Source organism: Sagittula marina (genome assembly GCF_014196795.1).
GTDB classification, from domain to species: Bacteria; Pseudomonadota; Alphaproteobacteria; order Rhodobacterales; family Rhodobacteraceae; genus Sagittula; species Sagittula marina.
In genome coordinates this window covers 167,208-224,096 of the sequence record NZ_JACIEJ010000009.1, presented here as the reverse complement: position 1 = coordinate 224,096, position 56,889 = coordinate 167,208, and the positions used below count along the sequence as shown (strand labels likewise).

Annotated in this window: 50 protein-coding genes, 2 pseudogenes and 1 riboswitch (2 of these 53 running past the window's edge); of the genes and pseudogenes, 25 read left to right on the top strand and 27 right to left on the bottom strand. The window is 63.0% G+C overall.

The features are described 5' to 3' along the window. The 3 genes in view from GGQ68_RS17665 to GGQ68_RS17655 are tightly spaced (at most 10 nt apart) and all read right to left on the bottom strand, a layout consistent with a single transcriptional unit that may run on beyond the window. Positions 1-949, bottom strand: the 5' portion of a protein-coding gene (locus tag GGQ68_RS17665; protein ID WP_183968338.1) for an acyl-CoA synthetase. Its footprint begins 665 nt before the window's first position; the window shows 949 of its 1,614 coding nt (coding positions 1-949); its start codon is at positions 947-949; the stop codon falls past the left edge of the window. Further along, on the bottom strand, positions 946-2,115 hold the full coding sequence (locus GGQ68_RS17660; RefSeq protein ID WP_183968336.1) for an acetyl-CoA acetyltransferase: 1,170 nt from the start codon (positions 2,113-2,115) through the stop codon (positions 946-948). The genes GGQ68_RS17665 and GGQ68_RS17660 overlap by 4 nt, the downstream gene beginning before the upstream one ends. A 10-nt stretch (positions 2,116-2,125) precedes the next feature. Next, on the bottom strand, positions 2,126-2,944 hold the full coding sequence (locus GGQ68_RS17655) for an IclR family transcriptional regulator (RefSeq protein ID WP_183968334.1): 819 nt from the start codon (positions 2,942-2,944) through the stop codon (positions 2,126-2,128). Positions 2,945-3,139: 195 nt separating this feature from the next. Here GGQ68_RS17655 and GGQ68_RS17650 point away from each other — a divergent pair, with 195 nt between their 5' ends. From GGQ68_RS17650 to GGQ68_RS17630, 5 genes and pseudogenes are all read left to right on the top strand, one after another. Beyond that, positions 3,140-4,141 (top strand): DctP family TRAP transporter solute-binding subunit, encoded by a 1,002-nt coding sequence (locus tag GGQ68_RS17650; RefSeq protein WP_183968332.1) that lies wholly within the window; start codon positions 3,140-3,142, stop codon positions 4,139-4,141. Positions 4,142-4,207: 66 nt separating this feature from the next. Beyond that, positions 4,208-4,696 carry a TRAP transporter small permease gene (locus tag GGQ68_RS17645; RefSeq protein WP_183968330.1) on the top strand — a complete coding sequence of 163 codons (489 nt, stop codon included), beginning with the start codon at positions 4,208-4,210 and terminating at the stop codon, positions 4,694-4,696. Beyond that, the gene (locus GGQ68_RS17640; protein WP_183968327.1) at positions 4,689-6,017 is read left to right on the top strand and encodes a TRAP transporter large permease; all 1,329 of its coding nucleotides are present in this window, start codon (positions 4,689-4,691) and stop codon (positions 6,015-6,017) included. The genes GGQ68_RS17645 and GGQ68_RS17640 overlap by 8 nt, the downstream gene beginning before the upstream one ends. Before the next feature lie 10 nt (positions 6,018-6,027). Next, positions 6,028-6,792: an SDR family NAD(P)-dependent oxidoreductase gene (locus tag GGQ68_RS17635; RefSeq protein ID WP_183968325.1), complete on the top strand. Its 765-nt coding sequence runs from the start codon at positions 6,028-6,030 to the stop codon at positions 6,790-6,792. 99 nt (positions 6,793-6,891) lie between these two features. Next, positions 6,892-7,002 (top strand): annotated as a pseudogene (locus GGQ68_RS17630) (IS5/IS1182 family transposase); the annotation flags it as partial. 330 nt (positions 7,003-7,332) lie between these two features. Here GGQ68_RS17630 and GGQ68_RS17625 read toward each other — a convergent pair. The 7 genes from GGQ68_RS17625 to GGQ68_RS17595 form a co-directional block, all read right to left on the bottom strand. Continuing rightward, positions 7,333-8,739, bottom strand: coding sequence for an FGGY-family carbohydrate kinase (locus GGQ68_RS17625; RefSeq protein ID WP_183968323.1), 1,407 nt, complete (start codon positions 8,737-8,739; stop codon positions 7,333-7,335). After that, a complete protein-coding gene (gene rhaM, locus GGQ68_RS17620; protein ID WP_183968321.1) occupies positions 8,736-9,050 on the bottom strand; it encodes an L-rhamnose mutarotase in 315 nt (104 codons plus the stop codon). The genes GGQ68_RS17625 and rhaM overlap by 4 nt, the downstream gene beginning before the upstream one ends. After that, the gene (locus GGQ68_RS17615; protein WP_183968319.1) at positions 9,050-10,042 is read right to left on the bottom strand and encodes an ABC transporter permease; all 993 of its coding nucleotides are present in this window, start codon (positions 10,040-10,042) and stop codon (positions 9,050-9,052) included. Before GGQ68_RS17615 ends, rhaM begins: the two co-directional genes overlap by 1 nt. Continuing rightward, the gene (locus tag GGQ68_RS17610; RefSeq protein WP_183968317.1) at positions 10,039-11,034 is read right to left on the bottom strand and encodes an ABC transporter permease; all 996 of its coding nucleotides are present in this window, start codon (positions 11,032-11,034) and stop codon (positions 10,039-10,041) included. The genes GGQ68_RS17615 and GGQ68_RS17610 overlap by 4 nt, the downstream gene beginning before the upstream one ends. After that, positions 11,031-12,572 (bottom strand): sugar ABC transporter ATP-binding protein, encoded by a 1,542-nt coding sequence (locus GGQ68_RS17605; protein WP_183968315.1) that lies wholly within the window; start codon positions 12,570-12,572, stop codon positions 11,031-11,033. The genes GGQ68_RS17610 and GGQ68_RS17605 overlap by 4 nt, the downstream gene beginning before the upstream one ends. 91 nt (positions 12,573-12,663) lie before the next feature. Continuing rightward, positions 12,664-13,662, bottom strand: coding sequence for a rhamnose ABC transporter substrate-binding protein (rhaS, locus tag GGQ68_RS17600; protein WP_183968313.1), 999 nt, complete (start codon positions 13,660-13,662; stop codon positions 12,664-12,666). 27 nt (positions 13,663-13,689) lie between these two features. Next, complete coding sequence (locus GGQ68_RS17595) at positions 13,690-14,490, bottom strand: DeoR/GlpR family DNA-binding transcription regulator (protein WP_183968311.1); 801 nt, start codon at positions 14,488-14,490, stop codon at positions 13,690-13,692. Between the two features lie 186 nt (positions 14,491-14,676). Between GGQ68_RS17595 and GGQ68_RS17590 the strand changes: the two genes are divergently transcribed. Further along, positions 14,677-16,776 carry a bifunctional rhamnulose-1-phosphate aldolase/short-chain dehydrogenase gene (locus GGQ68_RS17590; protein WP_183968309.1) on the top strand — a complete coding sequence of 700 codons (2,100 nt, stop codon included), beginning with the start codon at positions 14,677-14,679 and terminating at the stop codon, positions 16,774-16,776. Between the two features lie 88 nt (positions 16,777-16,864). Further along, positions 16,865-18,103: an L-rhamnose isomerase gene (locus GGQ68_RS17585; protein WP_183968307.1), complete on the top strand. Its 1,239-nt coding sequence runs from the start codon at positions 16,865-16,867 to the stop codon at positions 18,101-18,103. A gap of 331 nt (positions 18,104-18,434) precedes the next feature. On the opposite strand, the pseudogene GGQ68_RS17580 reads toward GGQ68_RS17585, so the two are convergent. From GGQ68_RS17580 to GGQ68_RS17555, 6 genes and pseudogenes are all read right to left on the bottom strand, one after another. Then, positions 18,435-19,075: pseudogene (locus GGQ68_RS17580) on the bottom strand (IS30 family transposase). A gap of 186 nt (positions 19,076-19,261) precedes the next feature. Next, the gene (locus GGQ68_RS17575) at positions 19,262-20,317 is read right to left on the bottom strand and encodes an L-idonate 5-dehydrogenase (RefSeq protein ID WP_183968305.1); all 1,056 of its coding nucleotides are present in this window, start codon (positions 20,315-20,317) and stop codon (positions 19,262-19,264) included. Between the two features lie 11 nt (positions 20,318-20,328). Further along, complete coding sequence (locus GGQ68_RS17570; RefSeq protein WP_183968302.1) at positions 20,329-21,603, bottom strand: TRAP transporter large permease; 1,275 nt, start codon at positions 21,601-21,603, stop codon at positions 20,329-20,331. A gap of 1 nt (position 21,604) precedes the next feature. Beyond that, on the bottom strand, positions 21,605-22,105 hold the full coding sequence (locus GGQ68_RS17565; protein WP_183968301.1) for a TRAP transporter small permease: 501 nt from the start codon (positions 22,103-22,105) through the stop codon (positions 21,605-21,607). Between the two features lie 103 nt (positions 22,106-22,208). Beyond that, the gene (locus GGQ68_RS17560; RefSeq protein WP_183968299.1) at positions 22,209-23,186 is read right to left on the bottom strand and encodes a TRAP transporter substrate-binding protein; all 978 of its coding nucleotides are present in this window, start codon (positions 23,184-23,186) and stop codon (positions 22,209-22,211) included. A gap of 34 nt (positions 23,187-23,220) precedes the next feature. Next, positions 23,221-23,919, bottom strand: coding sequence for a GntR family transcriptional regulator (locus tag GGQ68_RS17555; RefSeq protein WP_183968297.1), 699 nt, complete (start codon positions 23,917-23,919; stop codon positions 23,221-23,223). A gap of 146 nt (positions 23,920-24,065) precedes the next feature. Here GGQ68_RS17555 and uxuA point away from each other — a divergent pair, with 146 nt between their 5' ends. From uxuA to GGQ68_RS17540, 3 genes are read left to right on the top strand one after another with little or no spacing between them, the layout of a single operon-like run. Continuing rightward, entirely contained in the window at positions 24,066-25,280 is a 1,215-nt protein-coding gene (gene uxuA, locus GGQ68_RS17550) for a mannonate dehydratase (protein WP_183968295.1), read from the top strand. Position 25,281: 1 nt separating this feature from the next. Continuing rightward, a complete protein-coding gene (locus GGQ68_RS17545) occupies positions 25,282-26,733 on the top strand; it encodes a mannitol dehydrogenase family protein (protein WP_183968293.1) in 1,452 nt (483 codons plus the stop codon). Continuing rightward, the gene (locus GGQ68_RS17540) at positions 26,730-27,635 is read left to right on the top strand and encodes a sugar kinase (RefSeq protein WP_183968291.1); all 906 of its coding nucleotides are present in this window, start codon (positions 26,730-26,732) and stop codon (positions 27,633-27,635) included. The genes GGQ68_RS17545 and GGQ68_RS17540 overlap by 4 nt, the downstream gene beginning before the upstream one ends. Positions 27,636-27,679: 44 nt before the next feature. Here GGQ68_RS17540 and GGQ68_RS17535 read toward each other — a convergent pair whose 3' ends face one another. The 3 genes from GGQ68_RS17535 to GGQ68_RS17530 form a co-directional block, all read right to left on the bottom strand. Then, positions 27,680-28,849: an aldehyde dehydrogenase family protein gene (locus GGQ68_RS17535; RefSeq protein WP_343055974.1), complete on the bottom strand. Its 1,170-nt coding sequence runs from the start codon at positions 28,847-28,849 to the stop codon at positions 27,680-27,682. Beyond that, positions 28,850-28,987: a hypothetical protein gene (locus GGQ68_RS24725; RefSeq protein WP_343055973.1), complete on the bottom strand. Its 138-nt coding sequence runs from the start codon at positions 28,985-28,987 to the stop codon at positions 28,850-28,852. A gap of 409 nt (positions 28,988-29,396) precedes the next feature. Further along, positions 29,397-30,224, bottom strand: a complete 828-nt coding sequence (locus GGQ68_RS17530; RefSeq protein WP_221235623.1) for a phosphogluconate dehydrogenase C-terminal domain-containing protein — start codon at positions 30,222-30,224, stop codon at positions 29,397-29,399. Positions 30,225-30,321: 97 nt separating this feature from the next. Here GGQ68_RS17530 and GGQ68_RS17525 point away from each other — a divergent pair, with 97 nt between their 5' ends. Beyond that, positions 30,322-31,686: a four-carbon acid sugar kinase family protein gene (locus tag GGQ68_RS17525; protein WP_183968289.1), complete on the top strand. Its 1,365-nt coding sequence runs from the start codon at positions 30,322-30,324 to the stop codon at positions 31,684-31,686. On the opposite strand, the gene nanR is transcribed toward GGQ68_RS17525, so the two are convergent. The 7 genes from nanR to GGQ68_RS17490 all read right to left on the bottom strand — a co-directional run bounded on the left by nanR (position 31,671) and on the right by GGQ68_RS17490 (position 39,569). Next, positions 31,671-32,417, bottom strand: coding sequence for a transcriptional regulator NanR (nanR, locus tag GGQ68_RS17520; RefSeq protein WP_183968287.1), 747 nt, complete (start codon positions 32,415-32,417; stop codon positions 31,671-31,673). The two genes, GGQ68_RS17525 and nanR, sit on opposite strands and share 16 nt — an antisense overlap. Positions 32,418-32,532: 115 nt before the next feature. Then, complete coding sequence (locus GGQ68_RS17515) at positions 32,533-34,260, bottom strand: D-apionate lactonase family protein (protein WP_183968285.1); 1,728 nt, start codon at positions 34,258-34,260, stop codon at positions 32,533-32,535. Further along, positions 34,257-35,273 carry a Gfo/Idh/MocA family protein gene (locus tag GGQ68_RS17510; protein ID WP_183968283.1) on the bottom strand — a complete coding sequence of 339 codons (1,017 nt, stop codon included), beginning with the start codon at positions 35,271-35,273 and terminating at the stop codon, positions 34,257-34,259. Before GGQ68_RS17510 ends, GGQ68_RS17515 begins: the two co-directional genes overlap by 4 nt. 12 nt (positions 35,274-35,285) lie before the next feature. Beyond that, positions 35,286-36,347, bottom strand: a complete 1,062-nt coding sequence (locus tag GGQ68_RS17505; protein ID WP_183968281.1) for an ABC transporter permease — start codon at positions 36,345-36,347, stop codon at positions 35,286-35,288. Then, complete coding sequence (locus GGQ68_RS17500) at positions 36,344-37,903, bottom strand: sugar ABC transporter ATP-binding protein (protein ID WP_183968279.1); 1,560 nt, start codon at positions 37,901-37,903, stop codon at positions 36,344-36,346. Before GGQ68_RS17500 ends, GGQ68_RS17505 begins: the two co-directional genes overlap by 4 nt. Further along, on the bottom strand, positions 37,900-38,538 hold the full coding sequence (locus tag GGQ68_RS17495; RefSeq protein WP_183968277.1) for a DUF2291 family protein: 639 nt from the start codon (positions 38,536-38,538) through the stop codon (positions 37,900-37,902). Before GGQ68_RS17495 ends, GGQ68_RS17500 begins: the two co-directional genes overlap by 4 nt. A 71-nt stretch (positions 38,539-38,609) precedes the next feature. Next, positions 38,610-39,569 (bottom strand): D-ribose ABC transporter substrate-binding protein, encoded by a 960-nt coding sequence (locus GGQ68_RS17490; RefSeq protein WP_183968275.1) that lies wholly within the window; start codon positions 39,567-39,569, stop codon positions 38,610-38,612. A gap of 131 nt (positions 39,570-39,700) precedes the next feature. Here GGQ68_RS17490 and oiaX point away from each other — a divergent pair, with 131 nt between their 5' ends. The 11 genes from oiaX to cobJ all read left to right on the top strand — a co-directional run bounded on the left by oiaX (position 39,701) and on the right by cobJ (position 54,203). After that, positions 39,701-40,945: a 3-oxo-isoapionate-4-phosphate decarboxylase OiaX gene (oiaX, locus tag GGQ68_RS17485; RefSeq protein WP_183968272.1), complete on the top strand. Its 1,245-nt coding sequence runs from the start codon at positions 39,701-39,703 to the stop codon at positions 40,943-40,945. A gap of 1,307 nt (positions 40,946-42,252) precedes the next feature. After that, a complete protein-coding gene (locus GGQ68_RS17480; protein ID WP_183968270.1) occupies positions 42,253-42,708 on the top strand; it encodes a hypothetical protein in 456 nt (151 codons plus the stop codon). Positions 42,709-42,753: 45 nt separating this feature from the next. Then, positions 42,754-43,935 (top strand): methionine adenosyltransferase, encoded by a 1,182-nt coding sequence (metK, locus tag GGQ68_RS17475; protein ID WP_343055980.1) that lies wholly within the window; start codon positions 42,754-42,756, stop codon positions 43,933-43,935. 1,217 nt (positions 43,936-45,152) lie between these two features. Further along, positions 45,153-45,827, top strand: a complete 675-nt coding sequence (gene bluB / locus GGQ68_RS17470; RefSeq protein ID WP_183968266.1) for a 5,6-dimethylbenzimidazole synthase — start codon at positions 45,153-45,155, stop codon at positions 45,825-45,827. Positions 45,828-45,906: 79 nt separating this feature from the next. Next, positions 45,907-46,115, top strand: a riboswitch (cobalamin riboswitch). A 92-nt stretch (positions 46,116-46,207) separates the two neighbouring features. Next, complete coding sequence (locus GGQ68_RS17465) at positions 46,208-46,606, top strand: DUF1636 family protein (protein ID WP_183968265.1); 399 nt, start codon at positions 46,208-46,210, stop codon at positions 46,604-46,606. 1 nt (position 46,607) lies between these two features. Next, positions 46,608-47,663 carry a cobalamin biosynthesis protein CobW gene (cobW, locus tag GGQ68_RS17460; RefSeq protein ID WP_183968263.1) on the top strand — a complete coding sequence of 352 codons (1,056 nt, stop codon included), beginning with the start codon at positions 46,608-46,610 and terminating at the stop codon, positions 47,661-47,663. Between the two features lie 9 nt (positions 47,664-47,672). Beyond that, entirely contained in the window at positions 47,673-50,957 is a 3,285-nt protein-coding gene (gene cobN / locus GGQ68_RS17455) for a cobaltochelatase subunit CobN (protein WP_183968261.1), read from the top strand. After that, positions 50,954-52,081: a cobalamin biosynthesis protein CobG gene (locus tag GGQ68_RS17450; RefSeq protein ID WP_183968260.1), complete on the top strand. Its 1,128-nt coding sequence runs from the start codon at positions 50,954-50,956 to the stop codon at positions 52,079-52,081. Before cobN ends, GGQ68_RS17450 begins: the two co-directional genes overlap by 4 nt. Then, positions 52,082-52,711 carry a precorrin-8X methylmutase gene (locus GGQ68_RS17445; RefSeq protein ID WP_183968259.1) on the top strand — a complete coding sequence of 210 codons (630 nt, stop codon included), beginning with the start codon at positions 52,082-52,084 and terminating at the stop codon, positions 52,709-52,711. Then, positions 52,708-53,451, top strand: a complete 744-nt coding sequence (locus GGQ68_RS17440) for a precorrin-2 C(20)-methyltransferase (protein ID WP_246429407.1) — start codon at positions 52,708-52,710, stop codon at positions 53,449-53,451. The genes GGQ68_RS17445 and GGQ68_RS17440 overlap by 4 nt, the downstream gene beginning before the upstream one ends. After that, positions 53,448-54,203: a precorrin-3B C(17)-methyltransferase gene (gene cobJ, locus GGQ68_RS17435; protein ID WP_183968257.1), complete on the top strand. Its 756-nt coding sequence runs from the start codon at positions 53,448-53,450 to the stop codon at positions 54,201-54,203. The genes GGQ68_RS17440 and cobJ overlap by 4 nt, the downstream gene beginning before the upstream one ends. Here the strand turns inward: cobJ and GGQ68_RS17430 are convergent. After that, entirely contained in the window at positions 54,176-54,931 is a 756-nt protein-coding gene (locus tag GGQ68_RS17430; RefSeq protein WP_183968256.1) for a cobalt-precorrin-6A reductase, read from the bottom strand. The genes cobJ and GGQ68_RS17430 overlap by 28 nt on opposite strands. Here GGQ68_RS17430 and cbiE point away from each other — a divergent pair. The 3 genes in view from cbiE to cobM are tightly spaced (each overlapping or abutting the next) and all read left to right on the top strand, a layout consistent with a single transcriptional unit that may run on beyond the window. Then, positions 54,930-56,123 (top strand): precorrin-6y C5,15-methyltransferase (decarboxylating) subunit CbiE, encoded by a 1,194-nt coding sequence (gene cbiE / locus GGQ68_RS17425; RefSeq protein ID WP_183968255.1) that lies wholly within the window; start codon positions 54,930-54,932, stop codon positions 56,121-56,123. The two genes, GGQ68_RS17430 and cbiE, sit on opposite strands and share 2 nt — an antisense overlap. Then, positions 56,120-56,488 carry a cobalamin biosynthesis protein gene (locus GGQ68_RS17420; protein WP_183968253.1) on the top strand — a complete coding sequence of 123 codons (369 nt, stop codon included), beginning with the start codon at positions 56,120-56,122 and terminating at the stop codon, positions 56,486-56,488. Before cbiE ends, GGQ68_RS17420 begins: the two co-directional genes overlap by 4 nt. Next, positions 56,485-56,889, top strand: the 5' portion of a protein-coding gene (cobM, locus tag GGQ68_RS17415) for a precorrin-4 C(11)-methyltransferase (protein ID WP_183968251.1). 399 nt of this gene lie beyond the right edge of the window; only the first 405 of its 804 coding nucleotides appear in the window; it begins with the start codon at positions 56,485-56,487; its stop codon lies beyond the right edge, outside the window. The genes GGQ68_RS17420 and cobM overlap by 4 nt, the downstream gene beginning before the upstream one ends.

The window sequence follows — 56,889 nt, the reverse complement described above, 5'->3', positions numbered from 1 at the left end:
TGGGGCCGAGTACTTCGAGCGCGCGCACCTGATCGGCACGGTACATGGGCGCACCCGCGTAAATCATGTAGCGCAGGCTGGAGTGGTCGTGATCTTGCGCCGACGGGTGTTCGACAAGCAATTTGACGATGGTCGGGACGGTAAAGAGGTTGCTGACCTTCCAGCGCGCCACCAGCCCCCAGATCTCGTCGGGATCGAACTTGGGGCCGGCCGGAAGTATTGTCTTCACGCCATGCGCCACCTGAGCAAGCTGGTGGATGCCGGCGCCATGGCTGAGCGGGGCCACCACGATGGACGCATCCTCCGGCCCTGTGTCCGGCATGAGGTCGCACAGGTGGTTGGTCACGACAAAGGCCATCTGGCCATGGGTCAGGATCGCGGCCTTTGGGCGCCCCGTGGTGCCGGAGGTGAAGAAGAACCAGCAGGGGTCGTCGCGGAACACGTCGACCGGGGCAGGCCGGTCGTCCATGTGCGCCGAAACGAGGCTTTCGTAATCTTCGCCGAGGCCCTCTCCGATGCCGATCACGAAGTCCAGCCCGTCACACGCGGTGGCGTGTTTGGGAAATTCCGCGCCACACAGAAGGCCCCTCGCCTGGGCGCTCCCGGCCTGGAATGCGAGGTCGTCGGGGGACTGACGAAAATTCGCAGGCACCCAGATCGCGCCGATGCGCCAACAGGCGAACATGGCCTCGAACATCTGGTTGTTGTTGGCCGAGTGCACCAGGAGACGGTCGCCCTTTCGCAGGCCGAACCTTTTGGACAGCGCGGCGGCAAAGGCAGCCGACCGGGCCTCCATCTCGGCCCAGGTCCAGGTCCGTTCGCCCCAGACAAAGCCGATCTCGTCGGGATGACGGCGTGCGCTTTCGGTGAGGAAATGCGCCAGGTTCATCACCCGCGTGGACACCGGGGTCAATCCGCCGGACAGGTCGATGGCTGCGGGCTGGATCATTTCACGCGCTCCAGAATCGACACGTAGTTCGTCACTGCGGCGCCGCCCATGTTGAACACGCCTGCGATCTCCGCGCCGGGGATCTGCATGTCTCCTGCGTCCTCTGTCAGCTGCATCGCGGCCATCACGTGCAGGGAAACGCCAGTTGCGCCGATCGGGTGACCCTTCGACTTCAGCCCGCCGGAGGCGTTGACCGGCAGCTTGCCGTCCTTGGCGGAGATGCCCTCACGGATCACGCGACCGCCTTCGCCGCGCTCGGCCAGGCCCATGGCCTCGTACTCCAGCATTTCGGCCACGGTAAAGCAGTCATGCGTCTCGACGAGGGACAGGTCATCGAGCGTCAGGCCGGACTGCTCGAAGGCCTGCGACCAGGCGCGGCGCGCGCCCGCGAATTCCAGCACGTCGCGGCGGGACAGGGCCATGATTTCGTTGACGTGGCTGCGCGCTCGAAATGCGATGGCACGCTTCATCTCGGCGGCGGTTTCGGCATCGGCCAGCACCAGCACGGCGGCGCCATCGGACACCAGCGAACAGTCGGTGCGGCGCAGCGGCCCTGCCACCAACGGGTTCTTGTCCGACACGGTGTTGCAGAAGGCGGTGCCGAAATCCTTGCGCATGTGCGCCAGCGGGTTCGACATGCCGTTGGCGTGATTCTTGGCGGCGATCATCGCCAGCTCTTCGCTTTTGTCGCCGTAGCGCTGGAAGTAGCTGCCCGCGATCTGGCCGAACAGCCCGGCAAAGCCGCCGCTGATGTCGGCCTCTTCCTTGCGGTAACTCGCGCCCAGCAGGATGTCTCCGACCTCGGCGGTGGGGGTTGCCGTCATCTTTTCGGCCCCCACGACCAGCGCAATCCGGCCCCGTCCGGCGGCGATGAAATCCATCGCACCGTGCAGCGCGGCAGAGCCCGTGGCGCAGGCGTTTTCGTAGCGGGTTGCGGGCGTATGCGCGAACCGCTCATCCCCCATGGCCACAAGCGCGCCCTGGAAATCCTGAGGGGAGAAGCCGTTGTTGAAGACGCCGGCAAAAATGCCGTCCACGTCCTCGGGGGTGATCCCGGCATGGTCCAGCGCCTCGGCGACGGCGGCGGCCATCAGGCTTTCGGTGTCGGGGTGATCGGATTTGCCAAAGGGCGTATGGCCCCAGCCTACGATTTGCGGATCCTGCATTCTGTCCTCCTCAGGTGCGGGGCGGCGCAGCGTGAAGCCGCGCCAGGATTGTCTCGATCGTGCGGGCGCCGGTCTGCAACTGTGCGACAAGCGCGTCACGGCGCGGCGGCTGCATCCGGCTTTCGATGGCGGCCAGCGACAGTGCGCCGACCATTTCGCCGTCCGGGCCCCGCAAGGCCACGCCCAGCCCCCAGGAATCGGCCACCACGAGGCCGGGGTTCAGCGCGTAGCCCTGCGCGCGCGATTGCGTGACCCGGCTGCGCAGCTCCTGCAAAGGCAGCAGCGGGTAATCCTCGGTCAGCCGGGTGGCGTTCAATTCGAGCATCGCCTCGACCTGCGTGTCGGGGAGGGCGGCCAGCATGGCAAGCGATCCGGCCCCGACACCCAGCGGGTGCATGCCCCCCGCCAGCAGTGCGTAGCTGCGAATCGGATAGGTGCCGTCCTCGCGGTGCAGGCAAAGCGCCGACGGCCCGCGCGGAACTGACAGAAAGGCCGCGTCGCCGGTTTCCTGCGCCAGTCTCTTGAGCGTTTCGAGCGATGGCTCCAGCAGCCCGTGACGACGCGCCGCGAAGGTGCCAAGGACGTAGGCCTCCGAACCGAGATAATAGCGGCGGCTTTCAGTGTTCTGTTCAACCATGCCGTTGCGCATCAGGGCCAGCAGCAAACGCCGCAGCGTCGATTTGTTGAGACCGCTCCGGGCGACCAGTTCGGCAAGGCTGGCCCCGTCGTCGGTGCAGCGCCCCACCATGCCCAGAAGCGCCAGCGCGCGGTCCACGCTCTGGCTGCCCGCAGGAGGGTCTGCATCGGTGATGTCCACTTGGCGTTCCATATTATGACCCTTAAAGGATCAATCTCCCACTGCCGTTTTACGAATGTTTCGGGATTTGTATTTGCTTCATTCCCAATATTGCAAGTTCTTGTTGCGCGTGGCAATGAAGGCATTCCACTATATGGATCGCTGGCGGCACGGGGAGGTGCGGTTCGGCGGGGCCAGGATGGCCCGGACTTTGGGAGGACGGATTTGATGTTCGCGAAATTTGGTAAGACTGCCCTGGCCACAATGCTGGCGGGCGCGATGACAGTCGGCACAGCCTCGGCAGAGACGCTACGCCTGTCGCACAACACCGGCGATACCACGACCTGGCAGAAGGGCGCGGACAAGTTCGCGGAGCTGGTTTCCGAGGCGACCGGCGGCGATATCTCCGTGCGCGTGTTCCCCAACGCCCAGCTGGCCGGCGGCGACCAGATGCGTCAGGCCGAGATGGTCGGCCGCGGTGCGCTCGATCTTGTGGTGACCTCCGCGATCAACGTGACGCCACTGGTGCCGGAGATGGCGGCCTTCTCGCTGCCCTATCTCTATGCCGACTACGACCAGGTCGACGCCACCACGCAGGGCGCGCCCGGTGAGCAACTGGCGGAAATCCTTGCAGAAAAGGGCATCATCGTTCTGGCTTGGGGCGAAAACGGTTTCCGGGAAGTGACCAACAACACGCGCCCGGTAAAGAGCCCCGAAGACATGGCTGGCCTGAACATGCGGGTCGCCGGTCCGATGTATATCGACGTGATGAACGCCCTTGGCGCCAACCCCCAGCAGATGCAGTGGAGCGAAACGATGACTGCCCTTCAGCAGGGTGTCGTCGATGGCCAGGAAAATCCGATCGGTGCGGTGATCATTCCGCAACAGGTCTACGAAATGCAGAAATACCTCACGACGTGGCACTACTCCTATGACCCGATTTTCATCGGCATCAGCCAGAAGAAATGGGACAGCTACGACGCTGAGATGCAGGAGACCCTGCGCACCGCCGCCCAGGAGGCCATGAGCTACCAGCGCGACATCAGTCGCGAGGCGACTGCAACGGGGATCGAATTCCTGCGCGACAAGGGCATGGAAGTCTACGAACCTTCTGCCGAGGAGCTGGCCGCATTCAAGGAAGCCACCCAACCCGCATTCGACGAATGGGCGGCGAAAGTCGGCCCGGAGCTGGTGCAAAGCTTCCAGGACGCGATCAACAGCGCCAACTGAGTTCACCGAACGGCGTGTCCCCGACGGGGCACGCCACCCGCTTCTGCCTGAGTTTCGGGAGGCACGATGCCCTTCATCCTGCGCGAGGCCGAGAAGATCATCTGCGCGGTGCTCTTTCTGGCCATGACCTTTCTTGGTTTTGCCAACGTCGTGGTCCGTTACGGCACGCATTACTCGCTCGCCGCGACAGAGGAGCTGCTGACCAACGGCTTTCTGCTGCTGACGATCTTCGGAGCCGCCATTGCGGCACGGCGCGGTGAACACCTGGCCGTCGGACTGGTGCATGATCTGCTCCCCCGTCCCGCGCGGCGCGTTGTCTTTGCCGTTTCGGTGCTCGCCTCGGTGACGCTTCTGGCGCTGTCAGCCTGGTTCTCGTGGCAGGCCATGACCAACATGATGGGCAACGGGATGCGCTCCTACGGGCTGCAGATTCCCGTCTGGTACTACCAGGCCGCCGTGCCCTTCGGCTTTGCGCTCGTGCTGGTGCGCTACCTCCAGCACGCGGTGGTCGTATGGCGAACCGGCTACGACAACGAGGTGATACCGGATGTATGACCTGATCCCCGGATTGCCCGCCGGCACCGAAATGGTGATCCTGTTCTTCATCCTGCTGGCTTTACGCGTGCCGGTGGCCTTTGCACTCGGCCTTTCGGCGCTTTACGCCATGTGGCAGATCGGCTTCGGCCTCGAACTGGCCGGCGATCTGATCGCGACCGGCATATCCAAGTTTTCTCTTATCGCCATTCCGTTCTTCATCCTTGCGGGCACGCTGATGGGGTCCCTCGGCATCGCCGAACGCATGATCCGCTTCTTCCGCGTTCTGATCGGCGGTACGCCCGGAGGCATGGGGGTCGTCGGCACCGTGGTTTGCCTGTTCTGGGGAGCGGTCAGCGGGTCCGGCCCGGCTTCCGTCGCGGCCATCGGCCCGATGATCATCAAGGGCATGGTCGAGGACGGCTACCCGAAAGCCTATGCCGCCGGACTGGTCTGCACCGGTGCCGCGCTGAGCATCGTCATTCCGCCGTCGATCGGCCTGGTGATCTATGGCGTGATCGCGGAAACCTCGATTTCCAAGCTGTTCCTGGCCGCGATCCTGCCCGGCCTGTTCATGGGCCTCATCATGCTGACAACGCTGCCCTTCGCCAAACCTGCGGGCGGCGGTGCGGCCTCGCTTGAGGCGCTCAGCCCGATGCCCTACATGGGCCGGTCCTACGGCGCGCGGCTCTGGCTGTCCTTCAAGGAGAGCTTCTGGGGCCTTATGACCCCGGTGGTGATCCTTGGTGGCATATATTCCGGAGTGTTCACACCGACCGAGGCCGCCCTCGTTGCAACCGTCTACGCCCTGCTGGTCGGTGCTCTGATCTACCGCACACTGACACCCCGTGGGCTCTACGATTCCCTGACGAATGCGGCGGCGTCCTCTGCCACTGTGATGCTCGTGGTGGCCTATGCCAGCCTGTTCGGCTGGGTCGTCACGGTCGAGGACCTGGTCGGCACATATTCCGGCGCACTCCTGGGACTGAGCAGCAACGAGCTGGTGATCCTGCTTGTCATCATGCTGGTCCTGCTGATCGCGGGCATGTTCATGGATCCGGTGACGGTGATGTTCATCTGTCTGCCGATCGTCCTGCCCGTGGTGCGTGAGCTTGGCTGGGATCCCGTCTGGTTCGGCGTGCTGGTCATGGTCAACCTTGCGATCGGCCTTATCACGCCGCCGGTCGGCATCAACCTTTACGTCGCCGCCAACGTGACACGCCTGCCGATCGAGCGCGTGGCAAAAGGCGCGATACCGTTTCTACTGGTCTGCCTGGTCGGGCTGGCCATTATCGCCTTCGTACCACAGCTTTCGCTCGTGCTGCTCGACCAGGCCAACTGAGGAGACCGTCATGACCGACTCATCCGTGCAAAAGACCGCCATCGTCACCGGAGCCGCGCGTGGTATCGGTCTTGCCACGACGAAGCAGTTCCTGGCAGAGGGCCGCCGGGTTGCGATGATCGACCGCGACGCCGAAGCGCTGATGGCAGAGGCCAAGGCACTGGAGAACGTGCTTCCCGTGGTGTGCGACGTGTCGCAGCCCGAACAGGTCACTGCCATGATCGAGCAGGTGGCAGAGACCTTTGGTCGTATCGACGCGCTGGTGAACAACGCGGGCGTCGCCGACTTCGGCCCGATCGAGCAGACGTCCTTCGAGCGGTGGCGGACAGTGATGGCGACGAACCTGGATGGCGTGTTCCTGTGCACTCAGGCGGCGACGGCTGAACTGCGCAAGACCTCCGGTGCCATCGTCAATATCGCGTCGATCTCCGGCCTGCGGGCGTCGACCCTGCGTGTGGCCTATGGCACATCGAAGGCCGGGGTCATTCACCTGACACAGCAGCAGGCCGCCGAACTCGGGGAATACGGCATCCGTGCCAACTGCGTGGCGCCCGGCCCGGTGCGCACAAAGCTCGCCATGGCGGTTCACAGCCAGGAGATCATCGACGCCTACCACGATGCGATCCCGCTGAACCGATATGGCTCCGAGGACGAGATCGCCTCGGTTATCGTGTTTCTTTGCTCGGACCGGGCAAGCTACGTCACGGGCCAGACGATTGCGTCGGACGGTGGTTTCCAGTCGACGGGCGTGGGCCTGCCCGCGCTGCGGACCTGATCAAGATCAAAGCCGGGGACGGTCAGCAGCAGAACCGAACGTCCCGGCAATGTTTGTGTCAGGAGCGTCGGGGGTATGGCCGCTAGCAGCGAACCAAGGGCATATCACCCCTGCAAGTGCCACGACGCCAGTGCCGACCGTGGTACGAATGCCGTCATCCCACCCCGCAAAAACGCCAAGCGGTGGAAGACCGTCACAGCCTGCGCAATACTGTTTTCCATCAGACGCTTCATAACAGAGATCTGGGCCTTGAGCGCTTATTGAAGACCGTCGTCCATGTTCTAGACGATCGCGGAAAAACCCTGCTTCTTGCAGGCGCATATCTGGGCTTTGGCTGTTTGTGCACCTTGGCAAGCTACCCTCTCTGCGTCACCAAAGCACTTAGAGTAAGGAGGTTTTCACAAGGCAGCGCCAGCACATCTCAGACTTTAGAGACGCACAGAATTTCACCATCGCCTCCCTGATGGTCCTGTTCATCCGCCTGACGTGGCAGTTGGTTGGGCTTCGTCAGCCGGCGCTCGATCCTGTTGGGGTCTCAGATCACGTCGAAGCGCGTCTGTCGGAACGATGCTGTGTCTCGGTTGCGGGACTGGCAGGGCTGGCGTCAACGGCGTGGTTCCATCGCTTGCCGTAGAGGGCGAGGCGCGCAGCGTGCTTTGGCGTAGGCCTTTCAGTCAGCGACGTCTCGGACCCGGTGGTGGGCGCGCAGAGCATGGATGCGCCCATGCTGGTGCCGGTGGCCGTGTTTGACACAAGAACCTTTCGACCGGTCTGTGCCGCCAGCATATCGAGATAGAGCACGTTCTGGGCGAACGGGCCTTCGACAATGACCGGCCCGCGCGCGCCGATCAGATCAAGGCAGGTGGCGGTCATCAGAGCGAGGTAAAGTGAAAGTGCAGCGCCTTTCTCGCCCGGGGTCATGGTGTCATCGCTCCAACCGCCAGCGCCTTCGCCGAACGGCCCCGACCCGGGCTCGACTGCCGGATGGAGGGCTTTCTGCCCGGCGAGGACACGCTCAATGTCCGCCTGATCCGGGACCGATGTCTGAGGCTTCATGCGTTCGTATTCGCGGCCTCCCATGAAACGCGCCGATGGCACGGGGTCACCCAGGGCATTGACGTTCATCAGGGTGTCGCGCGCCGGATCCAGCGCGACCGTTTCGCCGCCCATGCTCATGCAGATCACCCATGTTCCGGTCGAGACAACGGAAAAAGGGCCCTCCATTCCATTCAGATAAGGAAGAAGGGAGGCGTTGCTGTCGTGGATGCCGGAGCGAACGCGGGTCCCCCTGGCCAGCCCGGTAATGGCGGCGAGCTCGGGCAAAATGGGGCCGGCGATGGAGTTTGCGGCGGCGAGGGGCGCCATGGTCAGGCCGAGCCGTTCCGGCAGGTCGGAGAACCGCCCCTCCTGCGGCAGCCAAAGGTCGGTGTGACAGCCCAGAGACGTCGGCTCCGTGGCGAAGGTGCCGGTCAGGCGGCCGGACCAGTATTGCGGGTAGCTTGCCACCTGTGACGTCCGGGCGCGCAGGCCGGGCTGTGTCTCCACCAACCAATGGAATTGCGCGCCAGCGTTCAGGCCCGCGGGCAGTCGCGGTGCGCCGGTCTCCTCGAAGGCGGGGCGGAGCGCGTCGTAGGCCTGCGCCATTTCGTTCGGCCCGTCATGTTCATAGTCGAGCACCGGACAAGCCAGCCCACCCTCGTTGTCCAGCAGGACAAAACAGGCCCCGTGGGTGGTGACGCTGATCTCGTCAACGCCGTGCTCAGCCTGCATCTGGCGCAGACCGTCGAGAAAGAAGGCCCAGATCCCGTCGATGTCGAAATGCGGATAGGGCGGCCCTTCGATAACCCGATTGGGCCGCGTCACAACGGTGATTTCGGTCATGGTTGCGGTGTCCACCAGCGCCACCTTGGCGTTGGTTTTTCCGATGTCGAGAACGGCAACCTTCATGGCAGATGAAACATGGGCTGGAGGGTTTTGGTCACCGGCTCGTTGTCCGGATGGGTTTCCATGATGTCGGCCATATGTGCCCACCAACGCTGCATGATTTCGGTGCCCGGCAGCGCGTCCATGCCGTGATCGTCAGGCCGCCAGAGGATGCCGAACAGGGTGTGCGTGTCGGGATCGAGGTGAATCGAGTAATCCGAGACACCCGCGTCCTGCAGCAGGGTCACCAATTCGGGCCAGATCGCATCGTGGCGGCGCTTGTATTCCTCCGCCTGGCCCGGGTGGAGCTTCATGGTGAAGGCATGTTTTTGCATCAAGCCCTCCACATTTTCCACAGGCGGGGCAGGGCGATCACGCCGATCAGCATCAAGCCGATGAAGATCGACATGACGATCCCGGGCACGTTCAGCAGGCCGAGGCCGAATGTCACCAACCCCATGACGAAGGCGGCGATGACCACGCCGGGGATGCTTCCGGCGCCGCCCAGGATCGAGACACCGCCAAGGACCACCATGGTGACAACCTCCAGCTCCCAGCCGGTGCCGATGGAGGGGCGGGTCGAGCCCAGCCGTGAGGTCAGACAGATCGCCGCCACCCCGGACATCAGCCCGGTGAGCAGGAAGAGGATGAACTTCACGCGCGCCACCCGGATGCCCGAGAACTGCGCCGCCGTGTGGTTGTTGCCAATGGCGTAGACGGTGCGGCCAAAGTTCGTGCGGTGCAATAGGACGTAGTAGATGCCTGCCAGCAAAGCGAAGAGCACAAACTCGAAAGAGATCACCCAGAAAACGTAGCCTTGCCCGAAGTAGGCGAAATCACTCGGGTAATCGCGGTAGGCCCCGTCGCCCAGCACGATGAAGGAAATGCCCCGGAACAGGCTCATGGTGCCGATGGTCACCACGATGGACGGCAGGCCCATGCGGGTCACGAGCACGCCGTTGAAGGCCCCGCAGGTGAGGCCAGTGGCAAGACCGATCGCGACAAGCCCCGGCGTGCCGACCCCCACCGAGGCCGCGGCGCCCATCGCCGTCGAGGCCAGCGCGATGATCGCCGCGACGCTCAGGTCGATCTCGCCCGCGATGATCAGCAGCGCCATGGCAAAGGCGATCATGGCCTTCTCGGTGAAGTTGAAGGTGGCGTCGCTGAGGTTCCAGGCGTTCAGAAAATAGGGGCTGGCCAAGGTATTGGCGATGAATATCGCCACCGCCACCACCAGCAAAAGCAGTTCCCACGAGGCCAGCAGGCGCGCCGCAGGGCTGTGCAGCCGGTCGGGAATGCTGCGCGGAGTAAGGCTTGCGTCGCTCATACGGTGGCTCCTTCCGAGGCTTGGTCCTGCGCGCGGCGCAGGATGATGCGGCCTTTGCCCTTGGAATTGCGGTTGTTCAGCGTGACGGCTACGATGATCGCGGTGCCGGAGATGGCCATCTGCCAGAAGGGCGAGACGTCGACGACCGGCAGGGCGTTCTTGACGATGCCGAGGAACAGCGCGCCAAGGATGGTGCCGAGGATCGTCCCGGCGCCCCCGGCGATGGAGATTCCGCCGATCACGCAGGCGGCCACGACTTCAAGCTCGAAGCCGCCGGCGATGTCCACGTAGGCCACGGCATAGCGCGCCACCCAGAGGTAGCCGCACAGACCGGCCAGCGCGCCCGACAGTGTGAAGGCCCAGAACTGCGTCTTGCCCACGCTGATGCCGGTGTAGACCGCGGCATGCGGGTTGCCGCCCACTGCGTAGAAGGCGCGGCCCAGCGGCGTGCGGGAGATCATGACCATCATGCCAACGGCGGCGAGAATGCCGAACCAGGCCAGCACAGGCAGGCCGAGGATAGAGGCGCGCGGGAAGCCGGTAAAGGCGTCGCTCATCTCGTGCGCGTTCACCCAGGCCCCGTTCGAGATCAAAAAGATGATACCGCGATAGATCGTCATGGTGCCCAGCGTCACCACGATGGACGGGATCGACAGCGTCCAGACCAGCAGACCATTCACCATCCCCATCACCGCGCCGAGCGCCACAGCAACGACAAGGATCACCGCGACCGGCAGGCCGGGCAGGGCGGCGTTCAGCATGGCGCAGACCATACCGGTCAGCGCGAGGTTGGCCGCCACCGACAGGTCGATGCAGCGCGTCAGGATCACCACGGTCTGACCCAGTGCCAGGATCAGCAGCGGTGAGGTGTCGGTGAATACCCGCACGAGGTTGTCGGGCGCGACGAAGCCGGGAAAACGGCTGGCGATCAGCACCAAAAGCACAAGGATGGCCCCGCCGAGCAGGGCTTCGCGTGACTTGAGCAGGCTCATGCGCTCTCTCCGATCCCCGCAGCGTGGCGGACAAGTGTTTCAGGTGTGAGGTCGTCGCCTTCGAGTTCGGCGGCGATCAGCCCTTCGCGCATGACGATGACGCGGTCGGACATGCCCAGCACCTCGGGGATTTCCGAGCTGACCATGATGACCGACAGCCGCTCGGCGGCGAGTTCCGCCATGAAGGCATGCACAGCGGCCTTGGATCCGATGTCGATGCCCTTCGTCGGCTCGTCGAGGATGATGACGCGTGGCTTGGTGGCCAACCACTTGGCGATGACGACCTTCTGCTGGTTGCCGCCTGACAGGTTGCCGACATCCTGATCGAGCGCCGCGGCTCGCAGGTCCAGCCGCTCTGTATAGGCGCGGGCGAGGGCGAATTCCTCGCTCAGCCGCAGGAACCCGCTGCGAGAGGTCTGGCTCAGTGAGGGAAGCGTCACGTTTTGAAAGATCGGCAAGCCTATCACCGCGCCCTGCTTGCCGCGATCTTCGGGGACGTAGACGATGCCTGCCTCCACCGCTTCGGCGGGGGATCGGATCACCTTGATCTGGCCGTCGATCCGCGTGACGCCCTTTGATGGCTTGGTGATGCCGAACAGCGCCTGCATCACTTCGGATCGTCCCGCACCGACAAGGCCGTAAAAGCCGAGGATCTCGCCGCGCCGCAGGGTGAACGTGATGTCCTCGAACTCGGTCGGATGGGCATAGCCCACGACCTTGAGCACTTCGTCACCGGGGGCCTTTGCCCGCTCGGGGAAGATCTGGTTCACGTCGCGGCCGACCATCATCTTCACGAGGTCGGATTCGGTCACGTCGGCCATCAGCCCCGCGCCCACATGCGTACCATCGCGGAAGACGGTGTAGCGGTCGGCGATGCGGAACACCTCGTCGAACTTGTGACTGATGAACAGGATGGCGCGGCCCTCGGCCTTCAGGCGATCGACCAGCTCGTATAGCTCTTCGATTTCCTTGTGGGACAGCGCGGCGGTCGGTTCGTCCATCACCACGACACGCGCATCGACCGACAGCGCACGCGCAATGGCCACGAGGTGCTTGGACGCAATGCCAAGATCACGCAATGGCGTGTCCGGGTCGAGAGCGGCGCCGATCCGGGTAAGGATCTCGGCGGCACGAGTCCGCATGATCTTCCAGTCGATCAGTCCGAAACGCCCGCGGGGCGCGTGCCCGATAAAGATGTTCTCGGCCACGGTCAGCTCGTCGAACAGCACGGTTTCCTGGTGGATTGCCGTGATTCCAGCGGCGGAGGCATCCTGCGCCGTGGCGAAGACAACTGGCTCACCGGCAACGTGGATCGCGCCCTCGTCGGGTTGGTAGATGCCTGTCAGGGTTTTCACCAGCGTCGACTTGCCCGCACCGTTTTCGCCGATCAGAGCAGTGACCTGGCCCGGGTACAGCTCCAGCGAGACGCCGTCCAATGCCTTCACGCCGGGAAATGTCTTTGTAATATCCCGCAGTTCGAGAACCGGCGTCTCTGCCGACACTTTTTCGAATTGCCGGGACTCGACGCTCATCTGCATCACGGTCTCCGCTCAATCGTGGAATTTTGGGGCCCGGCGCTCGGGCTCGGGCGTGTCCCGACGCGACACCCGCGTCGGGAGGAGAAGGAGATCAGAAGATATCCTTGAAATCGTCGATATTCGTCTCGTCGTAGACAAAGGGATCGGCCATCGCGCCTTCGGTGTTTTCGTCCAGCGTCAGCGTGCCCATGCGGCCCATGGGAATTTCCGCGCCGGGTGCCGCCTCTGCGGCGTCGGTGGCCAGCTGGTAGGCCAGCATGGTCGCGGAGTAGCCGAGGTCGATCGGGTTCCAGATCGCGAAGGACTTCGACGCCCCGCTTTCGATGGCGCCGGCCATTTCCGAGGGCAGGCCCAAGCCGGTCACGTTCACTTCGCCAACCTTGCCGGCATCCTCGACCGCGCGCGCCGCGGCCACGATCCCCACAGAGGTCGGCGCGATGATCGCGTCGAGGTCCGGGTAGGTCTGCATCAGGCCAGTGGCTTCGCGGTAGGATTTGTCGGCCAGATCGTCACCATAGACGGTGCCGACCACTTCGATGCCTTTGTAGTCACCCAGCACCTTGGTCATTTCCTCGATCCAGATGTTCTGGTTCGTCGAGGTGGTGGTGGCGGACAGCAGGGCGACCTTGCCACCCTCGGGCAGCTCGTCCGCGGCCAGCTTCAGGATCATGTTGCCGATCAGCGGGTTGGACGAGGGGTTCAGGTGCAGTTCGCGGCCCTCGGGGGCGACGCCGGAATCCCATGAAATCACGGTGATGCCGCGCTGCATGGCCTTTTTCAGCGCGGGCACCAGCGCGTCGGTGTCATTGGAGGAGATGGCGATGGCGTCCACCTGCTGCGCGATCAGGGCGTTGATGACCTCGATCTGGCCTTCGGCGGTGGTGGTGGTCGGGCCGGTGTAGATCACCTCGACGTTCCCCAGCTCGGCGGCCGCTTCTTCGGCGCCTTTGGCGGCGGCCTCGAAGAAACCGATGCCGAGGGCCTTGACCACCAGCGCGATGCGCACCGGATCGTCGGCATGGGCCATGCTGCCCGCCATCAGTGCCGTCGCCATGGCCGCGCCACCAAACAATCTGCGTGTCAGTTTCATAGTCTCTCCTCCCAAGGAATAAACGCCTTAACCGGCGTTCGTTTCACGCGTGGCGCTCCCTTGCGCCACGATAACCCGGATGTCGGCTGCCTCCAGCATGGAGGCCGCGCTGTCCGGTATGCCGTCGTCCGTAATCACCACGTCGATGCGATCCAGCGGACACAGGATCAGGCTGGATCGGTTTTCGAATTTCGAGCTGTCCACCAGCACGACCAGTTCGTCCGCCTGGCCGATCAGTTTCTCCTCGGCCTGAATCAGCAGCGGGTCGCTTTCCATCAGGCCAATGGGGCTCAGCCCGTGCGCGCCCATGAACATGCGCCGGGCGTAGAAATGCCGGGTCATGTCATTGTCGAAGGGCGACAGGATGATGTTCTGTTCGCGGTAGATGGCACCGCCGGGCACCATCACGGTGTTCTTGGAATGGCGCAGCAGATGTTCCGCGATGGGAAAACTGTTGGTCAGAACCTGCACACGCCTGTTGACCAGCGGATGCACCATCTGGAACGTCGTCGTGCCGCCATTGATGATGATCGGTTCGCCGTCTTCACACAGTGCGACCGCCTCGCGGGCAATGGCAGTTTTTGCCTCGGCGTTGATCGTCTGGTTGATCGAAAACGGTCGTCCCGCCAACCCCGGCAACGAAGGGGGCGTCAGTGCCTCTGCGCCACCGCGCACCCGGCGCAGACGTTTTTTCCCGTCAAGCGTCGCGATATCGCGGCGGATCGTGGCTTCGGAGGTCTCCGTCAAGGCGACCAGATCCGCCACCGTCACGATGGGGCGTTCCTGTACTGCCGATAGAATGATCCTGTGACGTTCGGTTTCGTGCATTCTGTCCTCCCACTTTCATAAGACGCCAAGTTCACCGCCTCGGTCAATCATTTTCTTTCACAATCAATCATTCTGCGCCGCAGAATGATTGATTGTGATCGGTTTTGCTTGACTTGGGGTGTGGTTCCGCTCACCTTGCCATCGACGCAAGAGGCCGCATTCTGCGGCGTTCCAGGGAGGATGACCATGCTGACTCGCGCTGAAAACCGGCTTCAAAACCTGTGGGATGATGCCCGCGCAGAGGGTATGAGCGAGCCCGAAAAACTGCTGTATCGCTCGAACCTTCTGGGGTCGGACAAGCGAATCACGAACTACGGCGGCGGCAACACCTCGGCCAAGGTGATGGAGGTCGATCCGCTCACCGGCGAGCAGGTCGAAGTGCTCTGGGTGAAGGGGTCGGGCGGCGACGTCGGCTCGATCAAGATGGACGGGTTCGCCACGCTTTACATGGACAAGCTGCGCGCCCTGAAGAGCAAGTATCGCGGCGTCGAAAATGAAGACGAGATGGTCGGCTATCTCCCGCACTGCACCTTCAACCTGAATTCCCGAGCTGCGTCGATCGACACACCTTTGCATGCCTACGTGCCCAAGAAGCACGTCGATCACATGCATCCGGACGCGATCATCGCCATCGCGGCCTCGAAGAACTCCAGGGAGCTGACAGCCGAGGTCTTCGGCGACGACATCGGCTGGCTGCCGTGGAAAAAGCCGGGCTACGAGCTGGGCCTGTGGCTGGAGAAATACGCGCTGGAGAACCCGGAGGCCAAGGGCGTCGTGCTTGAGAGCCATGGGCTGTTTACCTGGCATGACGATGCAAAGGCCTGCTACGAGCTGACGCTGGAGATCATCCAGAAGGCGATGGACTGGTTCGCGGACAAGACCACCGGCGTGGCAGCCTTTGGCGGCGCGATGCACGAGTCGCTGGCACCGGATGCGCGCCGTGCCGTGGCCGCGCGGCTGATGCCGGTCATTCGCGGCTTTGTTTCTGGCAACCAGCACATGGTCGGCCATTTCGAAGACAACGCCGCCGTGCTTGAATTCGTGAACGCTCGGGACATGCGTGAGCTGGCGGCGCTTGGCACGTCGTGCCCGGATCACTTCCTGCGCACCAAGATCAGACCGTTGGTGATCGATTTCGACCCGGCACAGAACAACATCGATGTGGTGCTCGATGGGCTCGCCGATCAAATCGCCGCCTATCGCGAGGATTACAAGGCGTATTACGACCGCTGCAAGCACGCCGACAGCCCTGCGCTGCGTGACCCAAACGCGGTGGTCTACCTCGTGCCCGGCGTCGGCATGATCACCTTTGCCAAGGACAAGGCGACGGCACGCATTTCCGGCGAATTCTACGTGAACGCCATCAACGTGATGCGCGGCGCGTCCTCGGTGTCGGACTATGTCGGCCTGCCGGAACAGGAAGCTTTCGACATCGAGTACTGGCTGCTGGAAGAGGCCAAGTTGCAGCGGATGCCCAAGCCCAAATCGATGGCGGGCCGTGTGGCGCTGGTCACAGGCGGTGCGGGCGGTATCGGCATGGCGACGGCGGAACGCTACCTGTCCGAGGGCGCCTGTGTCATGCTGGCCGATATCAACCCCGAGACACTGGCGCAGGCGCAGGAGACGCTCACGCAGTCCTTCGGGCGTGATGTGGTGCGCAGCGTCGAGATGAACGTCACCGACGAGACGGCTGTGCAGGCAGCCTATGCGGATCTTGCGGTGGCTTACGGCGGTCTCGACATCCTCGTGTCAAACGCCGGGATCGCCTCATCGGCGCCGATTGAGGAGACTTCGCTGGCACTCTGGCAGAAGAATATTGACATTCTCTCCACCGGCTACTTCCTTGTCTCGCGCGAGGCGTTCAAGGTGATGCGGGTGCAGGACATGGGCGGGTCAGTCGTTTTCGTCGCGTCGAAGAACGGGCTGGCGGCCTCGCCCAACGCCGCCGCCTACTGCACGGCAAAGGCATCGGAGATCCATCTGGCGCGCTGTCTCGCCCTCGAAGGCGCCGAGGCGGGCATTCGGGTCAACGTGGTGAACCCCGACGCCGTACTGCGCGGCTCGAAGATCTGGGAAGGCGAGTGGCTGGAACAGCGCGCCTCGACCTATGGCACCGACAAGGGTGGGCTTGAAGAGATGTACCGACAGCGGTCGATGCTCAAACGCTCGGTCCTGCCAGAGGACATCGCGGAGGCGGCCTATTTCCTGGCATCGGACAGGTCTGCCAAGTCCACCGGCAACATCATCAACGTCGATGCGGGCAACAAGGAAGCCTTCACGCGATAATGTGTGAGGGGGCGGGGTGATCCCCGCTCCCGGACCGCGTGAGGGATCGGCGTGGGGCTGCGCCCCCGACGCCACGAAGGGAGGAACCATGACTTACGAACTGGCCCGAGAGGCCTTTGCTGAATGGGGTGTCGACACGGAGGCCGCGCTGGCGACCCTCGCGACAATCCCGATTTCCATGCACTGCTGGCAGGGCGATGACGTGCGCGGGTTCGAGCGCGCCACGGGCACGTCCGGAGGCGGCATTCAGGCGACGGGCAACCACCCGGGCCGTGCGCGCACCCCTGAAGAGCTGCGCGCCGACCTGGACTTCGCGTACTCGATGATCCCTGGAAAGCACCGGTTGAACCTGCATGCCTTCTATCTCGACACCGACGAGACCCCGGACCGCGACGAGATCGCGTTCCGGCATTTCACGCCGTGGGTCGATTGGGCGCGGGAGCAGGACGTGAAGCTGGACTTCAACCCGACGTTCTTTGCCCACGCCAAGGCTGACGACAATCTGACCCTGTCCCATCCCGATCAGGGCATCCGCGACTTCTGGATTGAACACGGCAAGCGCTGCCGCGAGATCGCGGCGCAGATGGGGGCGGCGCAGGGCGGCGAGGTGGTCAACAACATCTGGGTGCCGGACGGGTCCAAGGACAATCCTGTGGATCGCATGGGCGCGCGTCGGCGGCTGGAGGCCTCCCTCGATGCGATGCTGGCTCCGGCGCACGACAAGGCGCACCTTCTGGACGCCGTGGAATGCAAGCTTTTCGGGATCGGCGTCGAAGCAATGACCGTGGGCAGTCACGAATTCTACATGGGCTACGCGATCCGCAACCAGACGGCGCTCTGCCTCGACATGGGGCATTTCCACCCCACGGAGAACGTGGCTGATAAGCTGACGGCCGTGGCGCTTTCGGTTCAGGACATCCTGTTGCACGTCTCGCGCCCGATGCGCTGGGACAGCGACCATGTAATTTTGTTGGACGACAGCATCCGCGCCATGGCGCAGGAAATCGTGTTCGCTGACCTGCTGGCGCGGACGCGGATCGGGCTCGATTTCTTCGATGCCACGATCAGCCGCACAGCGGCCTGGGTGATCGGCGTGCGTAACATGCAAAAGGCGCTTCTGGAGGCGTTGCTCATGCCGCATGAGCGGTTGCGCGCCGCCGAGACCGGGCTCAACTTCACCACACGGCTCATGCTGACCGAGGAATTCAAGAGCCTGCCCCATGGGGCCGTCTGGTCCGAGTTCTGCGCCCGCGCGAACCGACCCACGGGTACCCGATTGATCGGTGCATTGGACGATTACCAACGCACCGTTTCCGAGCGCCACTGAACGACGGATTTCAGCGGCGGCGGAATGGAAAGGCAAGCAGCGCGGGGCGTTTCGCCGCCGGCTTTCATAGGCCGGTGGGTCAGGCTTGTCGGAATGCCCGGCAGCGTTGCGCTTTTCCGTATTGTGGCGGGCGCAGCCCTGTTTTGCCTGCCTCAGACCGCGGCTTTGATCTAGGTGCCTCCGAACGCGGTAAAGCGGTGCATGATGGCGATGCGGATTCCGGTGGTTTGTCCACTGCCCGGCAGGTATTGCGCAACAATGTCTCAAGAGGGGATCGAGACAAGCAAGATGCAGGCCGGTGATGGCTCAAGGGTCGTTGCGACGGTTTCCGCTAACTCGGTTTCCTCATCTCTGCTCTGAACGCTTCAGTTGGGGTTCGCCATCCGAGGCGCTTCCCGGGGGTGTCGTTGAGGCGCTCTCAAATCGCCCTCATAGTGCGACTTGAGAACGCCGCGAGCTGCGTGTCGCGTGGCAGATATGGGCGCGCACGTTTGTTCAAATTTTCGACGGAACCCTTCTGCCAAGGGGCTTTCGGATCGCAGAACCACGCCTCAGCGCCGATGCCGGACTTCAGCCTGCGCCATGCGCGGACCTCGAAGCCGCGGTCGAAGGTGATCGACTTCCGGGCGGGCTGGGGCAGGGGGCCATCATAGACAAGCTGACACGCAATTTGTTCTGACGTCCAGCCGGTCTTCAGCCGCGCGATGACATGCGCGCGAAGATCGTTCAAACGGATGAGCCTGCGTCTTCGCGCACGATGCCTGGACGCTTCACGCTGCGTGCCATGCCATAGTCGCCGTTCAGATAGGACGGCTCTTGGTCGGTGAACGAGTTCCGCTTGATCTCGCGATAGATCGTTGAGGGCGCACGACCAAGCCGATCCGCCATTTCCGGGACAGACATCTTTGCTTCACGCCATTTCGCAATCTTGATCCGTTCCTGAAAACTCAGGTGAAGGTAAGAGCGGGCCATTGGTGATCCTCCGTACAACTTTCTGTTTTAACACAGAATTTGAACTTCGGATGTGAATCCACCTGATCACACTGCTGTCGCTAATAAGGTTAGTTATGTAATTTATATTTCAAATAGTGCGCACTTCCGGAGGCTTTGCCGCGCCGCTATGCTCCGCCAAATTACATAAGGCGGAGCAGCGCTTCATTAGTCGAAGGTGATTTGAACTTTCACGGCCTTGCCGCGATCTGTTGCCAACTCAATGGCCGCCACTGCATCAGAGACCGGCAGGCTGTGGGTAACGATCGGGGCGAGCGTCAAGGCTCGCGAGTTGATCAGTTCGACCGCCTGACCGAATTCCTTATCGAACCGATGGCTTCCAATCAGATTGATCTCCTTTGAGACCAGCAAGTTGAACGGCACGGGGGTATCGCCCATCACGCCCACTTGGACGATGGTGCCCATTGGCCGGGTGCACTGGATCGCTGACCGCAGCGCAGGTTGCGCAGCGGAGCATTCGAACGTGATGTCGAACTGCCCCTTCTCGGCCTCGTAGTCCTTCAGCTCGGCGCCGTGGGTTGCCACGTTGATCGTGCGTGTGGCCCCCACCTCGGTGGCCACAGCGAGCGTCGCGTCCTCAAGGTCGGTCACGACGATCTCGCTGGCCCCGAAGTGCTTGGCCAATGCCACGCAAAGCGCGCCTATGGGGCCTGCGCCGGTGACCAGCACGCGCTTGCCCTCAAGCGTGCCCGCGACCTCAAGCGCGCGGGTCACGGCCCGGCGACACACGGCCAGCGGCTCGGACAGCGCGGCTTCGGCCATTGGCACACCTTCGGCGATTGCGTAGCACTGCGCCGCACCGATCGTGACACGATCGCGAAAGAAGCCCTGCTCGTGTGGCAAGAACATGGCCGAGCCTTTGAACCGCATGTTCAAGCAGTGCTGATGTGCACCCTTTTTGCAAAACGAACAGGTGCCACAAGGATGAGACGGGTTCAGCGCCACGGCTTGCCCGACGGCCAGACCTTCGACGCCTTCACCGAGCGCTGTGATCGTGCCAGCGGCCTCGTGACCGATGATGATCGGCTCTTGGACGCGGATCATTTCACCAATGCCACCTTGGGTGAAATAGTGGATGTCCGAGCCACAGATGCCCCCTGCGCCGATGGCCACGACAACTTCGCCGGGGGCCGGTTCCGGGTCGGGCAGGGTTTCGACGCGCAGGTCGCGTTGGCCATGCAGGCGGGCGATACGAATGGACATGGGGGCTCCTGTCAGTTGAGCAGCGAGGGCAGCCAGGTGCTGAAGAACGGGAAGTAGGACACCAGCATCAGCACAATCAGGTTGGTCAAGATGAAGGGTGCGATGGCCTTGGTCACCTGCCACAAGGACACGCGACCGATGTCAGCGCAGATGAACAGGCACACGCCCACCGGCGGTGTGGTCAGGCCGATCATCAGGTTAAGCACGGCAAAGACGGCAAAGTGCAATGGATCGACGCCCACCCCCGTTGCCAGAGCAAGCAGCGGAGCGAAGAGGATGATCAGCGCGGCAATCGTCTCCATGAACATGCCGACAAAAAGCAAAATGAGGTTGATCAGCAGGATCACGAGGAACTTGTTATCGGTGATCGACAAAACGGCACTGGCGATGGTCTGCGGAATGCGCTCGGACACGAGGATCCAGCCAAAGACATTCGCCAACCCGACCAGCGCAAGGATCGCGGCGGCGGATATAGCGCTGTCGATCACGATGCGCGGCACGTCCGTCAGCTTCAGCCCCTTGTAGACAAAAGCACCGACCACGAAGGCGTAGACAGAAGCAACCACAGCGGTTTCGGTCGGTGTGGCAAAGCCGATGAGCAGGCCGCCGACGATGAAGGCGGTCATGGCCACGGCCCAGAAGGCGCCGAGAAAGGCACGTCCCAGCTCGCCAAAGCCCTGCCATTCCTGCTTGGGGAAGTTCTTTTTGCGGGCGATGATCCAGGCGGTGATCATCATGGCGACACCCATCAGGATGCCGGGCAGCGCACCTGCAATGAACATCTTGCCAACCGAAATGCCCGATAGTGTGCCGACGATGATCATCGGGACCGAAGGCGGAATGATCGGGCCGACAGTGGACGAGGCCGCGGTGATCGCGGCAGAGAAATCCGCCGGGTAGCCGGCCTTTTTCATGCCGGGGATCATCATGCCCCCGATAGAGGCCGCGTCGGCGGCGGCGGTGCCGGAAATTCCGCCAAACAGCATCGAGGCAGCCACGTTCGTCAGGCCAAGTCCGCCACGCATCCAGCCGACCAAAGCCTGTGCAAGCCGCACGATGCGCGCCGTGATGCCGCCCGCGTTCATCAGGTTCCCGGCGAGGATAAAGCCCGGAATACACAGCAGCACAAAGCTGTCCATGCCCGAGTACATCTTTTGCGGGATCACAACGAGCGGCATGCCCTGATACAGCAGGTAGGCCATGGAGGACACGCCCAGCGTCACCGCCACGGGCAGTCCGATGGCCAGCCCCGCGAGGAAACAGCCCAGAAGGATCGTCAATTCCATGTCAGTGGTCCTCTTGCAGGCGTTCGGGAGTGCCATCTTCGGTGCCGGTCAACATGCCGATCACGCGAAAGGCGGCAAAGAGGCTCAGTAAAATGACGGCAACCAGCACCGAAGCGTGTATCCAGTCCATCCGAACCCCCAGAGATGGTGCAGTCTGGCGCGCCCCGATGGACACGTAGAACCAGGTCGCCGAGATCAGCGCGAGGCCGAAGCCACATGTGATCACCGCGCAGATCAGTCGCAGGATCCAGGGCAGTCGACCGGGCAGCGCTTCGGACAGGATGTCGACGTTCACAAGATTTCCGGACCGATAGCTGAGGCCGACACCGAACGCGGTCAGGTACAGCAGCGCAAAACGCGTCAACTCTTCGGACCAGACGACCGAAGTCATCAGGCCGGATCGCCCCGCAAGCTGCACAAGCACAGCGATGATGATGACGCCAAAGCTGAGCCCCGTGGCGATGCGGGCGAGGCCGGTCAGGACCTGAATGATGCGCTGCATGGAAACCCCCGTTCACGTTTGTAACAAGGGCCGGAAGGTCTTTAATACCCCTCCGGCCCCGTGGAGCGGCCCCCATAGGGGGAGGCCATCCCCTTATCTGCGATCAGTCAGCGAAGAGCTGTTCGACCTGCGGGCGGATTTCGTCGGCGACAGAATTCAGCACGGCCTCTTTTGCGGCGGCGGCAAAGGCGGCGTTGTCGACTTCGACGAACTCCATGCCAAGATCTTCGAGCTGGGTCTGAAGCTCGGACTCCTCCGCGAGGAACTGCTCACGCTCCCATTCCTGCGTCCGCGATGCGGCTTCCATCACGGCTTGCTGGTCTTCCTCGGACATCCGGCCCCATGCCATTTCCGAGATCGTCAGGTAGATCCACGACCGCACGTGCTGGGTCTGGTTCACGTAGTCCTGCACTTCGTTGAAGTTGGCGGACTTGATCAGCGCCAACGGGTTTTCCTGTGCATCGATGGTGCCGTTCTGCAGCGAGGTGAAGACCTCGGAGAACGCCATCGGCGTCGGGTTCGCCCCCAGCGCCTGCCAGACGTTCAGGAACAGCGGCACGTTGGGCACGCGCATTTTCAGGCCGTCGAGGTCCTCGACCGACGTGATCGCGCGGTTGGAGGTCAGGTTGCGCGGACCGCGGGCGAAGTAGGCGATCGGGCGGATGCCGACCTTCTCGACGATCTGCGCCTCGATTTCGTCGCCCAGCTCACCACCGGCCACGGCGTCCATGTCCTCAAGCGAGGTGTAGCCGTAGGGAATTGCCAGCAGGGCCGCCATCGGCGCCCAGTTTTGCAGGGATTCACCGGTGATCGTCATGTCGGCGGTGCCAAGCTGCATGCCGTTGATGACGTCCATTTCCTTGCCGAGCGTTTCGTTCGGGAACACTTCGACGGCGATACGACCTTCGGTCAGCGTCTCGACTTCCTCGGCGAACTTTTCAGACGCCTTGTGCCAGATATTATCCTCGTTGGCCGGGTGGCCAAGCTTCAGCGTCATGTCTTGCGCAAAGGCGGCGCTGGACAGGGCTGCGGCGGCGATACCGCCAAGCATGAGGGTCTTCAGGGTCTTGGTGACGAACATGGTTTCCTCCCTTTGGTCGTCTTCGTGATCCCGATCAGCCCTGCGGGGCGTCGAAATAATCGGGGTAGGTTTCTCGGATCGCGGGCAGGTCCTGCAGGATCATCCGCAGGTGGCCGCGCATTGCGTCCTTGGCGGTCTCGCTGTCACCGGCTTCGATCGCGTCTACAACTGCGGTGTGCTGAGCGATCAGGTGCGCCACCGGAAAATTGGTCGAGGTCATCTGACGGACGCGGTCCATCTGAGATTTCATCCCTTCGATCACGGTCCAGGCGTTGGGATGCCCCGCGGCCTCGGCAAGCGTGCGATGGAATTCATCATCCAGCGGCACGAAGGCCGAGGGCCGATCATCGGCCAACCGCTTTTGCGCGTCGATCTGATCCCGAAGGTCGCGGACAAGCCCCTCGGGGGTGTTCGCGGCGCAGGCTTTGACGATGTCGGCTTCGACTGCTTCACGGACGAAGCGGGCGTCCATCACCGCCTCAAGAGAAATCTTGCGCACGTAGGTGCCACGTTGCGGGCGGATTTCCAGAAGCCCCTCTTCGGCCAGCTTGATAAAGGCCTCGCGGACGGGCTGTCGGGACAGGCCGAACTTTGTGCCGATGTCGGATTCGGACAGGCGCATACCGGGCTCAAGCTGATTGCGCACGATGCAAAGCCGCAGAATACGGGTCAACTGCGGTCCCACGGGGGCCGTCGGGTCGATCTGTGCCATATTCAGTAGCTCGATGCTCATCCTGTCTCCTCCTGAGCAAATCCATAACTGCATACTTCCATACTAGTCAACAGCCCAATTGGATGCTATCGATCACACCTGTAATATCGCCCCGCAGGCCATCACAGCTGCGTGGCTCTATCGAAGACCCAAGGGGAGGAAACATCATGCGACAGTCATGGCGCTGGTTTGGTCCAAAGGACCGCGTGAGCATCGACGACATGATGCAGGCAGGCGTCGAGGGCGTCGTTTCGGCGCTGCACCATGTGCCCACAGGCACAGTCTGGTCCCCAGAGGAAATCGCGGCACGCAAGGATCTGATCGCCACCCGACGGGATGGCCGCCCCTCCTCCTTGACGTGGGACGTGGTGGAATCGCTGCCGGTGTCAGAGGACATCAAAAAACAGAAAGGTGATTGGAAAACCCACATCGCCAACTGGAAGACCTCGATGCAGCACCTGTCGGACGCCGGGATCGACGTGATCTGCTACAACTTCATGCCCGTGCTGGACTGGACGCGCACCGACCTTGCATGGGAACGTCCAACCGGCGCACGCTGCATGCGCTTCGACCTGATCGACTTTGCGGCCTTCGACATTCACATCCTTGAACGCCCTGGCGCGGCCGACGGCTTTCCCGATGCTGTCGTGGCAGAGGCAGCGGAGCGGTTCGCCCGGATGAACGACGCGCAAAAAGAGCAGCTGGCGGGCAACGTTGTCTTTGGCCTGCCGGGCGCCGCCGAAAAATTCACGCTGGATGACGTGAAGGCGCATCTGGCCGAATACGACAGCATTTCCGAGGCGCAGCTTCAATCCAACATGATCGACTTCCTGTCAGAGGTCGCGCCCATGGCCCAGGATCTCGGTATGCGCCTGTGCTGCCATCCGGACGATCCGCCCTTCCCTCTGCTGGGTTTGCCCCGGATCATGTCGACCCAAGCGCAATACCAAAAAATCCTCGACGCTGTAGACATGCCGTCGAACGGCGTGACACTGTGCACCGGCAGCCTTGGCGCGCGGCCTGACAACAACCCTGTCGAGATCTTCAAGGCGCTGGCCGACCGCGTGCATTTCCTGCACCTGCGCAACGTCAGCATCGAAGGCACCGAGATCATGAATTCCCTTTACGAGGACGAGCATCTGTCCGGCCACACCGACATGGTGGCCATGGTCGCCGCTGTCGTCGCAGAGGAAGCGCGGCGTAAAGCGGCAGGCCGTGCAGACTGGTCAATCCCTTTCCGGCCCGACCACGGTCAGGACATCCTTGACGACATCGGGCGCCAGGCGCAGCCGGGGTATCCAGCCATCGGGCGTCTCAAGGGGCTGGCGGAACTGCGCGGGCTCTACCACGCGTTCCAGCACCCGCTGATCGCAGGGGCCTGAGATGCGTCTGACAACCCTTGAACAGGTGCCCGCTGCCCTTCGCCCCGGATATGACCCCGCCGCGCATGGCGTCGGGATCGTTCACCTTGGCCTCGGCGCGTTTCACAAGGCGCATCAGGCGGCGCTCACCGATCTGGCAATGAGCGCGGAGGGCGGCGATTGGCGCATCCTTGGCGTGTCGCTGCGTTCTCCCAAAGCCTCCGAAGATCTGGCGCCGCAAAACGGCCTCTATACGCTGATCGAAAAAGGCGCCGAAGGCACGAATGCACGCGTGATCGGCGCCATCGCCGATGCCATCTGCTCTGCCGGCAACCCGGAGCCCACCTTGCAGGCCATGGCCGCCGAAGGGACCAGGATCGTGTCGCTGACAGTGACCGAGAAGGCCTATGGCCTGAACCGCGCCACAGTCGGCTGCGATCCAGAACACCCCGCCGTAGCCGCCGATCTTGCCAACCCGCAGGCACCTCAGGGCGTGCTGGGCCTCCTGACCGAAGCGCTGCGCCGCCGCCACACCGCCGGGATTGCGCCGTTCACCGTCCTGTGCTGCGACAACCTGCCGGAAAACGGCACCTTGTTGCGCGGGGCCGTGGTGGATTTCGCTTGCAGGATCGACCCGGCGCTGTCGGACTGGATTGCCGAAACCGTGGCCTTCCCCTCGACCATGGTGGACCGCATCACCCCCGCCGCGACCGCCGCCACCCTGGCAGAAGCGCAGGCCCTCACCGGCACCGAAGATCACGCCGCCATCGAGACCGAGCGTTTCGTGCAATGGGTCATCGAGGACAATTTCCCGCAGGGGCGTCCGGCGTGGGAAGCCGCTGGCGTGATCTTCACCGAGGATGTTCCGGCTTTCGAGGCGATGAAGTTACGGATGCTGAACGGCGCGCATTCCATGCTGGCCTATGCCGGCTTCCATGCCGGGCTGCCGCTGGTGCGTGACGTGATGTCCCACGCGCCTTTGGCCAACCTAGTGCGCAGGCATCTGGCCGCCGCAGCAGCAACCCTGCCCCCGATCCCGGGTATCGACCTCGATGCCTATGCGGCAGCGCTGGCGGCGCGGTTCGAAAACCCCGGCATTGCGCATGAGACCTTTCAGATTGCCATGGACGGGTCCGAAAAGATGCCGCAACGCATCTTCGCTGCGGTCGACGATGCCCGAACCCGCAGCGTCGACATTCGCCCCTTTGCCTTTGCCACGGCCGCTTGGGCACGGCACGTGTCAATGGCGACCCACGACTGCGCCCCCTACGAATTGCGCGACCCGCGTGCCGACGCATTGCGCCAAATGGCCGAGGGCAAGGAGGCGGATGACATCGTATCCGCCCTGCGTGGCGCGCCCTTTGTCCCGGCGAGCCTGTGTTCGGACATGGATTTCTGGACGATCGTCGAAGGCATTCTTGCCGAGATGTTGTTTGACCCCATGACCGACGTCATTGCGCGCGAGGCCTCATGAGCCGCTTCTTGTCCATTGGGGAATGCATGTTGGAACTGTCCGGCGCTGGCGATGACCTGTGGCGGATGGGCATCGCGGGCGATACGCTGAACACGGCATGGTACGCCCGTGCCTGTCTGCCCGATAGCTGGCAGGTGGCCTACGGCACGTGCATCGGGCGCGACCCGTTTTCGGCGCGTGTACCTGCCTTTTTGCAAGAAAACGGGATCGAGGTGGACCGCATCCAGACGCATCCGACGCGCTCTGTCGGGCTGTATGCGATTTCTCTGGTCGAGGGGGAGCGCAGCTTTGCCTACTGGCGCAGCGCATCCGCTGCGCGAACCTTGGCGGACGATCTGGAACAGCTCGAAACCATGACGCGCGAGGCGCAGGTGATCCACGTTTCGGGCATAACCTTGGCGATCCTGCCGCCTGAAGGGCGGCGGCGGCTGATTGAAGTCATGACACGGCGCCGGGCCGAAGGTGTAACCGTCTCGCTCGATCCCAACATCCGCCCGGCGCTCTGGGAAGACCCCGACACGGCAGCGGAGATCCTCACCCAGGCCGCACGTGCCGCGACGATCCTCTTGCCCAGCTTCGACGACGAAAAGGCCTGCTTCGGCGATGCGACCCCCGCGGCCACACTGGCGCGCTACGCCGCGCTCGGCGCGGATACGGTCATCGTAAAAAACGGCGGCGGCGCGATCCTCGCCCGACACGAGGGCCAATCGTTTGAAACAGGGGAGCTTGCGCGGGTGACGCCCGTTGACACAACTGGCGCAGGAGACAGCTTCAACGGAGCATGCCTCGCGGCGATTGCCACTGGCAGCCCCCTCCCCGACGCCGTTGCTGCCGGTCACACTGTTGCCAGCAAGGTGGTTATGCACCGTGGCGCGTTGATGCCGATGAAGGAAATCGCCTGAAATAAGGGCGCACCGCAGACGAGTGCGCCTTTATTATCAATCGCTTACGCCGCCAGTGCGATTGCTTTGGCATTGACGAGTTCATGCATCCCGAACCCGCCGTGTTCGCGGCCAGATCCGCTGTCTTTCACACCGCCAAAGGGCATTTCGGGCGTGGCGAGGTTGAAGTGGTTGATGAACACCATCCCGGTGTCAAAGTACGTCTTCGCCAGCTCGACCGCATGCTTTTCATCTTTCGAGAAGATGCCGCCGCCCAGTCCTAAACGGCTGTCGTTGGCGATCCGCATCGCGTCTTCGTCATCCTTTGCCCGAATGACAGAGGCCACGGGGCCAAACAGCTCTTCGTCATAGGCAGGCTGACCCGGTTTCACGTCGGTAAAAACAGTCGAAGGATAGTAATATCCTTTACCGTCCGGCATCTCGCCGCCCGTCGCAATCTTTGCACCGGCTTCCACACTGTCGCGCACCTGCTGATGTAGGGTTTCGCGCAGATCGGACCGTGCCATCGGGCCCAAGCCTGTGTCTTCCTTCGTCGGATCCCCCAGAATGATATCCGACATGGTCTTTACGAAACCTTCAACAAACTGGTCATGGACCTTGTCGGCGACGACGAGCCGCTTGGCGTCCACGCATGTCTCGCCATTGTCATAGAGGCGCCCGGCCGCAAATGTCTTGATCGCCAGATCAAGGCCCGCATCTTCAAGCACGAGATAGGCATCGTTCGACCCCAGCTCCAGAACGGTTTTCTTGAGGTGCTCGCCCGCCGTCTTGGCGACAACGCTGCCAGCTTTTGCGCTGCCGGTCAGGGTCACACCCCGCACCAGGTCATGCGCGATCAACTTGTCCGACTGATCATGATCAATGGTCATGACGGTGAAAAGATCCTTGGGCAGGCCAGCAGCTTCGTAGATATCCCGCAGCATAAGGCCGCTGTCAGTGCAGTTCTCCGCGTGCTTCAGCAGGACACCATTGCTGGCCGTCAGTTTCGCGATGGAATAGTGCACCGCCTGATACATCGGGAAATTCCAACGCTGGATGCCGGAGATCACGCTGGTCGGCGAATATGTGACAATGCCTTTTCGGCCATCCTGCAGGGCGCGTTCCTCATCGGCCCGAACCTGGGGGCCCTGATTGGCGGTGTAGGCGCAAATCCCGGCACACAGGTCAATCTCGTCGCGGCTGTCAGACAACAGCTTGCCCACCTCGGAGGTCATCTACTGCGCGAACTCCTCCTTGCGCGCGGTCAGCTCTTCGCCGATGCGCGCGATGGTCTGTGCCCGCTCGTCCAGCGTCTTCAGCTTCCGCGCAGAAAAGGCCGTGTGACACTTTTCCAGTGCTGCGAGCGATGTCATCCTCGAACATGAGAGGATAGCTGTTCAAATCGGCTTCGGTGGCCGGGTTCACGGTTTTGAGTGGTTGCCGGCTCATGATGAGCGCTCCTTTCGTCATTCGTTTGACTATGAGACCCTCTGCCTGGGGGAGGAATATGTTCCCTATGCCCCTGTCACGGTCGTGAGAGCACCCGAACCGACGTGCGCACGAGCCATCGGCCTCAGTCCCTCCCCAACCATATGGGATGTATCGCTTGGCGCATGTTTTGGCGCTGTCTCACTGGCCCAAGGATGAGTGCAATGCGCAATTCTGGGGTTCACCCCGACGCGCTTCGCCGTATTCAGGAAGTCAGAAAAACCACAGCGATGATCCGCAAAAATGCGACGCCTTTTGCAAGGCGCCGCATCCATGCCAGGCGAACGCCTCGATTCAGGTGATGCGTTGAATGCTGGCGGCGATTTCGTCCATTTCAAACACGCCTTTCCAGTCGTCGCGCATCAGCGCGGGCTTGCCGAACTCAATCGCCTTGTTGCACGCGTCGGAGAACTGGCCGTCGATCTCGTCAAAGATCACCGCGCCGAGGATGTTCATATGCCCCAGCAGGAAATCGCGGGCGCAGTCATAGCTGACACCACGCGCCACGACCTCGTCCATGGCCTCCCGCATCACCATCAGCAGCGAGGCGCAGACAGTTTCCGATAGACCCGGTTCCAGCAGGGCCATCTGTTCCACCGTTACGCGATAGCTGCGCGCGACCGGGGCATAGATGGCTTTCGCAACGGTCTCTCCCAGCGCGTAGTGCTCTTCCGGCCCCTGCATAAGCGCGTTCACCACGCCCTGCTGCGCGGCGACACCGCCAAAGTGGTCGTTGCGCCCGGCCTCCGTGCTTTCGTTGTTGAAGATCGGCGGATGGCAGGGATGCGTCACGAAATAGGTGATGTCATCGCGCTCTGGCAGGTGCCCGGCGAAGGGCGCCGCCGCATCAAGGATCACAATCACCGTGCCCGGCGCGACCTGCGGCACGACCGAAGCCGCGACCTTGCCGATCACCGTGTCCGGTACGGCAAGGATGACAACCTCGGCCCCCTCCAGACCACTTGCCGCGTCGACGGCATCGACGCCGACTTCGGCCTTCAGACGCGCCTTTCCAGGTTCACTGATCTCAATATGGCTGACATCGAAATCCGTCTTCGCAAGATTGCGCGACAGGCGGACCCCCATTTTGCCGCCTGCCCCGAAAAGCGCGACTTTGGTCATTTTGGTTCTCCTCCGGTGGGGTTGTTTAACTGGTATGATCAGATAATATGCATGAAGTAATGTCAACAGGTGTCCACAAGGACGCAGGAGGAAGACCATGGCGCCACGACTGGCTTGGCTGGGGGATGATTTCACGGGCTCAGCCGCAGTGATGGAGGTGCTGGCCTTTGCCGGTCTGCGCGCGGTGTTGTTTTCTGGCGTGCCAACGGACGCGATGGCCGCGCGCTTTGCCGATGCGGATGCGGTTGGCATCGCCACCACCGCCCGGACCGAGACACCCGACCAGATGCGCGCCAGCCTGCCCGATCCGCTGGCTTGGCTGGATCGCAAAGGGGCCGAGATCCTGCATTACAAGGTGTGCTCCACCTTCGATTCCGCACCGCACAGCGGCAATATCGGCACGGCCATCGACCTGTGTTTGCAGCAGCGCGCATCGGACGCCGTGCCCATGGTGGTCGCCGCGCCCCAGATGAGGCGCTATCAGGCGTTTGGGCATCTCTTCGCGGGGACCTTTGACGGTGTGTTCCGGCTTGATCGCCACCCGGTGATGTCTCGTCATCCGGTCACCCCGATGCAGGAAGCCGACCTGTTGCGCCACCTCGCCAGACAGACCGACCTGCCCTCTGCGCTCATCGACCTTGAATCGCTCTGGTCCGATGCCGGCGCCAGCGCGCTGCAATCGCATCTGGACGCTGGCGCGCGCATCCTGTCCCTCGACAGCATGGACCCCGCCAGCGAAGAGGCCGTGGGTCGCCTGATCTGGGAAAACCGAGCGCGCCTGAGGGTGGCTGTCGGATCGCAGGGAGTGGAATACGCACTGGTGCGGCACTGGCAGCGCAGCGGCGAGATCGCCCCCGCCCCATCCGTGCAGGGCGCTGGCGCAGTCTCGCAAATCGCCGCCGTTTCCGGGTCCGTCTCACCCTCTACCGCGCAGCAACTGGCCTGGTCGGCGGCAAACGGCTTTGCCGTGATCGGTTTCAACACGGTCTCCGTGCTGGGGGACGCCGCCGCGCAGGAAGCCGAGATCGACCGCTGCATCGCCGCCGCCACGCAGGCCGCCGCTCAGGGGCACAGCCCTCTCGTCACCTCCGCCGAGGGGCCGGACGACCCGCGCGTGGCCACCTTTCGCGCGGCCCTCGCGACATCTGAGCTGTCCTCAGACACCGCAAACGCGCGCATCGGCCAAGCGCTTGGCCGTGTGCTGGACGGTGTGCTGCGCGCAACGGGCATCCGACGCGCAGTTATCTCCGGCGGTGACACATCGGGCCATGGGATGCGCGCCCTGGGGCTTGAGGCCCTTGAGGCCCTCGCCCCCACCATCCCCGGCGCAGCGTTGTGCATTGGCCACGGCGGCAGCGCCCACGACGGTCTGCAGATCGCGCTGAAGGGGGGCCAGATGGGCAGCGAAGATTTCTTCGGCTGGATTCGCGACGGCGGGGGGCCGCGTCAGGCGTCGGAGTGATCCTCCGGACTGCCGTGCGGCTCAAACGACACGCGAGACCGTTCGAGGTGCCGGCGCATTTCCTCGGTGGCGCCCGCGACGTCGTGGGACTCGATGTGATCGACGATCTTGGCGTGTTCTGCCAGCGTCACGTCCTCGCTGCCCGAGCGGTGCAGCAGGCTGACGTGATATTCGAACAGCCAGCCCAGCATGGCGTCGGACACCGACAGGATGATCGGGTTGTTCGCCAGTTCTGCCAGCTTGCGGTGAAATGCCATGTCTGTGGCGATAAAGGCCGTGGCATCGCCCAGCATGTTGCGTTGCCGCTCGATCAGGGCGCGCAGGTCCGCCACGTCGGCCTCGGTGGCGGTCTCGGCAGCGACGCGTACCATGCCCAGCTCGAACATTTGCCGCGCATGTTTGAGATGGTCGAGATTGGCCGGGGCGCTGTCCAGCAGCAACCGCGCCAGCTCGTCCGACTGAGTCAGCACGCTGCCTGCCGTCAACTCGTTCACGCGCGATCGCTCGCCATGGCTGATGGTGATCAGCCCGCTGTTGTGCAGCGACTGCATCGCCTCGCGCACTGCTGGGCGTCCCACACCAAAGCGTTCCATCAGCGCGCGCTCTGACGGCATGTAGTCGCCGGGCTTCAGCTCATGCGTGCGGATCATCTCGTGCAGGCGTTCCAGCACCTGCTCCGAGAGCTTGCGGCGGACGATCTTTTCGTGACCGGGCTTTGCGGAACTGTCCATGGCGCTGGCTCTCCTGAAGGTCCCGGCCTCTGTGGTGCGGGACTGGTCATCTTTGGTGACGAGTACCCTATGCCCCGTCAAGGCTCAATGCACAGGCGTCGCGCCCCTGTCGCGATCAGCGGGGCTGGCGGATGTCGTGGCCAAAGGGCATCAACCCATCTATCGGTCGGTCCGTCAGGTTGGCCCTCAGCAGGACACGGTCGGTTTCAAGGATGGCCTGCCCGCCTGTCACCTCCGCCCGCACAAGCCGCTGACCGGCCATGGCCGACATGGCGCGCAGCACCGTCGGCAGCGGGCCGGGATTGCCCACCACTCCGCGCGGGCCATACAGCGATGCAGGCGTCCAGACCGCGACGTCGAAGGGCGCAAGCGCCGCCAGCAGCCCCACCGCATACGCTGCCCCAAAGGCGCCGCGATGGCGCGGGTCGTCATTGCTCATGCAGACGCGCCTCCCATCGGGATTGGGGATTGTGCGCGTGCCGTAGGGGTTCTGACGCATGGCGATGGTGGCAGGGCCGATGCGGTAAGGCCGGTCGCCGATAATCGCCCGCGCCGACCGCGCGATATGCGGCACCGCCTCCAACGTCTCCATGACCGACAGATCATCGGCGGCGTGAACGATCGGACACAACCCGTGGCTGATGAAATCGAGCATATCGACAGGGGGCCGCTTGCGGTTCAGCTCTGTGAACAGGCTCGCCATGCCCCCGCCGTGCGGCAGATCCGGAAAGGCCGTCGCGATGGCCGCGTGGACCTCCTCCAGTGGCGGACACGCCGGCCACTGTGATCCCGGCGGCGTCGACTGGCGATCCACGGACGGGCAGCCAAAGACCGAGACCGGGGCGAAGCCGCTCTGCGCCATGGCGCGCGCGTGATTGGACAGCTCCTCTGCCGGGGTCTGCACGCCATCGAACCGCCCGATGAGTTCGAGGTCAAAGGCAACGCCCACCGCCGCAGCCTGCGCGGCGGCAAAGGCCCGCATCTGTCCGGCCACGTCGCCCAGCGTCGCATCCACGTGGCACAACAGCCGCTGCGGCTTCACCACGTTCAGATCGTCGGGCCATGCAGCAAGGCACTGCGCGTCCTGCGCCGTCAGCACCAGCGCCAATTCCGGCACATGGGCCGGCGTCGCGGGCCGCGCCACGGGGCGCGCTTTCGTCTTGCAGGCGGTCCAGCTGACCTCGACCGCCTGCTGCACTTCTTCCCCATCGGGCAATTCGTAGGGCCACGGCAGTGCCAGCGGCCGATTGTAGGTCTTGAAAGATGCATCGCCCCACTGTCGTTGATCTTCCATCTCGAAGGTATCGCCAGACAGGGCACAGCGCACGCGCAGGCCGTTGGCCTCATGCTCCAGCGCCGCGATGTTTATGAAGGGCTGCCAAGGTTCGATCAGCTCGGGAAAGCGGCTCTCCTCGCCCCGGCCATCCGCATGGGTGACGCGCGCGGGGCAGCCCGCGACGCCCTCGATCGGATGCAACACGGTGAATCCCGCACGGTTGGTTTCAAATGCGCCATGCGCCCGCCCCTCGCCGGTGACCGTCAAGCCATCCGCCTGCAGCGTCACGTGGACCGTCACATCCAGCCGCCCTGCGCCGTTGACGAAACGCAGCGGCCAAGACAGATGCAGCGCATCCCCGTCATGCCGCCGCTCCACCACGCCGACGTCCGCCACCAACGTGCCCCAGTCCCGGTCCCGCGCAAGAAAGGCGATGGAGCGGATGACCTCCACGCCGCCGACGCGGAGATGGCGCAGCGCGCCCGCCTGCAGGGTCAATGCAACGTCACCATGTGTGATCGTTTCGATGGGCGCTGGCGGCTCTTCGGTGCCGTAAAGATCCCTCAAAGTTCTGACAGCGCGACGCTGCGCCTCTCCGCTGCCGACAGGTAGGCCGCCTCCACCAGGGCAAATGTGCGCAAGTTGTCCTGCCCGGATGTCTCCGGCGCTGCGCCGCTGCGCAGACAATCGACAAAGTGCTTCTGGATCAGCAGCACGCTTTCCTGAATGTTGTGCCATGGCTGTTCGGCCCAGGGCAGAACCGGCGGAGCCACATCGCGCACCGCCTCCGTCGCCCCCTGCACCGTCAGCCGATACCCTGCGTCCAGCCGCAAAGTACCGCCGGTGCCGTCGATTTCGAGCAGCGTTTCGGGGAAGGTCTCAGGGCGGCGCTGCGTGGCATAGGAACAATCCACCACCGAGGTCACGCCCGACCCGTGCGACAGCAGCATGGTGGCCACGTCCTCGCCTTTGATCGCCGGGTTGATCCGCCGCGTGGTGGCGCTGATCCGGTCCACGTCGCCGAAAAGCGCGCGGGAAATGTCGAGGATATGAATGCCCAGATCTTCGATGATGAACCGCGTGCCTTCTGCGAGATACGGCTGGCCGGAGAACACGTCATAGCCCGACCGGAATGATACCCGGCCAAAGAACGGGTCGCCGATGGCCCCGCCGCGGATTGCGTCGATGGCCGCGCGCACTGCCGATTGCCAGCGGAAATTCTCATGCACCATCAGCGTTTTTCCCGTGGCGGCGATCGCCTCCACCATGGCCCGCGCATCGCCCATGTTCAGGGCAAAGGGTTTTTGACAAATGACATCCACCTGCGCCGCGGCGGCCATTTCCACCAGCGGGCGGTGCGATCCCACCGTGGTGGCGATGTCGACGAAGTCAAACCCGCCTTCCGCGAACATCTCTGCCGCGTCGGCGTGCCGGCGTGCGATGCCGAACAGCTCTCCTGCCTCCGTCAGGCGGGCCTCGTCCTGGTCACAGATGGCCACGATCTCGACGCCATCTATGTCGCGCCATGCGTGCAACTGGTTGCGGGCAAAGAAACCGCAACCGATCAGGGCACCTCTCATCTCGATCCTCCCTTATTTGCCGACCGCAGCCTGTGCCTGCAGCGCGACCTTGGCCTGCACCTTTTGTTGTGCCTGGTCCAGCACCACGGCCGCGATGATGACAATCCCCTTGATCACGGTCTGCCAGAAGGCCGAGACCCCCATCATCACCAACCCGTCCGACAGCACCCCGATGACGAAGGCACCCACGATGGTGCCACCGATGCGTCCGCGCCCGCCGGACATGGACGTGCCGCCCAGAACCGCCGCCGCGATGGCGTTCAGCTCGAAGGTATCGCCGGTCGCAGGGTGCGCTGCAACCAGCTGCGAGGAGATGATGATCCCCACCAACGCCGCGCAGAAGCCGGAGAACATGTAGACGAAGTACTTCACCTGCGTGACTTTTACGCCGGACAGGCCCGCCGCCCGCTCGTTGCCGCCCACCGCGTAGATGAACCGCCCCAGCGGCGTGCGCCGCGCGATGTAGGCGGCCAGCAGCCCCACGGCGATCAGCATCCAGATGGAAATCGGCACGCCTAGGAAATCACCCGATCCGATCATGCGGTAGCTGGCCGACCCATACTCGGGATTGCCGGTCAGGTTCGGAAAGGTCTCGCCCTCGCTCGACAGCATGGCCGCGCCGCGTGCGATATACAGCGTGCCCAGCGTCGCAATAAACGGCGCCACGTTGAGCTTGGTGATCAAAAAGGCGTTCAACGCCCCGATTGCGATGCCCACGCAGGCCACGAGAATGCAGATCTCAAGCGTGTTGAACTGGATCGACCAGCCCAGGCCAAAGTTCATCCCGTTGAGCAGCAGGTAGCCCGCCACCATCCCGCACAGTCCGACGATGGAGCCGACCGAGAGGTCGATGCCGCCTGAAACGATGACAAAGGTCATGCCGATGGCCAAGAAGGCGTTCAGCGCCACGTGTTTCGACATGATGACCATGTTCGCCGCCGACAGAAAGTTTGGCGCGAAAATCGAAAAGAACATGAAAACAAGGATCAGCGCGATGAAGGTGCGCGCCTTCATCACCAGCAACAGCGTCGAGTTTGTACCGCCCATGGCGGAATTTGCAGTCATGTCGGTCATTTCTCTTTCCCCTCTGCGCCGCGCGGCGCCGATGCCGTAACGAGCGCCGTTTCCGTGGCGGTCTCATGGCTGAATTCTCCGGTGATGCGGCCTTCGGCCATCACGATGATGCGGTCCGACAGGCTCATGACCTCCTCCAGATCAGAGGTGACGAAAACGATGCCGAGACCATCGGCCGCCAGTTGACGCATGACGCGAAACACCTCGGCCTTGGCACCAATGTCGATGCCGCGCGACGGCTCGTCCATCAGCAGCACGCGCGGCCCCGTCATCAGCGCCTTGGAGATCACGACCTTCTGCTGGTTGCCCCCCGACAGTGCCGACACCTGATGTTCGGGCGAGGCGATCTTGATCACCATGCGCTTGACAAAATCCGCCACGCGGGTGCGTTCCGCGCCGAGATCCATGTCGATGCCGCCGCGCGTGATCGCGCCCAACGAGGACAGCGTCATGTTCTCGCGGATCGACAGGATCTGTACCAGACCGTCGTGCTTGCGGTCCTCGGGGATCAGCGCCAGCCCGTGCGAAATGCGATCTGACACGCTGGGTTTGCGCATCTTCCTGCCCGAGACATGGACCTCTCCGGCGGCATGCTGATGCCGCCCCATGATGCATTCCAGAAGCTCGGTGCGCCCGGCCCCCATCAACCCGTAGATCCCCAGGATCTCGCCCTCGCGCAGTGAAAGCGACACACCGTCCACCACAAAACCGCCAGAGCTGTCGGGCAGGCGAATGTTCTCGACCCGCAGCGCCTCCGCGCCGAAGGGATGTTCGATTTCCTTGGCAAAATCCTTGGAGCTGTCGCCGATCATGTTCCGCACGATCCAGGGAATATCGACCCCTTCCATCGACTGCGCGCCGGTGATGACGCCATCGCGCAGGACCGTGATGTAGTCACCCACGCGGATCAGCTCCTCCAGCCGGTGCGAGATGTAAACGATCCCGACGCCCTCGGCCTTCAACTCGTCAATCACGCGGAACAGGATTTCCACCTCCGTGCTCGACAGGGCCGAGGTCGGCTCATCGAGGATCAGGATACGAGCGTTGCGCGCAAGGCTCTTGGCAATCTCGACGATCTGTTGCTGCCCGACCTTCAGGTCACCTACCAGCGTGTCCGGGGCGATGTCATGTTCCAACCGCTGCATCAGCGCACGGGTTTCGGCGTGTTGCGCCGCGCTGTCTATGTCGATGCGCCCGCGGGTCTTTTCATGCGCCATAAAGATGTTGTCCGCCACCGACAGGTTCGGAAACAGGTTCAACTCCTGGAAGACGATGCCGATCCCGTGGCGCTCTGCATCGTCGGTCGACGACAGGTGCACCACCTCGCCGTCCATGCGCACCTCTCCCGAGGTCAGCTGCTCCACCCCGGAGATGATCTTCATCATCGTCGATTTGCCCGCGCCGTTCTCGCCCACCAGCACGTTCACCGCGCCCATGCGCAGGTCGAAATCCACATCCTTCAGCGCAACGGTGCCGGGGTACACCTTCGTCCCACCCCGGATGGACAGGCCCACGGGATGCGTCGTCTCTGCCGTCAGGTCCGAATGCGCGGTCATGGCGTGCCCATCGTCAACGCGGTCGGCACGATTTCCGGCGTGTCGGTGGCGCTGCGAAGAGTAAAGACGCCGGTAAAGCTGACGGTCTCGCCCACCACGTCGCCCTCGGGCTTGGTCAGTCCGCTTGCCGCCTGATCGTTCATCGCGCGGGCGAGCTTGGCAAACTCGATCTGGTCCCGGAAATCGGTGAACACGATAAAGGGCATGGCATCGCGCAACGCGGTGCCCCGGATCACGGGGCCAAGTTGCAAGGTCACATCCGCCGCGCCGTCGCCGTCCATGTCCACCTGCATCTTGGCGGCGCGACTGTCCAGCCGGGCTTCCGTCACCGTGCCACTTCCGGTCACTGCAAAATTCCACGGGTTGGCTTCACCATCGGGGCGCAGGCCGTAAGCGGCACCGGCGGCGTCGATCCCCTCTGCCAGTCGGTTGCGCAGGGTGTCGTAATCCACCGCGTTCTCGGCGATGACGGGCTGCACCTGGCTCTCCCAGGCCTCGGCGACATAGGCGGCCATGCGTGCCTCGTCGGTCTGGGGCACATTGGCCGTGTCAGCGGGATCGGGGTCGGGCACGATCTGACAAGCTGTCGCCGTCAGCGACAGGCAAACCGTGGCCACCATGGAAATGGGGCGCATGAGGGTATCCGTAAGTCAGGGTCGGGGCGGCGCAAGACCTCTCGCGCCGCCGGTCGTGATCCGCGGGCGGATCAGTTGGTGGCGGCATCCGCCAGTGCAAAGGTCTCCAACCGGGCGGCATTCTCTTCGTTGATCAGAACGCAATCCATCAGCTGCTTTTCCGGCTGTCCGGTGGACCCGGTCTGCAGGTACTGGTCCGCCTGTTCGACGGCCAACTGCGCCTGTCGATAGGCCGGCTGCAACACGGTCGCCTTGATCCCACCGTTCAGGATGGAATCGCGCACATCATTCGATCCATCGAAGCCCACGACGATCACCTCGGTGCGCCCGGCGGCCTCCAGAGCGGCCCATGCCCCCATGGCCATGGTGTCGTTGCCACAGATCACGCCCTTGATGCCGGGATTCGCCTGAAGGATGGTCTCCATCTTGGCGTAGCCTTCGGTTTGGGACCAGTTGGCCGACTGCTGCGCGACCATTTCCAGATCCGGATACTGGTCGATGATGTCATGGTAGCCCGCCGACCGGATGCCCGCATTGGTGTCCGCCTCGCGGCCCAGAAGCTCCACATACGGGCCCTCTTCGCCCATCAGCATGACGAACTCTTCGGCCCCGAGCTGCGCGCCCTGGTAGTTGTTGGACACGATCTGGCTGACGGCGATGCCGCTTTCCTTGATCTCACGGTCGATCAGGAAGGACGGAATACCCGCGTCCTTGGCCCGCTGCACCGGCGCGACGGTCGCATCGGCGCCTGCATTGTCAAGGATGATGGCCTGCGCACCGCGCGCGATGGCCGTGTCGAACATCTGCGATTGCTTGTTGGGGTCGTCATCATGCACCAGGACCAGCGTTTCATACCCCAGCTCTTTTGCGCGTGCCTCTGCGCCCACGGCCTCTGCCTTGAAAAACGGGTTGTCGTGGCTCGGCGTGATGATCGCGATCAGCCCTTTTTCCTGTGCCTGCGCGGCACGGACAGTGGGCAGAACGGCGGTGATGGCCAGCCCGGATACGAATAGACGGCGTGTAATGCTCATGAATGTCTCCTCCACCGATCAGACGGCCCGGCACGGACCTTCCTCCCTGATCGCCTTCAGCCTGTTAGATGATTATCGCGTTGTCAACAGGTATGATGAGTATTACTGTTCGATCCAAGGAGGAGCCAGCCATGACCGACGAATTCATCCGCGTGACCTATCGCATCGAATGCCCCGACAGCGTGGAGGCCATGGCCGCCAAGATCGCGTCGGATCAATCCACAGGCACCTTCACCGAACTGCCGGGCGAAACCGATGCCGTGCGCCGGCGCTGCGCCGCGCGGGTCGAAAGCGTCACTCCCCTGCCCCCGGCGCAGACACCCGGCTTCCCAAGCGACGCGCCCGGACCGTTCAATCGCGGCGACGCGGTGATCGCCTACCCGCTGGAGGCGATCGGCACCGACATCGCCGCATTGATGACGGTCACCGTCGGCGGTGTTTACGCGGCACGCGGGCTGACAGGCGTGCGGGTGATGGACTTCGACCTGCCCCAGGCCTGGGCCTGCCACCCTGGCCCGCAGTTCGGCATCGCCGGATCGCGTCGCCTGATGGGCGTAACCGAGGGGCCAATGATTGCCTCTATCATCAAGCCGTCGCTGGGACTGACGCCAGAGGACACCGCGCAAGTCGTGGCCGAACTATGCGAGGCCGGGGTCGATTTCATCAAGGACGACGAAAAGATGATGAACCCCGGCTACGCCCCGCTGAAGGCGCGGGTGGATGCCATCATGCCGGTCATCGAAGCCCACGCACACAAAACCGGCAAGCGGGTGATGTATGCCTTCGGCATCTCTTCCGCCGATCCCGACCAGATGATGCAGGCGCATGACTATGTGGCTGATCGGGGCGGACAGGCCGCCGTTATAAACATCAATTCCATCGGACCCGGCGGGATGAGCTTTCTGCGCAAACGGTCTCGCCTGTGTTTGCACGCGCATCGCAACGGGTGGGATATCCTGACGCGCCATCCGGCGCTGGGGATGGAATTCCGCGCCTATCAGAAGCTCTGGCGGCTGATGGGTGTGGACCAGTTTCAGATCAACGGCATCGCCGCAAAGTACTGGGAACCCGACGAGAGTTTCGTGCGCAGCTTTCATGACGTGATGACGCCCATCTTCTCCGAGGCCGACCGCCCGCTGCCTGTGGTGTGCTCCGGTCAATGGGGCGGTCAGGCGGTGGAAACCTACCAGCGCACGGGCCAAACACTGGACCTGATGTATCTCGGCGGTGGCGGCATCCACGGGCACCCCATGGGAGCTGCCGCCGGGGTGCGCGCCATCCGCCAAGCCTGGCAAGCGGCGGCCGAGAGCGAGACGCTGGCTGACAAGGGCGCGCACAGCCCCGAGTTGCGCGCTGCGTTGGAAAGGTGGGGCTGAAGCCCTCGGCCCCAGATCCGCGCGCAGCTTTGACATGCGCCCCGATTTCGAAGTCGCATCGTCAACGCGCTGTTCAACTTCGCGGCATTGGTTTGCTCAAAGACCTCGTTGTTCGGCTTTGACAAGTCATATTCCGCTGCTCTGCCTACTCAAAATGGCGCGGAGATTGGACTCGCTGCGGCCGTTGCGCTCAAAGGCCGCGCAGACGGTCGAACAAAGGCCCGAAACGCCTTGATCTCGCCGAAGCGGAGAAGCGCCCTGCCCGATGCAATCATTTTTGCGGCGGGCGGAGCAGCGGTTGCAGTCCACGCACGACCGCTTCGATTAACACCCAGTCGCGCTGAATGGCATCGCGGCGGGTTCCAGACCGACTGGCGTGTCAGCGGCTGTGCGAGCATGTCGAAGGCGCGTTACGCACCACGGCTGATTCCATGTCCGGGTGCAAAATCAGGGGCGTCTGACAGCTGAGTTGAAAGACGATTACCAGCCGGAAGGGCGGGGAGATTTCGCCGCCAAACCCTCCAGCCCAGGCTGCCTTGGCTCTCATCCGCCTGCATGCAAGTGCCTTGGGGTGGTCGGTTTGGATTGAGAGGCCACGGCGAACCCATCAAGCTGACCCTGACGATACCAGCATAGGGAACGAAGCACTCGTCGATGGGACAGCTCGCAATGCATGCACCGCCTAGTTTCTCACTTCTTCGGGCCGATCACTCAATAAGGGTTCAAAACTGATCCGGTTATCGGCGGCATACTACTCGCCATGAAACTGAAAACAGCCGACTGAACTATACCGCTGGTCACCATTCAATAAGAGGCGATCACCGTCTGACCGAACCCGGTTTCAGTGTTCTCGTCATAACAGCTGGATTGCACGACAGAATCGCCGGGGTCACCAGCAAACGAACAGTTGGCAAAAAATCATCGTCGACATGAGCAAACTCATAACAAGATGCAGATCTCTCCGCTTTTGCAAAGGCTTGTGGCCGGCGGCCCTGTCACGGTCAAACCCTACGAGTGTGATCGTCGCGAACGCCTCGCGGGCATGGTAGACAAAGGCTGGGACATCTTGCGCAGGACGCTGATGGTGGTTGAGAACACTAATCCGCGTGTTTTCGAAAGCTTGTATCGGCGCCCAAAACCCTGACCCGGGTATATCCTGTCTGCCTCTTAGAAGGACCGGGGCCTCATGACGTTGGCGCTCTATTTTTGTGTCGAATTGCCTTGGAAAACTGGATCCGAAAGTAAATTTTTCATTCCTTCTTAACCGCCGGCACATACGCTGAGGCTTTTCGGGGATGATGCTCTGCATGGTAATGGAAGCGCTTTCCGGCCCCGATCTGGGCAAGAGTGGCTTTCAAAGTGGTGCAAAAATCTTCTTCGACGATGGCAACCCAGACCTGTGTGCGTTTGACCATTTCGAGGTCGAGTTTGCCAAGGCCGAAACCATTGGACCTTTGATAGTGCAGAAAGATGACGACATCTTCACGCGGGACCCCGGCTGGTCAGAGGGGCATCGTGGCAAGATCGCAGCCGCCCTGAGTTTCACGTCGCGGTTTGACGCCGTATGTTTGCGCCCTCAAGCGCCACACGGAGGACAACTTCCTCGGTCAAGACGTCGTCCAAGGCTTGCCGGAAACGATGCCCATGTTTCGCGGATCGAACAAGGTGACCGGCCCGGCGAAAGGCACCTTTCTCACAATACCAGCAAGGACAGCCACGCCGCATGGGACGTCGGTTTATTCTGGGGATCTTCCCCTATGTGAACCCACCAACGCCGCCAAAGTATTAACTTGTATCTCGGGATCGAAATCATGACCAAGCACTTTCTCTTCACGTCAGAATCCGTGTCAGAAGGGCACCCGGACAAGATCTGTGATCAGATCTCCGATGCCATTCTGGACGCTTACCTGGCGCTCAATCCTCAGGCCCGCGTCGCCTGCGAAACGCTGGCGACGACCAATCACATCACCATCGCAGGCGAGATCAAGGGGGCGGAACTCAGTGAGGCTGAAGTGGACGCCATTGTGCGTGGCGTGATCCGGGACATCGGCTACGAACAGGAGGGGTTCCATTGGCAAACTGTGGAGATCGTGAACCGGCTCCACAGTCAATCGGCGGACATTGCGCAGGGCGTCGATGCTAAAACAGGTGAGGAGGAAGGGGCCGGCGATCAGGGCATCATGTTTGGCTACGCTTGTTCGGAAACCCCGGAGCTGATGCCGGCGCCGATCCTTTACGCGCACAAGATCCTTGAAACCCTGTCGCGCGATCGAAAGGCCGGTCTGCTTCCCGAACTCGGGCCTGATGCGAAGTCCCAAGTCACCTGCCGATATGAAAATGGCCGGGCAGTCGGCGTTGATACTGTGGTCGTCTCTACCCAGCACGGTGAGGGCGTGTCGCAGTCGGCCGTCGAAGAGATCGTGCGACGCTATATCGTCGCCGCTCTGCCCGAAGACTGGGATCTGGAAAAAGCGCGCGTGCTGATCAACCCCACGGGACGTTTCGTGGTTGGGGGGCCGGATGGCGACACCGGCCTGACGGGACGCAAGATTATCGTGGACACATATGGCGGCGCGGCTCCGCACGGAGGCGGTGCGTTCTCCGGCAAAGATCCGACCAAAGTGGATCGGTCGGCCGCCTATGCAGCACGCTACCTGGCAAAAAACGTCGTTGCAGCGGGGCTTGCCGAACGCTGTCAAATCCAGCTTGCCTACGCCATTGGCGTGGCGGCGCCCGTGGCGCTTTATTGCGAGACATTTGGCACTGGCCTCGTGTCCGAAGCGGCGATCGCCAAAGCCCTGCGTGAATTGATGCACCTTACGCCGAGGGGTATTGCTTCACATTTGGGGTTGCGGCAACCGATCTACCGGGACACGGCCGCCTACGGGCACTTTGGACGCACCCCCACCGACACCGGCTTTAGCTGGGAACGCACCGATTTGGTGCACTCTCTCAGGGCGCGTTTCCCGACGCTCTTGGCTGCCGAGTAGACCGCGCTCGACGTTGGTCAAGACAGGTGTGCGCCCTGAAGCGCGCGGCAGGTTCCTGACACTCTTGACCTGCTGGACCATTGCGCGTCCGGCCAGACACTCCGTTTGCCTGCCGGCGGCAGCAAGTAGCCGGTCACCAGCCTGTGCGGGCGCCGTGTAAAACCGGCCCCGCCCGAGCTGCACGCCGGACATATCAACGTAACCAAACAGGTGTCAAAAGCTGATCGGCAGGTCTCAAGTGTGCCTTCGGTGTCTGTTTGCGCGGTGTGTCGAAATACTCAGATCGCGCCGTTTCAACAACCTCGAACCAAATTCGACCATCTGCTTATTCGGATGAAATGCTCCTACTAGAAGGTCTAGTAAGATACCGTCATCGTTAGGATTAAAATGCGTATTCAAGGCCGGAGGAAAGACGGCTTTAGAGTTGTATGCAAGCCTCGGTATATCGGGTGCAGAATTCGTGACCCCGATGGATAGCCCCTGATATCGATTCTGGCAGATCTTTAGGAACTGGCAGACAAGCATCGACGTGGTTCTCTCGCCCGCCCGTCTGACGCCGCCAGCCTTTTCCGTGCGCGCCATCACTGCCGGCTTTCGGAACAGAACCTTTCCGCACAGGCCAGCCCGCCGGTCTGTAAACGGTGATCACGGAGATAGTGCAGCTCGACAAGATGAGGTGTCGCAATTGCTCAAGAGTTTGCAAAGCGACGATCTGGTCACCATCGCGAACTATGATATGGATCGCCGTGAGAAGCGGATTGGCCTTGAAAAAGCTCGTGAACGCCGTCCTGATGGTCGAAAAAGTCGACCATGAGTGGGGCGACTATTCATATCGATTGGGGTCGGGGGCCGCCGCTGCGACCGGAGCGGCGTCGTGCCACAGGCAGGCTGTCTGAGGGGAGCCTAAGAGCATTTTGCAGCTTACTGATACGTTTTACAGGCGCACCAGCGGCGAGGAGAGACCGCGTGACTGTTCAAATTCCCTCGCCAGGCGTCGCGCTTTCTGTCAGTCCATGACGAATTCGCCGCCACTTTCCACCCAAAGTGCCACCGCCTGACTGCAAAACCGCAACGACACGCTCGATTTACACACGCGGCCTGCGGATTGGCCATACCGCAGATATGACTGCATGCGGGAGTTCGATACCTAAGCGTGGCCTCGGGCGACCATCATGGCAAAGCCCACCACATTGCGATTTTCTTTTGCGGAGGCTGATATGCCCAAATCTCCGGCGCCAGAAACGGCGCGTGAATTCAACCCTGACGAGCGTGCCGCGCTGTACGACATAATAAATGCGCGACGGGATGTGCGAAACGAATTCCGCTCAGATCCGTTGGACGAGGCCGCTTTGCGGCGCGTGCTGGAGGCGGCACATGCGGCGCCCTCGGTGGGCTTCATGCAGCCTTGGAATTTCATTCTGATTCGCGAGATGGCGCAACGCGAAAAGGTGCAAAAGCTCTTTGCCGAGGCCAATGACGAGGCAGCCGAGATGTTCCCCGATGAACGTCGCGACGCCTATCGGGCTTTGAAACTTGAAGGCATCTGCAATGCCCCTTTGAACATTGCCGTGACCTGCGACCGGACGCGCGGCGGCAAGGTGATACTGGGGCGTACGCACAACCCTGAAATGGACGTATATTCAACGGTTTGTGCCGTCCAAAACATGTGGCTCGCCGCCCGTGCAGAGGGCATCGGAATGGGCTGGGTCAGCATCTTTGACCACGAGATACTGAAGCAGATTCTGGGTATCCCGGAACATGTCGAACTGGTGGCGTATCTCTGTCTGGGCTATGTCGACAAGTTGTTCGATCAGCCTGAACTGGCCGCACGCGGATGGCGTCAGCGCCTGCATCTGGACGACCTCATCATGCAGGAACATTGGACCGACTGACACAACCGATCGTGTCGACAGGTTGCAGGATCAACGAAAAAATCTCCGACACCCCGATTGACAAGCGCATCAGTTTCGAACCAATTGCACGTGTGTTGGTGCCTGTGAGAACAGGTGAAAAGGGAATGTGCGGCCCTCTACTCTGGAGGGTTAAGCACAGCCGCCCCCGCGACCGTGACCGGAAAGGTTGTCCAAAGCCACTGGCGGAAGCCGGGAAGGCAGGACCGCCGCCGGGCCTGAGGCCCGATATCCGCAAGCCGGGAGACCTGCCAACGCAAACCGAGTGTAACCGGACGGGGTGTTCCGGTGACGGAGTGCGCCCTGGCAACAGGACTCTTCCGCCATCTGACCCGCGTCCCATACAAAATGGGACCGAGGATATGACCACAGCTGGCTCAGTTCAGCCGCGCGCAGAGCTTCTGGTCTGCATCAAATGTCGATGCGGACAGGACCTACCTGCCGACGCGCGACGCCCCGGACAGATGTTGTTTGACGAGATCGCCAGCCGCCCCTGTCCCGAGGGCCTGACCGTCACGCCTGTCGAATGCCTTCAGAACTGTGACCATGGCTGCACCATCGCGCTGCGCGGAGGCGATGCCCGCTGGACCTATGTTTTTGGCCGCGTCGATCCAGAGGTGCATCCGGACATGATCCTCGATGGTGCCGCGCAATATCACGAAAGCGCTGAAGGCATCATCCCGTGGCGGCAACGCCCGGAGCATTTCAAACGCAATTGCATCGCCCGTATCCCCCCTGTTTCCATGCCCGAGGACGCCTGACATGACCGAACTTTCAAAGCTACCCGTCACCGTGATCACGGGATTTCTGGGGTCTGGCAAAACGACCCTGATTTCCCACCTGCTGCAAAACCCCGGCGGGCGCCGGCTGGCTGTCGTTGTCAACGAATTCGGCGATGTGGGTGTGGATGGCGAGATCCTCAAGGGCTGCGCCCTGCCCGACTGTCCGGCGGAAAACATCATGGAGCTGGCAAACGGTTGCATTTGCTGCACCGTTGCGGATGACTTCATCCCCACGATCGAGGCACTGATGGCGCTGGAGCCGCGTCCCGATCATATCCTGATCGAGACATCCGGCCTCGCCCTGCCGAAGCCGCTGCTGAAGGCCTTTGACTGGCCAGACATCCGGTCGCGTATCACTGTGGACGGGGTAATCGCGCTCGCCGATGCAGAGGCAGTGGCCGCCGGGCGATTTGCGCCGAATGTTGCAGCGGTCGACGCGCAGCGCCTGGCAGATGACAGCCTCGATCACGACACCCCTCTGTCGGAAGTTTTCGCGGATCAGATCGCCTGCGCGGACATCATCTTGTTGACCAAGCCCGACCTTGCCGGACCTGATGGTGTGGCAAAGGCAATGGCCCGGATCGCGCAGGACACGCCGCGCGCGCTGCCAGTGGTCGAGGTCGCCGAAGGCGCCGTGGACCCGCGCGTGATCCTTGGTCTTGGTGCTGCGGCAGAGGATGACATTGCTGCGCGCCCGTCTCATCACGACGATCATGACGACCACGAGCATGATGATTTCGAGTCCATCGTTGTGGACATCCCCGAACTGGCGGACCCGGCGCAGCTTGTGACCGCCATCGAAGGACTTGCGCGGGATCACAACATCCTGCGGGTGAAGGGATACGCCTCCGTGGCGGGCAAACCGATGCGCCTTCTGGTGCAGGCTGTAGGCGGTCGCGTGCGGCACCAGTTTGATCGCGCCTGGCGACGGGATGAGCCGCGACAGGGCAGGCTGGTCGTGATTGCTGAACATGACAACATCGACGCGCAGGTCATTGGCGCGGCCCTGACCCCTGCCCCACAACTCGCTCAGTAGCGCACTCTCATGCACGTCGTTTTCCGCGAAAGTCACGGTCTGGAAGAGACCGCCACACCGACCGATATGGGCCAAAGCCCTGCGGATCTTGTGGTGCTGTCCTTTTCCGACAGTGATCTCGGGGCATTTGCCGCCGGGTGGCGACGAGGCGGCGGTCCTGAGGGACGGCTGCCCAGCCTGCGGCTTGCCAACCTGTCTGCCCTGCGGCATCCGCTGTCGGTCGACACGTACGTGGACAATACACTTGCCGGGGCCAAGGGTGTCCTGATCCGTCTGATTGGCGGATTGCCCTACTGGGAGTACGGCGTCCAACAGGTGCTGCGTCTTGCGAAAGACAAGGGCATCGCAGTCGCCGTGCTGCCAGCGGATGGGCGCGCCGATGAGAGGCTGGATCGTGTCTCGACCCTGCCCGTCTCGACGCTGCGACGGCTGAAGGATTTGTGCGACGCTGGCGGCGAAGTTGCCGCGCAGGCTGCCCTGGCGCAAATGGCGCTTGCGGCCGGGTTCTATGCCAGCCCTGTGCGTGGCAGCAAATCCATGCCGCAAGTCGGCGCGTGGACTCCGGAGAACGGCGTCGTTTGTCCCTTGGCCGACATGCCGGTATCGGACGCGCCGCGCATCCTTATCGTGTTTTATCGCTCATACCTCGTGGCGGCAGATCTTGCGCCCATCGCGGCCCTTTTCAACAGCTTCCGCGCCAAGGGCCATCACGTTCGTGCGCTGTTTGCGCCCTCGCTCAAGGCCCCGGAGGCGAGCGCCTGGCTGGCGCGTCAGGTTCGCGGTTATGAGCCGAGCGCCATCGTCAATGCCACCGCGTTCAGCGGCAAGGGCGCGTCCGGGACGTCGCCGCTCGATGCAGGCGGTGTGCCGGTGTTTCAGGTGACGCTGGCCACATCGACGCGAATGGCATGGGCCGAGTCCGATCGCGGCCTGTCCCCCGCCGACCTGGCGATGCATGTGGTGCTGCCCGAAGTGGACGGGCGGCTGACAGGGGGCGTTATCTCTTTCAAGGAGCCGGGCGAGCGCGACGCCGATCTGCAGTTCTCCCGACATACACACGAGGCCTACACGGACCGCATCGAGGCCGCCGTCGCGCGGATCGCCAGCTGGGTGGCGCTGGGGGCGAAGCCCGTGCACGAACGCCGTGTCGCGCTTTTGCTGTCCACTTATCCCGGCAAAGACTGGAATTTGGGCCACGCGGTTGGACTCGATGCTCTCGCCTCGGCCCAATCGATCCTGGAAGACCTCAACGCCGCAGGGTACGATCTGCCGAATGCAGTCGTCGGGTTAGAGAAACAGCTTCAGGATCAAGCGTTTGCCTTGCCTGTTGCGGACTACAGCGCCAACCTGCAGCGTCTGCCGAAATGTCTTCAGGACCGTTTGGCAACCGACTGGGGCGCGCCGGAGGATGACGCAAACGTTCACGATGGCGCCTTTCATTTCGCAGGGCTGAGAGTGGGCAATTCCGTGGTCGCGCTGCAACCGGAGCGCGGAACGCCCACACGGCGCGATGATGACTATCACGATCTGTCCCGCACCCCGCGCCACGCCTACGTCGCATTCTATCTTTGGCTGCAAGGCGCGGCGGACGCTTTGGTTCATATCGGTGCACATGGCACGTTGGAATGGTTACCCGGCAAATCTGCGGCCCTGTCCGGAACCTGCTGGCCGGAGGTTCTGACCGGCGCTTTGCCCGTCCTCTATCCTTTCATCGTCAACGACCCCGGCGAAGCGGCACAGGCAAAGCGGCGCATCGGCGCGCTCACTCTGGGCCATGTGCCACCACCGCTTCGGCAAAGTGAGACCCCGGACCGGCTGATCCGCCTTGAAAGCCTGCTGGATGAGTTTTCCACCGCCGATGGGCTTGATCCCCAACGACGGGATCGGCTTCAGGACGATATTCGTACAGAAGCCCGCATGATTGGCGTCGAACAGGATCTGGGCCTTGATGGCGCGTCCTGCGCGGCAGAGGCGATCACCCGCATTGATCGGTTCGTCTGTGATATCAAGGAAAGCCAGTTCGGCGATGGGCTGCATACCTGGGGCCGTGCATCCTGTGACGCGCACGCTGCCAGCGCTACAGCAGAACGCGCCGCCCTGTTGGACGCGTTGGACGGCAGGCGCATCGCGCCCGGGCCATCCGGGTCCCCCTATCGCGGGCGGACTGATGTCCTGCCCACCGGGCGCAATCTGTTCACCACCGATCCGCGCGCGGTTCCGACGCGCGCCGCCTATGCCCAAGGCGTCAAGCTGGGCGAAGAGTTGATGCGGCGGCACCTTCAGGACGAGGGCGATTGGCCGCGAGGGCTGGTGGTCGATCTTTGGGGGTCCGCCACCATGCGCACCGCCGGAGAAGAGTTCGCCATGGCGCTGTCCCTGCTGGGGGTTCGCCCGGTCTGGGACGCGGGGTCGGAGCGTGTCTCCGGCATCGAAGTCCTGCCTATCGCGGAGCTTGACCGCCCGCGCATCGACGTGACCCTTCGGGTGTCCGGTCTGTTCAGGGATGTCTTTCCCACGTTGTCTGCCTTGTTCGCGCAGGCCATTCGGGCGCTGTCTGCGCGCGACGAGGCGTCGGACTGGAACCCCTATGCAGGAGCGGAGCAGACCGCGCGGGTTTACGGACCTCGGCCTGGCCACTTCGGTCTGGGGTTTGGGGCTACACTCGACAGCTTTGCGCCCGATGCTCGCGCGCAGGCAGGTCAGGCTTGGCTTGATGCATCGGCATGGGCGCTCGACGGCGAAACAGCCACACGGGATATGGCAGGGTTGCAGGAACGGGTGGCACAAGCTGACAGCTTTGTTCACCTGCAGGATTTGCCGGAAACCGATCTTTTGCTTGCGGCGGATTATGCGGCACATGAGGCGGGCTTTGCCGCCGCTCAATCCGTGGCAGGCGGAAAGGCCAAGCTGTATCACCTGGACAACACCGCGCCGGATACACCACGTGCGCGGCTGCTGCCTGAGGAAGTCGCTCGCGTGGTCCGCGCCCGGGCCGCCAACCCGGACTGGATAGCAGGGATGCGGGCGCATGGGTTTCGGGGCGCCGCCGAAATTGCCGCGACCCTCGATCATATGGCCAAGTTTGCGCAACTCGCCGGGGCAGTCGGTCCACATCTCTTTGATGCCTATCACGACGCTACCTTGGGCGATCCGGAAACAGACGCCTTTCTGGCGCATAGCAACCCGCAGGCCCACACAGCCATGCAGGCCACGTTCCGCTCCTTGCTTGATGCGGGGCTCTGGCAGACCCGGCGCAATTCCGTCCTGGCCAAGGTGCAGGAGGCAGGCGCATGACGGCAGAGGTCAAAGGCTGGTGCCCCGGCGCACACCGTCCGATGGCCTCCGGCGATGGGCTGGTGGTGCGTGTGCGCCCGTTCCGGGCTTGCCTGACAGATCAACAAGCGCTGGCGCTTTGTGCACTGGCCGAGGAATTTGGCAACGGCATGCTCGACCTGACCAGCCGGGCGAACGTGCAAATCCGAGGCGTCGCGGCTGACAGGCATCAGGACTTGCTCCGCGCGTTGTGGGACATCGACCTGCTTGACGCGGACCCGCAGACAGAGGGCCGTCGGAATATCCTGATGCCGCCGGACTGGGTCAGCGGTGATCAGACGTATCGGCTGCATGACGCTTTGGCGAAGGCCATTCCCGACTTTCCGGATCTGCCGGAAAAGATGGGATATGCGGTGGACACCGGGCGATCGCCCTGCCTCAGCGATGCTTCCGCCGATCTGCGCTTCGAGCGTGATGGTGATGGGCATTTGATGTTGCGACTGGACGGAGCCGCAAAAGGATGGCGGATCGACGAAAGAAACGCCATGTCCGCCGTGAAGGACGCGCTGCTATGGTTCAACGCCACCGGGGGCAAGTCGGCCGGACGCATGGCGCGTCATCTGCGGCAGGTCTCCCTTCCGGACAAATGGCAATCCTGCACGCCGCGTGCCGTTACCAAACCACTGGCTCCAGGGCGCGACAATGACGCAACAACCTTCGGCGTGCCATTCGGCAACATTCCTGCGCGGGATCTGATCCGGCTGATACAGGCGGCCCGTCTGACCGAACTGCGCCTGCTGCCGCATCGTCTGATCCGGGTCGCCACAACGGTTCCCGACATTGCCCCCTTCATCACCGCCCCGGACCACCCGTTGCTTCGGATACATGCCTGTCCGGGGGCGCCGTTTTGTCCTCAGGCCACTGTCGAGACACGCGATCTGGCCATGCGTCTGGCGGGCAGCGTGGGGGGCACTCTTCATGTGTCTGGCTGTGCCAAGGGATGCGCACGACCAGGAAAAGCCGACGTCACGCTGACGGGCAGGTCGGGGCGGTTCGACCTGATCCGTGACGGCACCCCCTGGGATCCACCCGCCGCCGCCGGCCTTTTACCGCACGACCTACCTGATCTGATCGGAACCGCCTGAATGCCCTATGATTATGAAAAAGACGGCGCGGCCATCTATGCCGAAAGCTTTGCCACCATTCGGTCAGAGGCCGACCTCGCGCGCTTTGACGCGGAGGAGGAACCCATCGCCGTCCGCATGATCCACGCCGCCGGCATGGTGGGACTGGAACGTCACATCCGCTTTTCCAAAGGCTTTGCCACAACCGCCCGAGCCGCTCTGGCCAAAGGCGCGCCGATCCTGTGCGATGCGCGCATGGTGTCCGAAGGTGTGACCCGAACCCGCCTGCCCGCCGGAAACGAGGTGCTGTGTACCCTGCACGCAGAGGGCATCCACGACCGCGCGCGCGCCATGGGCAACACCCGCTCTGCCGCTGCTTTGGAGCTGTGGCGCCCCCATCTGGAGGGTGCGCTGGTGGCCATCGGCAATGCGCCTACGGCGCTTTTCCATCTGCTCAACATGCTGGAAGATCCGGCATGTCCGCGTCCGGCGGCCATCATCGGCTGCCCGGTTGGCTTTGTCGGCGCACGCGAAAGCAAGGATGCGTTGTGGGCCGATCAACCCGTGCCCTGCTGTATCGTCGAAGGCCGTCTGGGCGGCAGCGCCATCACCGTTGCAGCGGTCAACGCCATCGCAAGTCGCGCAGAATGAACGTTCAGATGATCCAGAAAGGTACGATCTGGGGTGTCGGCCTTGGCCCCGGTGATCCTGATCTGATGTCGGTGCGCGCCGATCGCCTGCTGCGCAATGCCAGCCACGTGGCCTATTTCCGCAAAGCGGGACGCAGCGGACAGGCGCGGCGCATCCTTGACGGGATGCTGCGCCCGGACGTTACTGAAATCGCGATGGAATATCCGGTGACAACCGAAATTCCGCTGAGCGATCCGCGCTACAATGCGCTGCTGTCGGCGTTCTACGAAGACAGTGCCGCCCACCTGCGCAGCCTGTCTGATGCCGGACAGGAGGTCGTTGTGGTCAGCGAAGGTGACCCGTTTTTCTACGGCTCCTTCATGCACCTGTACACGCGTTTGAAGGACGACTGCCCCGTGCACGTCGTTCCCGCAATCACGGGGATGAGCGCGGCCTGGACCGCGACCGGGCTGCCGATCACATGGGGCGACGATGTGCTCACCGTGCTGATGGGCACCCTGCCGCACGATGCGCTGGTGGCGCAGATGGCGGCGTCTGATGCGCTGGTCATCATGAAGATCGGTCGCAACATCGAAAAGGTGCGCGAGGCCTTGCGTGCGGCGGGTCGTTATGATGCCGCGTGGCTGATCGAACATGCCGCCATGCCCGATCAATCCGTGCAAAAGCTCTCGGAGGCCGGGGATCGCGTCACGCCATACTTTTCGATCATTGTCGTGCATGGCAACGGGAGGCGCCCGTGACCGGCTCCCTGACCATAGCGGGCCTTGGCCCCGGCGCGGACACTCTGGTCACACCCGAGGTCGAAGCGGCCCTGGCGGACGCGACCGATGTGGTGGGCTACATTCCTTATGTCGCACGGGTGGCCGAACGTGCCGGGTTGACCCTTCACCCCTCCGACAATCGGGTCGAGCTCGACCGGGCCCGACATGCACTGGACATGGCCGTCGCAGGGCGCAAGGTGGTCGTTGTCTCCTCCGGTGATCCTGGGGTGTTCGCCATGGCATCGGCTGTTTTCGAAGCGGTCGAAGACGGACCGGTGGATTGGCGTGACCTCGATATTCGCGTTCTGCCCGGCATCACGGCCATGCTCGCGGCCGCGGCGCGTGCAGGCGCGCCCTTGGGTCATGACTTTTGCGCCATCAACCTGTCGGACAATCTGAAACCCTGGGCTTTGATCGAAAAGCGGTTGCGTCTGGCGGTCGAAGCCGACTTTGCCATGGCGTTTTATAACCCGCGGTCCAAATCCCGGCCCGAAGGCTTCGCAAGGACGCTCAAGGTGCTGCAAGAAAGCTGCGGTGACGCGCGTCCGGTCATCTTTGCGCGGGCTGTTTCCACCCCTCAGGAAGAGGTCCGCGTGGTTCCCCTGACCCAGTGCCAACCCGAGATGGCCGACATGCGCACGGTGGTGATCGTCGGTGCCTCCAACACGCGCGTCATCGCACGGAAGGGCCGCGCCCCTATCGTTTACACGCCCAGATCCGTGCCCGCATGATCGAGCCAGTGCATCACGGCCTCAATGGAATGCGCTTCGGCCCGTTGTGGAATGGCGGGACGGTCGATCATCAGCACCGGCAGCCCGAGGTCTCGGGCGGCGATGAGTTTTGCCTGTGCACCGGTACCGCCTGCATTTTTGGACACGACAAGCTCGATGTCGTGCTTTTGCAACAAGGCGCGGTCGTTTCCCACGGTGAACGGCCCCCTGTCGACGATAACCTGAGCATCGGGAAAGCCCAGCGGTCCATCCGGGGCATCCACCAGACGCAACACGTAGCTGTGCTGCGGATTGGCGGCAAAGGCGGGCAAATGCATACGCCCGACCGCCAACATCACACGCTGCGCCGGTCCGTCCAAAGCGGCAACCGCCGCATCTATACCGGCCACATGGGTCCAGTGATCATCCGCTTGCGCCCGCCACGGCACCCGCGTCAGGGCTATCAACGGCACGCCGGTCAAGGCTGCGGCCTCAATGGCGTTCACGCTCATCTGCGCGGCAAAGGGATGGGTGGCATCGACTATATGCGTGATGCTGGCCTTTCGCAGGTATCCCGCCAGACCATCGGCACCGCCGAAACCGCCGACGCGCATGGGCAGCTCTTGCGGCGCGGGCCGCTCCACCCGGCCCGCCATGGACACGGTGCCCTGCAGACCGGCTGCAGCCACGGCCTTGCACAGATGGCGCGCTTCGGTGGTGCCGCCAAGGATCAGAAGGTTCGGGCGCATGTCTGAGGCTCCTTGGCTGACAATCATAGGTTTGGGCGAAGATGGCCCAGCGGGCCTGTGCAACGCAAGCCGGGATGCGCTGGCACAGGCAGCTTGCGTCATGGCCCCGGCGCGACACTTGTCCCTGATCCCGGACGGGGCCGAACAGATTGAATGGCCGGTGCCCTTTGCCCAAGGCGTCGACCTGTTGATGGCGCGGCGCGGACAGCCGACGGTGATGCTGGCCTCTGGCGATCCGTTCTGGTTCGGGGCCGGAACCACCGTGACCCGACATCTGGCGCGCGACGAATGGCAAGCCTTTCCGGGACATTCGACCTTTTCGCTGGCGGCGGCTCGTCTGGGTTGGCCATTGGAGGCGACGGTCTGCCTTGGCCTGCATGCAAAACCGCTCTCACGACTGCGGCCGCACCTTGCCCCGTCGCAGCGCATCATCGTCACGCTGCGCGACGGCGACGCGGTTGTCGAACTCGGCACCTATCTGGAGCAAACGGGCTTTGGCGCCTCGCATTGCGTGATCATGGAGGCACTCGGAGGTCCCCGGGAACGGGTCACTGAATTGCCAGCAGCGGACTTGTCTGATGGCGTTGCCAGCCATCCTGTCTGCGTCGCCATAGAGGTGCGCGGCGAGGGGCGTCCGCTCCCCCGCGTCAGTGGCCTTGCGGATGACTGGTTCGCACATGATGGCCAGATCACGAAACGCCCGATACGCGCCATGACCCTTTCGGCCCTCGCACCACGCGCCTCTGAGCATCTTTGGGACATCGGCGGCGGGTGCGGTTCCATCGCGATCGAGTGGCTGCTTGCCTGTCCATCACTGAGCGCCACAACCATCGAGCCACGCGCCGATCGCGTGGCCCTTATCTCCGCCAACGCAACGCACCTTGGGGTGGATCGTCTGAGCGTCGTCCATGGCGCGGCCCCGGCTGCCCTGGAGAACCTGACGCCGCCGGATGCGGTGTTCGTCGGTGGCGGCCTGTCGCCGGAACTGATCCACAGCCTTGAGACCCTGCCCGCCGGCACGCGGCTGGTCATCAATGCGGTGACGCTGGAAAGCGAGGCTTTGCTGGTTCAAACCTGCAACCGTCTTGGGGGTGAGCTGATGCGGATGGAGATCGCCAATGCGGTGCCCATCGGCCCAAAGCAAGGCTGGCGCGCGTCCTTCCCGATCACCCAATGGAGCCACACGCTATGATCGTCGCTGGTTTCGGTTTCTCTACGCGCGCCCAAACTGACAGCCTGAGGGATGCCTTCAACGCGGCCTGTGCCGCCGTGGATCGTCCCCCCCAGATGCTTGCCACCGCTGCCGACAAGGCCGCCAGCCTTGCGCCGTTGGCGGATGAACTGGGTTTGCCGCTGGTCTCGGTGACGGCGGAAGATCTCGTAGCGCAACCCACTTTCACGCAGTCTTTGCGCGTTGCGGCAGAACGCGGCACCGGTTCCGTGGCCGAAGCCGCCGCTCTGGCCGCCGCCGGGCCGGGCGCGCGATTGCTGGCGCCGCGCCTGCACGCCGCAGACCGCCTTTCAAGCTGCGCCCTGGCCGAAGGAGCCCCTTTATGACCGTTCATTTCATCGGCGCTGGCCCCGGCGCGCCGGACCTGTTGACGCTGCGCGGACGTGACATCATCTCAAGCTGCCAGGTGTGTCTGTACGCAGGTTCTCTGGTGCCTGCCGAGATCTTGGCGCTCTGCCCGACGGATGCCCGCATCGTCAACACAGCGCCGCTGGACCTCGACCAGATCATGGCTGAGATCGGCAAGGCCTATGCCGCAGGGCAAGATGTGGCCCGTTTGCACTCCGGTGATCTGTCCGTCTGGTCGGCCATGGGCGAGCAAATGCGCCGTCTGAAGGCGATGGGCATCCCGGTGTCTGTCACGCCCGGCGTGCCAGCCTTTGCCGCTGCGGCTGCGGCACTGGGGACGGAGCTCACGCTGCCGGGTCTCGCGCAATCTGTGGTGCTG

Excerpts from the sequence above, each read along its gene's own strand:
- bluB (WP_183968266.1), top strand. The coding sequence starts at position 45,153 with ATGCCCAAATCTCCGGCGCCAGAAACGGCGCGTGAATTCAACCCTGAC.
- GGQ68_RS17650 (WP_183968332.1), top strand. The coding sequence starts at position 3,140 with ATGTTCGCGAAATTTGGTAAGACTGCCCTGGCCACAATGCTGGCGGGC.
- cobN (WP_183968261.1), top strand. The coding sequence starts at position 47,673 with ATGCACGTCGTTTTCCGCGAAAGTCACGGTCTGGAAGAGACCGCCACA.
- rhaS (WP_183968313.1), bottom strand. The coding sequence starts at position 13,662 with ATGAAACTGACACGCAGATTGTTTGGTGGCGCGGCCATGGCGACGGCA.
- cobW (WP_183968263.1), top strand. The coding sequence starts at position 46,608 with ATGACCGAACTTTCAAAGCTACCCGTCACCGTGATCACGGGATTTCTG.
- GGQ68_RS17575 (WP_183968305.1), bottom strand. The coding sequence starts at position 20,317 with ATGTCCATTCGTATCGCCCGCCTGCATGGCCAACGCGACCTGCGCGTC.
- GGQ68_RS17615 (WP_183968319.1), bottom strand. The coding sequence starts at position 10,042 with ATGAGCGACGCAAGCCTTACTCCGCGCAGCATTCCCGACCGGCTGCAC.
- GGQ68_RS17445 (WP_183968259.1), top strand. The coding sequence starts at position 52,082 with ATGCCCTATGATTATGAAAAAGACGGCGCGGCCATCTATGCCGAAAGC.
- GGQ68_RS17645 (WP_183968330.1), top strand. The coding sequence starts at position 4,208 with ATGCCCTTCATCCTGCGCGAGGCCGAGAAGATCATCTGCGCGGTGCTC.
- GGQ68_RS17585 (WP_183968307.1), top strand. The coding sequence starts at position 16,865 with ATGACTTACGAACTGGCCCGAGAGGCCTTTGCTGAATGGGGTGTCGAC.
- GGQ68_RS17640 (WP_183968327.1), top strand. The coding sequence starts at position 4,689 with ATGTATGACCTGATCCCCGGATTGCCCGCCGGCACCGAAATGGTGATC.
- GGQ68_RS17545 (WP_183968293.1), top strand. The coding sequence starts at position 25,282 with ATGCGTCTGACAACCCTTGAACAGGTGCCCGCTGCCCTTCGCCCCGGA.
- GGQ68_RS24725 (WP_343055973.1), bottom strand. The coding sequence starts at position 28,987 with ATGACATCGCTCGCAGCACTGGAAAAGTGTCACACGGCCTTTTCTGCG.
- GGQ68_RS17605 (WP_183968315.1), bottom strand. The coding sequence starts at position 12,572 with ATGCAGATGAGCGTCGAGTCCCGGCAATTCGAAAAAGTGTCGGCAGAG.
- GGQ68_RS17590 (WP_183968309.1), top strand. The coding sequence starts at position 14,677 with ATGCTGACTCGCGCTGAAAACCGGCTTCAAAACCTGTGGGATGATGCC.
- GGQ68_RS17655 (WP_183968334.1), bottom strand. The coding sequence starts at position 2,944 with ATGGAACGCCAAGTGGACATCACCGATGCAGACCCTCCTGCGGGCAGC.
- GGQ68_RS17450 (WP_183968260.1), top strand. The coding sequence starts at position 50,954 with ATGACGGCAGAGGTCAAAGGCTGGTGCCCCGGCGCACACCGTCCGATG.
- GGQ68_RS17525 (WP_183968289.1), top strand. The coding sequence starts at position 30,322 with ATGGCGCCACGACTGGCTTGGCTGGGGGATGATTTCACGGGCTCAGCC.
- GGQ68_RS17540 (WP_183968291.1), top strand. The coding sequence starts at position 26,730 with ATGAGCCGCTTCTTGTCCATTGGGGAATGCATGTTGGAACTGTCCGGC.
- cbiE (WP_183968255.1), top strand. The coding sequence starts at position 54,930 with ATGTCTGAGGCTCCTTGGCTGACAATCATAGGTTTGGGCGAAGATGGC.
- GGQ68_RS17560 (WP_183968299.1), bottom strand. The coding sequence starts at position 23,186 with ATGTTCGTCACCAAGACCCTGAAGACCCTCATGCTTGGCGGTATCGCC.
- GGQ68_RS17440 (WP_246429407.1), top strand. The coding sequence starts at position 52,708 with ATGAACGTTCAGATGATCCAGAAAGGTACGATCTGGGGTGTCGGCCTT.
- GGQ68_RS17530 (WP_221235623.1), bottom strand. The coding sequence starts at position 30,224 with ATGACCAAAGTCGCGCTTTTCGGGGCAGGCGGCAAAATGGGGGTCCGC.
- rhaM (WP_183968321.1), bottom strand. The coding sequence starts at position 9,050 with ATGCAAAAACATGCCTTCACCATGAAGCTCCACCCGGGCCAGGCGGAG.
- nanR (WP_183968287.1), bottom strand. The coding sequence starts at position 32,417 with ATGGACAGTTCCGCAAAGCCCGGTCACGAAAAGATCGTCCGCCGCAAG.
- GGQ68_RS17430 (WP_183968256.1), bottom strand. The coding sequence starts at position 54,931 with ATGCGCCCGAACCTTCTGATCCTTGGCGGCACCACCGAAGCGCGCCAT.
- GGQ68_RS17535 (WP_343055974.1), bottom strand. The coding sequence starts at position 28,849 with ATGACCTCCGAGGTGGGCAAGCTGTTGTCTGACAGCCGCGACGAGATT.
- GGQ68_RS17480 (WP_183968270.1), top strand. The coding sequence starts at position 42,253 with ATGGTAATGGAAGCGCTTTCCGGCCCCGATCTGGGCAAGAGTGGCTTT.
- GGQ68_RS17490 (WP_183968275.1), bottom strand. The coding sequence starts at position 39,569 with ATGAGCATTACACGCCGTCTATTCGTATCCGGGCTGGCCATCACCGCC.
- GGQ68_RS17555 (WP_183968297.1), bottom strand. The coding sequence starts at position 23,919 with ATGAGCATCGAGCTACTGAATATGGCACAGATCGACCCGACGGCCCCC.
- GGQ68_RS17565 (WP_183968301.1), bottom strand. The coding sequence starts at position 22,105 with ATGCAGCGCATCATTCAGGTCCTGACCGGCCTCGCCCGCATCGCCACG.
- GGQ68_RS17420 (WP_183968253.1), top strand. The coding sequence starts at position 56,120 with ATGATCGTCGCTGGTTTCGGTTTCTCTACGCGCGCCCAAACTGACAGC.
- GGQ68_RS17510 (WP_183968283.1), bottom strand. The coding sequence starts at position 35,273 with ATGAGAGGTGCCCTGATCGGTTGCGGTTTCTTTGCCCGCAACCAGTTG.
- GGQ68_RS17625 (WP_183968323.1), bottom strand. The coding sequence starts at position 8,739 with ATGAAGGTTGCCGTTCTCGACATCGGAAAAACCAACGCCAAGGTGGCG.
- GGQ68_RS17570 (WP_183968302.1), bottom strand. The coding sequence starts at position 21,603 with ATGGAATTGACGATCCTTCTGGGCTGTTTCCTCGCGGGGCTGGCCATC.
- GGQ68_RS17635 (WP_183968325.1), top strand. The coding sequence starts at position 6,028 with ATGACCGACTCATCCGTGCAAAAGACCGCCATCGTCACCGGAGCCGCG.
- GGQ68_RS17495 (WP_183968277.1), bottom strand. The coding sequence starts at position 38,538 with ATGCGCCCCATTTCCATGGTGGCCACGGTTTGCCTGTCGCTGACGGCG.
- GGQ68_RS17505 (WP_183968281.1), bottom strand. The coding sequence starts at position 36,347 with ATGACCGACATGACTGCAAATTCCGCCATGGGCGGTACAAACTCGACG.
- uxuA (WP_183968295.1), top strand. The coding sequence starts at position 24,066 with ATGCGACAGTCATGGCGCTGGTTTGGTCCAAAGGACCGCGTGAGCATC.
- oiaX (WP_183968272.1), top strand. The coding sequence starts at position 39,701 with ATGACCGACGAATTCATCCGCGTGACCTATCGCATCGAATGCCCCGAC.
- GGQ68_RS17500 (WP_183968279.1), bottom strand. The coding sequence starts at position 37,903 with ATGACCGCGCATTCGGACCTGACGGCAGAGACGACGCATCCCGTGGGC.
- GGQ68_RS17465 (WP_183968265.1), top strand. The coding sequence starts at position 46,208 with ATGACCACAGCTGGCTCAGTTCAGCCGCGCGCAGAGCTTCTGGTCTGC.
- GGQ68_RS17610 (WP_183968317.1), bottom strand. The coding sequence starts at position 11,034 with ATGAGCCTGCTCAAGTCACGCGAAGCCCTGCTCGGCGGGGCCATCCTT.
- GGQ68_RS17595 (WP_183968311.1), bottom strand. The coding sequence starts at position 14,490 with ATGCACGAAACCGAACGTCACAGGATCATTCTATCGGCAGTACAGGAA.
- GGQ68_RS17660 (WP_183968336.1), bottom strand. The coding sequence starts at position 2,115 with ATGCAGGATCCGCAAATCGTAGGCTGGGGCCATACGCCCTTTGGCAAA.